At 44.9% G+C, this 57671-nt stretch carries 44 protein-coding genes and 1 tRNA gene (1 of these 45 running past the window's edge); 18 read left to right on the top strand and 27 right to left on the bottom strand.

Annotation, left to right across the window (positions count from 1 at the left end; translation table 11 throughout):
* Positions 1-528 carry the 3' portion of a tRNA dihydrouridine(20/20a) synthase DusA gene (gene dusA, locus BGP75_RS00275; protein ID WP_076713865.1) on the top strand. It extends 525 nt beyond the left edge of the window, so only the last 528 of its 1053 coding nucleotides appear in the window; its start codon lies beyond the left edge, outside the window; the stop codon is at positions 526-528.
* 130 nt (positions 529-658) lie between these two features.
* Entirely contained in the window at positions 659-1612 is a 954-nt protein-coding gene (tal, locus tag BGP75_RS00270; RefSeq protein ID WP_076713863.1) for a transaldolase, read from the top strand.
* A gap of 128 nt (positions 1613-1740) precedes the next feature.
* On the opposite strand, the gene BGP75_RS00265 is transcribed toward tal, so the two are convergent.
* On the bottom strand, positions 1741-3552 hold the full coding sequence (locus BGP75_RS00265) for an adenylate/guanylate cyclase domain-containing protein (protein ID WP_076713861.1): 1812 nt from the start codon (positions 3550-3552) through the stop codon (positions 1741-1743).
* Positions 3552-4157 carry a hypothetical protein gene (locus tag BGP75_RS00260; protein WP_083704541.1) on the bottom strand — a complete coding sequence of 202 codons (606 nt, stop codon included), beginning with the start codon at positions 4155-4157 and terminating at the stop codon, positions 3552-3554. The genes BGP75_RS00265 and BGP75_RS00260 overlap by 1 nt, the downstream gene beginning before the upstream one ends.
* Before the next feature lie 346 nt (positions 4158-4503).
* Here BGP75_RS00260 and BGP75_RS00255 point away from each other — a divergent pair, with 346 nt between their 5' ends.
* Genes BGP75_RS00255 through BGP75_RS00245 form a run of 4 tightly spaced genes read left to right on the top strand, consistent with a single transcriptional unit; the run spans position 4504 to position 8721 of the window.
* The gene (locus tag BGP75_RS00255) at positions 4504-6357 is read left to right on the top strand and encodes an ABC transporter ATP-binding protein (RefSeq protein ID WP_233152804.1); all 1854 of its coding nucleotides are present in this window, start codon (positions 4504-4506) and stop codon (positions 6355-6357) included.
* On the top strand, positions 6354-6524 hold the full coding sequence (locus BGP75_RS26950; RefSeq protein WP_158070042.1) for a hypothetical protein: 171 nt from the start codon (positions 6354-6356) through the stop codon (positions 6522-6524). The genes BGP75_RS00255 and BGP75_RS26950 overlap by 4 nt, the downstream gene beginning before the upstream one ends.
* A complete protein-coding gene (locus tag BGP75_RS00250; RefSeq protein ID WP_076713859.1) occupies positions 6524-7522 on the top strand; it encodes an ABC transporter permease in 999 nt (332 codons plus the stop codon). The genes BGP75_RS26950 and BGP75_RS00250 overlap by 1 nt, the downstream gene beginning before the upstream one ends.
* Positions 7519-8721 (top strand): ABC transporter permease, encoded by a 1203-nt coding sequence (locus BGP75_RS00245; protein ID WP_083704539.1) that lies wholly within the window; start codon positions 7519-7521, stop codon positions 8719-8721. The genes BGP75_RS00250 and BGP75_RS00245 overlap by 4 nt, the downstream gene beginning before the upstream one ends.
* An 89-nt stretch (positions 8722-8810) precedes the next feature.
* Here the strand turns inward: BGP75_RS00245 and BGP75_RS00240 are convergent, their stop codons facing one another.
* On the bottom strand, positions 8811-11432 hold the full coding sequence (locus tag BGP75_RS00240; protein WP_076713857.1) for an ABC transporter ATP-binding protein: 2622 nt from the start codon (positions 11430-11432) through the stop codon (positions 8811-8813).
* A 408-nt stretch (positions 11433-11840) separates the two neighbouring features.
* On the opposite strand from BGP75_RS00240, the gene BGP75_RS00235 reads away from it, so the two are divergent.
* The 3 genes from BGP75_RS00235 (at position 11841) to BGP75_RS00225 (ending at position 14984) form a co-directional block, all read left to right on the top strand.
* Positions 11841-13112 (top strand): glycosyltransferase family 4 protein, encoded by a 1272-nt coding sequence (locus tag BGP75_RS00235; protein WP_076713855.1) that lies wholly within the window; start codon positions 11841-11843, stop codon positions 13110-13112.
* 26 nt (positions 13113-13138) lie between these two features.
* Positions 13139-14272, top strand: a complete 1134-nt coding sequence (locus BGP75_RS00230; protein WP_076713853.1) for a glycosyltransferase family 4 protein — start codon at positions 13139-13141, stop codon at positions 14270-14272.
* Positions 14273-14384: 112 nt separating this feature from the next.
* Positions 14385-14984 (top strand): histidine phosphatase family protein, encoded by a 600-nt coding sequence (locus BGP75_RS00225; protein ID WP_076713851.1) that lies wholly within the window; start codon positions 14385-14387, stop codon positions 14982-14984.
* A gap of 42 nt (positions 14985-15026) precedes the next feature.
* Here BGP75_RS00225 and BGP75_RS00220 read toward each other — a convergent pair whose 3' ends face one another.
* The 3 genes from BGP75_RS00220 to BGP75_RS00210 form a co-directional block, all read right to left on the bottom strand.
* Positions 15027-15773, bottom strand: coding sequence for a polysaccharide deacetylase family protein (locus BGP75_RS00220; protein ID WP_083704538.1), 747 nt, complete (start codon positions 15771-15773; stop codon positions 15027-15029).
* A complete protein-coding gene (locus BGP75_RS00215; RefSeq protein WP_076713846.1) occupies positions 15766-17160 on the bottom strand; it encodes a glycosyltransferase family protein in 1395 nt (464 codons plus the stop codon). Before BGP75_RS00215 ends, BGP75_RS00220 begins: the two co-directional genes overlap by 8 nt.
* A gap of 94 nt (positions 17161-17254) precedes the next feature.
* Positions 17255-18457 carry a glycosyltransferase family protein gene (locus tag BGP75_RS00210; protein ID WP_233152803.1) on the bottom strand — a complete coding sequence of 401 codons (1203 nt, stop codon included), beginning with the start codon at positions 18455-18457 and terminating at the stop codon, positions 17255-17257.
* Positions 18458-18661: 204 nt separating this feature from the next.
* On the opposite strand from BGP75_RS00210, the gene BGP75_RS00205 reads away from it, so the two are divergent.
* On the top strand, positions 18662-20020 hold the full coding sequence (locus tag BGP75_RS00205) for an adenylate/guanylate cyclase domain-containing protein (protein ID WP_083704537.1): 1359 nt from the start codon (positions 18662-18664) through the stop codon (positions 20018-20020).
* Positions 20021-20057: 37 nt separating this feature from the next.
* On the opposite strand, the gene BGP75_RS00200 is transcribed toward BGP75_RS00205, so the two are convergent.
* The 12 genes from BGP75_RS00200 to BGP75_RS00145 form a co-directional block, all read right to left on the bottom strand.
* The gene (locus BGP75_RS00200; RefSeq protein ID WP_076713844.1) at positions 20058-20693 is read right to left on the bottom strand and encodes a hypothetical protein; all 636 of its coding nucleotides are present in this window, start codon (positions 20691-20693) and stop codon (positions 20058-20060) included.
* A 33-nt stretch (positions 20694-20726) separates the two neighbouring features.
* Entirely contained in the window at positions 20727-21194 is a 468-nt protein-coding gene (locus BGP75_RS00195) for a cyclic nucleotide-binding domain-containing protein (protein ID WP_076713842.1), read from the bottom strand.
* Between the two features lie 265 nt (positions 21195-21459).
* The gene (locus BGP75_RS00190; protein ID WP_076713840.1) at positions 21460-21942 is read right to left on the bottom strand and encodes an STAS domain-containing protein; all 483 of its coding nucleotides are present in this window, start codon (positions 21940-21942) and stop codon (positions 21460-21462) included.
* A gap of 54 nt (positions 21943-21996) precedes the next feature.
* Positions 21997-23154 (bottom strand): PP2C family protein-serine/threonine phosphatase, encoded by a 1158-nt coding sequence (locus BGP75_RS00185; protein WP_076713838.1) that lies wholly within the window; start codon positions 23152-23154, stop codon positions 21997-21999.
* Positions 23155-23313: 159 nt separating this feature from the next.
* Positions 23314-24105, bottom strand: a complete 792-nt coding sequence (locus BGP75_RS00180) for a VacJ family lipoprotein (protein WP_076713836.1) — start codon at positions 24103-24105, stop codon at positions 23314-23316.
* Positions 24106-24249: 144 nt separating this feature from the next.
* Positions 24250-25179 carry a porin gene (locus tag BGP75_RS00175; RefSeq protein WP_076713834.1) on the bottom strand — a complete coding sequence of 310 codons (930 nt, stop codon included), beginning with the start codon at positions 25177-25179 and terminating at the stop codon, positions 24250-24252.
* A gap of 556 nt (positions 25180-25735) precedes the next feature.
* The gene (gene hrpA, locus BGP75_RS00170) at positions 25736-29896 is read right to left on the bottom strand and encodes an ATP-dependent RNA helicase HrpA (protein WP_076713832.1); all 4161 of its coding nucleotides are present in this window, start codon (positions 29894-29896) and stop codon (positions 25736-25738) included.
* A gap of 161 nt (positions 29897-30057) precedes the next feature.
* Entirely contained in the window at positions 30058-31764 is a 1707-nt protein-coding gene (locus BGP75_RS00165; RefSeq protein WP_083704535.1) for an AMP-binding protein, read from the bottom strand.
* A 283-nt stretch (positions 31765-32047) separates the two neighbouring features.
* Positions 32048-32827, bottom strand: coding sequence for a class II glutamine amidotransferase (locus BGP75_RS00160; RefSeq protein ID WP_076713830.1), 780 nt, complete (start codon positions 32825-32827; stop codon positions 32048-32050).
* Between the two features lie 93 nt (positions 32828-32920).
* Positions 32921-33514 (bottom strand): polymer-forming cytoskeletal protein, encoded by a 594-nt coding sequence (locus tag BGP75_RS00155; protein ID WP_076713827.1) that lies wholly within the window; start codon positions 33512-33514, stop codon positions 32921-32923.
* Positions 33457-34419, bottom strand: a complete 963-nt coding sequence (locus tag BGP75_RS00150; RefSeq protein ID WP_233152802.1) for a M23 family metallopeptidase — start codon at positions 34417-34419, stop codon at positions 33457-33459. The genes BGP75_RS00155 and BGP75_RS00150 overlap by 58 nt, the downstream gene beginning before the upstream one ends.
* Positions 34420-34651: 232 nt before the next feature.
* The gene (locus tag BGP75_RS00145; RefSeq protein ID WP_076713823.1) at positions 34652-35398 is read right to left on the bottom strand and encodes a TIGR00266 family protein; all 747 of its coding nucleotides are present in this window, start codon (positions 35396-35398) and stop codon (positions 34652-34654) included.
* 527 nt (positions 35399-35925) lie between these two features.
* On the opposite strand from BGP75_RS00145, the gene BGP75_RS00140 reads away from it, so the two are divergent.
* Positions 35926-37110: an acetyl-CoA C-acyltransferase family protein gene (locus BGP75_RS00140; protein ID WP_076713821.1), complete on the top strand. Its 1185-nt coding sequence runs from the start codon at positions 35926-35928 to the stop codon at positions 37108-37110.
* 115 nt (positions 37111-37225) lie between these two features.
* Here BGP75_RS00140 and ppnN read toward each other — a convergent pair whose 3' ends face one another.
* A complete protein-coding gene (ppnN, locus tag BGP75_RS00135) occupies positions 37226-38599 on the bottom strand; it encodes a nucleotide 5'-monophosphate nucleosidase PpnN (RefSeq protein ID WP_076713819.1) in 1374 nt (457 codons plus the stop codon).
* A gap of 699 nt (positions 38600-39298) precedes the next feature.
* Here ppnN and BGP75_RS00130 point away from each other — a divergent pair.
* The 3 genes from BGP75_RS00130 to BGP75_RS00120 all read left to right on the top strand — a co-directional run bounded on the left by BGP75_RS00130 (position 39299) and on the right by BGP75_RS00120 (position 42622).
* Complete coding sequence (locus BGP75_RS00130; protein ID WP_076713816.1) at positions 39299-40684, top strand: PhoH family protein; 1386 nt, start codon at positions 39299-39301, stop codon at positions 40682-40684.
* Positions 40685-41109: 425 nt separating this feature from the next.
* Positions 41110-42111 (top strand): HD-GYP domain-containing protein, encoded by a 1002-nt coding sequence (locus BGP75_RS00125; RefSeq protein WP_076713813.1) that lies wholly within the window; start codon positions 41110-41112, stop codon positions 42109-42111.
* 106 nt (positions 42112-42217) lie between these two features.
* Positions 42218-42622 carry a bacteriohemerythrin gene (locus BGP75_RS00120; protein WP_076713811.1) on the top strand — a complete coding sequence of 135 codons (405 nt, stop codon included), beginning with the start codon at positions 42218-42220 and terminating at the stop codon, positions 42620-42622.
* A gap of 77 nt (positions 42623-42699) precedes the next feature.
* On the opposite strand, the gene BGP75_RS00115 is transcribed toward BGP75_RS00120, so the two are convergent.
* Entirely contained in the window at positions 42700-43887 is a 1188-nt protein-coding gene (locus tag BGP75_RS00115; RefSeq protein ID WP_076713809.1) for a pyridoxal phosphate-dependent aminotransferase, read from the bottom strand.
* A gap of 193 nt (positions 43888-44080) precedes the next feature.
* Here BGP75_RS00115 and uvrB point away from each other — a divergent pair, with 193 nt between their 5' ends.
* The 3 genes from uvrB (at position 44081) to BGP75_RS00100 (ending at position 46829) form a co-directional block, all read left to right on the top strand.
* Positions 44081-46099, top strand: a complete 2019-nt coding sequence (gene uvrB, locus BGP75_RS00110; RefSeq protein ID WP_076713807.1) for an excinuclease ABC subunit UvrB — start codon at positions 44081-44083, stop codon at positions 46097-46099.
* Between the two features lie 114 nt (positions 46100-46213).
* Positions 46214-46290 (top strand) — tRNA-Val (locus BGP75_RS00105).
* A gap of 296 nt (positions 46291-46586) precedes the next feature.
* On the top strand, positions 46587-46829 hold the full coding sequence (locus BGP75_RS00100; protein WP_076713805.1) for a hypothetical protein: 243 nt from the start codon (positions 46587-46589) through the stop codon (positions 46827-46829).
* A gap of 247 nt (positions 46830-47076) precedes the next feature.
* Here BGP75_RS00100 and BGP75_RS00095 read toward each other — a convergent pair whose 3' ends face one another.
* From BGP75_RS00095 to BGP75_RS00070, 6 genes are all read right to left on the bottom strand, one after another.
* Positions 47077-47985, bottom strand: coding sequence for a hypothetical protein (locus BGP75_RS00095; protein ID WP_076713802.1), 909 nt, complete (start codon positions 47983-47985; stop codon positions 47077-47079).
* A gap of 231 nt (positions 47986-48216) precedes the next feature.
* On the bottom strand, positions 48217-49032 hold the full coding sequence (locus BGP75_RS00090; RefSeq protein WP_076713800.1) for a hypothetical protein: 816 nt from the start codon (positions 49030-49032) through the stop codon (positions 48217-48219).
* Positions 49033-49130: 98 nt separating this feature from the next.
* On the bottom strand, positions 49131-52400 hold the full coding sequence (locus tag BGP75_RS00085; RefSeq protein WP_076713797.1) for a Calx-beta domain-containing protein: 3270 nt from the start codon (positions 52398-52400) through the stop codon (positions 49131-49133).
* Between the two features lie 475 nt (positions 52401-52875).
* Positions 52876-53667, bottom strand: coding sequence for a metallophosphoesterase (locus BGP75_RS00080; protein WP_076713795.1), 792 nt, complete (start codon positions 53665-53667; stop codon positions 52876-52878).
* A 111-nt stretch (positions 53668-53778) separates the two neighbouring features.
* Positions 53779-54699: a DMT family transporter gene (locus BGP75_RS00075; RefSeq protein ID WP_076713794.1), complete on the bottom strand. Its 921-nt coding sequence runs from the start codon at positions 54697-54699 to the stop codon at positions 53779-53781.
* An 80-nt stretch (positions 54700-54779) separates the two neighbouring features.
* Positions 54780-55517, bottom strand: a complete 738-nt coding sequence (locus tag BGP75_RS00070) for an AraC family transcriptional regulator (protein WP_076713791.1) — start codon at positions 55515-55517, stop codon at positions 54780-54782.
* A 427-nt stretch (positions 55518-55944) separates the two neighbouring features.
* Between BGP75_RS00070 and BGP75_RS00065 the strand changes: the two genes are divergently transcribed.
* The gene (locus BGP75_RS00065) at positions 55945-57102 is read left to right on the top strand and encodes a DUF5610 domain-containing protein (protein WP_076713789.1); all 1158 of its coding nucleotides are present in this window, start codon (positions 55945-55947) and stop codon (positions 57100-57102) included.
* A 2-nt stretch (positions 57103-57104) separates the two neighbouring features.
* Here the strand turns inward: BGP75_RS00065 and BGP75_RS00060 are convergent, their stop codons facing one another.
* Positions 57105-57386, bottom strand: coding sequence for an HlyU family transcriptional regulator (locus tag BGP75_RS00060; RefSeq protein WP_076713787.1), 282 nt, complete (start codon positions 57384-57386; stop codon positions 57105-57107).
* Between the last annotated feature and the right edge of the window lie 285 nt (positions 57387-57671).

The raw sequence follows: 57671 nt of genomic DNA, 5'->3' as shown, positions 1-57671 counted from the left end.
GATACCTTTATTGTTCACGCTCGCAAAGCGATTTTAAAGGGGTTAAGTCCCAAGGAGAATCGAGACATACCACCACTGATTTATGATCGGGTATACCAACTAAAAAGCGACTTTCCGGAACTTGAACTGATTATCAATGGAGGTATTAAAACCTTCGACGATGTGAAAGCCCACCTTGGCAAAGTAGATGGAGTGATGGTGGGTCGCGAAGCCTATCAGAACCCCTTTATGCTTGCCCGGGTAGATAAGGAAGTCTATGGACTCGATTCTGGCGAACCTCTTCTGCGCAGCCAGATCATGGATGGAATTTATGACTATGTGGATGGACAGCTATCGCAAGGAGCCCAGTTAGGCTGGATCGCACGCCATATTATCTGCCTTTATCAAGGCATGCCTGGTGCGCGAAAGTTTCGCCGCCATATTAGCGAAAATGCCTTTAAGCAGGGAGCTGGGGTCGAGGTCCTTAGAGAGGCTGTATCGATGGTACAGGAGCCTTTGTTGCTTGATCCAGAACCCGACGCAGCCTAGGCTAGTCAGCTAACAACAAAACGAAATAATCAGGACGCAGCAACCGTTCATACAAAGAACACACAGAACTGCTTACAATAAAAACGGGGCCTTTTTGCCCCCTACATGTGGATACAGGTGAGTATAAGGCATGACAAATCTCTTAGAACAGCTTAAAGAAATCACAACTGTAGTGGCCGATACAGGAGAATTTTCTGCCATTAAGCAATATGAACCACAAGACGCTACGACTAATCCATCCTTGTTGCTTAAAGCAGCCCAGCTCCCAGAATACGCCCACCTGCTCCAGGATGCTAAAGCCTGGGCTGACGATGTTCAGGGGCAGGATCCAGATCATATCGGCTGGATGGCAGATAAGCTTGCTGTTAACTTTGGCTTGGAGATACTCAAAATTATCCCCGGCAGAGTTTCTACTGAAGTCGATTCCCGATTGTCATTTGATACCAAAGCCACCATTGATCGCGCCCGTCGTATCGTTAAACTCTATAATGATGCAGGGATCTCAACTGACCGCATACTGATAAAAATTGCATCTACCTGGGAAGGCATTCAAGCGGCCAAGCAACTGGAAACGGAAGGCATCCAATGTAATCTGACATTATTGTTCGGATTTCCTCAAGCCGTTGCCTGTGCTCAAGCCAATATTTATCTGATTTCACCTTTTGTTGGTCGAATCCTCGATTGGTACAAAGCTAAAACGGGCCGTGACAGCTATGAGGCCGATGAAGACCCCGGCGTCGTATCAGTTACCGGTATCTACAACTACTATAAAACTCATGGATATAAAACTATCGTCATGGGTGCCAGCTTCAGAAATAGCGGCGAAATTATTCAGTTAGCAGGTTGCGACCGACTAACCATCAGCCCCGGGCTGTTAGACGAACTCAGTAACACTGACGGAAAACTGATTCGGAAACTGGATCCAAACCAACCCTCAAGCTCGACACCTAAGCTGGATCTGGATGAAGGCAAGTTCCGCTGGTTAATGAACGAAGATGCGATGGCAACAGAGAAGCTAGCCGAAGGTATCCGTAACTTCACTATTGATCAATTGAAGCTGGAAAGCCTGCTAGAGTCCCTTTAGGCTTCTACTGAAAATCCTACAGCAGCAATACTGTTAAACATCTGCAGGCTAATCTATCGCCTGCAGATATAGCTTAGTGTTCAGCATCAGGGGATTCAAATCAGTTTTTAAAGTCACAGCAGAAGAGTTTATTCTGCCCTCTCCTTCAAGTAGGAAATCGTTTGAGGAGTATAGAGCGCCACTGAACGATGCCGTCCTCGAACCTGCACTTCACCAATTGAAACCATCTTTTCCTGATGCTCAGGATCCCTCAGCAAATCGACGGTGGAATCAGATAACAGGATCCTTGTATTATAGTTTTTGTTCAAGGCCTCTAATCTTGCCGCCAAATTAACAGCATCACCATGAACGGTATAGTTCAGGCGATCCTTAGCTCCAACACTCCCAGCAATAACATCTCCGGTATTGATACCTATTCGGCACTGTAACCGTTGGCCATCATAGATTTTTGATGAGACCAGTTGCTGAATATTCAGCGCCGCTCGGTAAGCTCTGTCAGCATGATCAATCTGGGTTGAAGGGACATTAAAAATAGCCAGGACTGCATCCCCCTGAAACTGCGTTATAACCCCTCCTTCCGCTTCAATCATTTCTACCACGTCAGAAAAAAAGCTATTGAGCAGTGTTACGATCTGAGGAGGGTGAAGCTTTTCAGACAGAGCGGTAAAGGCCTCCAGATCACAAAACAGGATGGTTGCAGTCGCCTGCTGCGGCTCGAGACTTCCTTTTTGCTGAACCAACTTTTGAGCTATTTCTTCAGGAACATATTGGCCAAACAGTTTTTGCACTGTTTGGTGCTGTTTCATCTCGGTCAGCATACGGTTATAGGCTTCAGCCACTTTATCAAATTCAGCCACACGACTGCCAGGCAGTGGCGGTATGTTGTCTAACTCCTGATGGCTTATCGCATCAAATCCAATTACGATTCGCTGTACGCTCGCTCCGATTCGACGACTGACCCAAGCAACAACAACCAATAGAATCAGAATAAGAACAACTCCCATCGCCGCAGTGATGACCAGCCTTTTAACCCACTCAGGCATCTCTTCCTGCTCAAGATATATGCCAACAGTTAAAGGCTGTCGCTGTGGAGAGGGTATCTGCTGATAAAAATAAATGTAGTCAGTACCTTCAATCCTTAAGCGATGCCCTTCGATCCCCTTTAACTCCAGCCATTTAACAGGCCTGCGCTTAGGGTTCCAGAACTCAACCATTGCTCGGCTCTTCATGTCAGCTAACTGTGGCATCGGGTTATCTGCACTCATGGACACTCTGCTTTGGTTTACCAAATCAGGGTGTGCCAGCACTCGATCTTCACCACTCAAGGCAAAGACCTGAAATCCAACTTGATCTGATAAGTTTTTAAAAAACTGAGAGATCGCTTCGAGGCTTATTACAGCGGCAAGTACCCCTTTGAAATGTTCTCCCTGATATATCGGAATAATGACCGGAATAATTGTATGACCCAAGCGACCATTCCAGGCGGGAGGCAGCCGTACCAAGCCCGTAGGTGGGTTTTTCAGGTATTTCTTTATCTTAGCCGTGTGATGCACCTGTTTGGTATCAAAATCCTGGCCGCTACGACTGGCATGGGTCAGTCCATTGTCGATATGGAAAAAATCTAAACCGAGAACCTGTGGGGTTGATGCCAATGCACCATTCAGAAGAAGGTTAAGAGCTCCGTGATCTTCCATATCAAAGGCCCTATCACTCAGATATTTCTGTAAATACCACATCTGAGATTCAACCGGATCCATGTGTTCTTTAATTTCACTCGATACGGTTGCCATCGTAGATTCGACCATCTCCGATAGCAGTTGCTGGGTATTCCGTTCCGCACCAACCACTCCCAGATAAAGGACAGCACTAAGCCCCAACATGAAGATTATGCCAAAACCATAAGTCAGCAGACGGGTAAAAGATATTTGCTGAAACAGCATCAGTCAGCGACTCTTACCAACTGAGTCGTTATTTTTTTAACGTAATTACCACGATCTTTCAGCACGTAATTCAACATCAATCCTTCTTCATTGAGTGTCCGGTCATAAATCTGCATCTCATAGCCTCCATCATCACTGATGATTAAGGCATGTACAGTCAAGGTATCACCCTTTATTCGAGCCCAGACGAAAGGATCCCCCTTCAACGGATCTAATGCTACAGCACCGCCAAAAACATTGGTTTTCATGGCAGAGGAGTAAATATTCGGACGATGAGTTCGAGCAAATTTGATGTTATAAACCTTACGTTTAAGCTTACCGTTGGTTTTTCGAATCACCGTTGCCCATTTCACCATAAAACGCCCGTCCTGCTTTGCAGGTCTTATGGAAACACTCAAATCTCTATCGATTTCTTTGCCATCATTATTAGTTACAACATGGCCGACAAACTCCCCATAGAAGTCTTCGATACTTCTCCCCTCTGCAGACCAGGCCGAAGAAGAGAAGATCATCAACAAGAAAAAAAAGTGAACAGCAGAAATTATTCGTTTCACAGACCCGCTCCAGTCAATATTTTCCACAGAAAAGGTTGTTACTCTCTTCATTGGTTTTCCTTATACGCTTCCTACTGTATTGTAGGTGCAATGGCTGTCAGTAGGGAACCTTTGAGGTCATCCACTTACGACAGCACTGAATAACAACAACTATAAAGCCACAAGCAGGGTGAAATCACGCGATTATTAGCACGGTAGTGGTTTTCAAATAGGTATCGTAGTCTAAATTAACATCAAGTTGTGACCACAAAAAACTGAATAATTTCAAACCATTCAGAGATTTGTGCTTGCATATTTGGCTGTATCGCTTACTTTTGATAAATGCAGCATAAATAGATACCGATCAGGAATAGGAGATGGACCAATCCGCCCTTTACTCGAAGTAAAGCAGTTGGCCGTGGACTTTCACCTCCATGGATCCCGTGTTCCGGCTCTGAAGGATGTCTCCTTCGCGTTAATGCCGGGTAAAACCCTTGCGATAGTTGGCGAGTCAGGGTCGGGTAAAACCGTGACCTCCCAGGCAATTCTTGGAATTCTTCCCAACACCGCAGAGGTGACTGCCGGCGAAATATTATTTACTGATACAGACACGGATCAAACCGTTAATATCGCGAAGCTGCATCCAAGAAGCCCTCAAATGCAGGATATCCGAGGCAATCAAATATCGATTATTTTTCAGGAACCAATGGTTTCGTTATCACCCATGCACAGCATCGGTGACCAGATAAGCGAGGCGATGTTATTGCATCGCAACGTGGACAAGAATGAAGCTAAGAACGCCACTATCGATATGTTGCGCCTGGTAGGCTTCCCCCATCCCAAACAAGCAATCAAACAATATCCATTTGAACTTTCGGGAGGACTTCGGCAACGCGCCATGATCGCTATGGCTTTGATATGCCATCCTTCGTTACTGATTGCCGATGAGCCAACGACAGCACTGGATGTGACTGTTCAAGCGCAAATCTTGCAGCTGATCAAATCACTACAGAAAGAACTGGGCATGGCCGTCTTACTGATCACCCATGATCTGGGTGTGGTTGCAAATATGGCTGATGACGTCGTAGTCATGTATCACGGTGAAGTGATGGAAAGAGGGCCTGCAAAAAAACTTTTCAAAGATCCACAGCATCCATATTTAAAGGCCCTCTTTAGCGCAGTGCCCCACTTTGACATGCATGAAGGTGAACGTCTAACTCCTATTCGGGAGATTCAACACAATATTGAACACTTTCACCATCACTGTACCCCCTGGACCGAAGAACAACGCAAGGCTGGTCCCCACCTTCAAGTCAGCAACCTGAGTAAGAAGTTTACTAACCGCAGCCGTAGCCTGTTTGGAAAGAAGCCTGAAGAACAATTAACGGCTGTGAGTGACTTTAATCTTGAAATTGAGTGCGGTGAATGTTTCGGTCTGGTGGGAGAAAGTGGCTGCGGCAAGACAACACTGAGCAAAATGCTGATGCGAGCCATACGTCCAGATAAGGGTAAAATAATTTACAACGATCGAGGACGAATGGTAGATCTGCTCAAACTGAATGATGAGGAACTACGTGCCTTTCGACCTAAAATGAGAATTGTTTTCCAGGATCCCTACAGCGCTCTTAACCCTCGAATGACCGTTCTGAACACGCTGCTGGAACCCATGGTCATCCACAATTTCGGTGATCGGGCCGCACAACTCAAACGCGCCAAAGAGTTGATGGGACTCGTAGGGATGGACCCTCGATATCTTAATCGTTATCCCCACAGTTTTTCCGGCGGCCAACGACAGCGAATAAGTATCGCAAGAGCCTTAGCCCTGGACCCACAGCTACTGATATTTGACGAGCCGGTGTCAGCACTGGATGTTTCTGTACAAGCTCAAATTCTTAACTTATTAAAAGACCTGCAAAAAGAGCTGGGCTTAACCTATCTGTTTATCTCCCACAATTTGGCCGTTGTGGACTATATAGCCAATCGCATTGGTGTCATGTGTCGCGGGCAACTGGTTGAAATAGGGCATCGTGAACAGCTCTTTAGAAATCCTCAGCACCCGTATACTAAAGCGTTGTTAGCCGCAGTCCCTTATCCTGATCTGGACCGTCCGCTGGATTTCGAACTACTCAGTGAAGGCCGCCACAATGTTCCTGATTACTGGCCAGCCCCCTATTGCCTTAGTGACGACACCCCTTCTCAGTTACAGGAGGTCGAGCCCGATCACCTGGTTCGAGTCAGTGTCAGCCGTCAGCAAGAGATTCAGGCCTCATGACTCAGTATCCTGGTATCAGCTCGTTACGAGCATCGCTTATGGAAATGGAATCGCTGGCATACGGTGCCCAAAATGAAATAACAGATCTGGTCATCAGAATAATAACTAAGAAAGTACGCCCTGAGTTTATGGATACGCGCGAAACAACATCACAAGGGGAACGCTAATGGCTCGTTATATTCTCCACCGTTTTATGTTGATGATTCCTACGCTGATCATTATTAGCTTTATCATATTTGTAATTATCCAACTGCCTCCAGGCGATTATCTGGAAAGTTATATTGCCGAACTCGAGAGCCAGGGAGAATCCGTAGACCCCCATCAAATAATGATTCTCCGAGAGCAATACGGGCTGGATGAACCCTTTATGGTCCAGTATTTCACCTGGGCCACCGGAATGCTTCATGGAGACTTTGGCTACTCGTTTGAATATGGACTTCCTGTCACAGACGTCGTTGGAGACAGGTTGTTCCTGACCACCATCATTTCAATCTTTACCATCATCTTTACCTGGTTGATTGCGTTTCCTATAGGTATGTATTCCGCCACTCATCAATATAGCTGGGGAGATTACGGGCTTACTCTCGTAGGGTTTCTTGGCTTAGCTACACCCAACTTTCTACTGGCACTTGTGATGCTTTATTTTGCCAACGTCTACTTTGGCACCTCTATCGGTGGATTGATGGACCCTAAGTATATAGATGCACCCTGGAGCTGGGAAAAGCTTGAGTCTGTGCTTGAGCACCTGTGGATACCCATCGTGGTGATAGGCACTTCCGGCACTGCTGCAATGATTCGCCGATTACGGGCTAATCTGCTTGATGAATTGCACAAACCCTACGTGGTTACCGCCAGAGCAAAAGGAGTTCCACCGTTTAAGTTACTGGTAAAATACCCACTGAGAGTTGCTCTGAATTTCTTTATTTCAGATATAGGAAACATGCTGCCGAGCATCATATCTGGAGCAGAAATTGTCGCAGTAGTGCTGTCTCTACCCACAACAGGCCCTATTCTCATCAGTGCATTACAGAGTCAGGATATGTATCTGGCTGGCTCATTTCTAATGTTCCTGGCCATTCTGACAGTAGTCGGTGTATTAGTATCTGATCTTGCTCTGGCGCTGCTTGATCCGAGAATCCGTTTGCAGGGAGGGACGAGCCGATGAGCACCATTCAAGGAACCGGAAACCCTGATGGAACGAATAATAATGATGACCTGAACGAGCACTATGTTTCCAGAAAACCCTTTGATCCCCATAGTATTGAGCATCTAACACCTGAGCAGGAAAAGTATTACCTGGCCTCTCAGTGGAAGTTAATGTGGTTACGTTTTAAACGACACCGCCTGGCGCTGGTTTGCGGCATTCTGCTTGCGGCCATGTACGCCTCTATACTGATCAGTGAATTTATGGCGCCCTATGCATTACCGACAAGACATACTGATTTTATTTATTCCCCTCCCCAGCCCGTGCACTTTTTTCACGAAGGAGAGTTTATAGGTCCTTTCGTCTATGGCTGGGGTTATGAGCTCAATATGGAAAAGTTGCTCAGGGTATATCAGGAAGATACCAGCAAAGTTTATCCCCTGGAGTTTTTCTGCCACGGAGACCCCTATAAATTCTGGGGCCAATGGGACGCTGACCTGCATCTAATCTGCGCGCCGGACAACGCCAATTTCTTTTTATTTGGCACCGACCGCCTGGGAAGGGACATGTTCTCCAGAGTTATCTATGGAGCACGGATATCCATGGTCATCGGACTGGTAGGTATCAGTCTCAGTTTTCTTCTCGGCATCGTTATCGGTGGCTTAGCGGGCTATTATGGAGGCTGGGTTGATGCCACCGTCCAGCGTATAACTGAAGTCATTCGCTCCTTTCCAGAGCTACCTTTATGGATGGCCTTATCTGCGGTGCTACCAGTGACATGGAGTCCTATCTGGGTATTCTTTGGCATTACTATCATTCTGGCCTTGCTAGACTGGACAGGTCTGGCCAGAGCCGTAAGATCGAAACTTCTTGCTCTAAGAGAAGAAGACTATTGCAGCGCCGCACAATTAATGGGAGCCCGCCCCTCAAGAATAATTGGCCGCCACTTACTCCCTGGCTTTTTTAGCCACCTTATTGCTTCAGCCACTTTGTCAATCCCGGCGATGATTCTGGGTGAAACGGCCTTGAGCTTTCTGGGTCTGGGTTTAAGACCACCAATTACCAGCTGGGGAGTTCTGCTGAACGAAGCCCAAAATATCAACGTCGTTGCTATTTATCCTTGGTTGATGCTGCCTGTAGTCCCGGTCATTGTTATCATTCTGGCCTTTAACTTCTTTGGAGATGGTCTTCGAGACGCAGCTGATCCCTATAAAAACTAATATGGATCCCGCTTATTCGAACATTGCGATAAAGATCTTTAGACCCAATAACCGAGAGCGGAGTGACGAAAAAAGAAAACCCTCTCAGATTATCCCAGCATCTGAGGAAGAACTTTACCGTTCTGACTCAGATGTTCATACGTCCCTTGTTCCATTAAGCGCCCCTTTTCCAGAACAATAATATTGTCAAAGTTTTTAGCCTGCACTGCTCGGCTGGTTATGTAAACCAACCCACGACCTTCCAGTGCGTCGCGAAGAGAAACAAGCATTCTGGTCTCCGCAGCAGGGTCAAAACCTGAAGTCGCCTCATTGAGAATCAGTACTTCAGGCTTTTTCACCAATGCCCGGGCAATCGCCAGCTTTTGCCGTTGCACCGATGATAGACGCATGCCGGAAGTGCCCACATCATAGTCCAGTCCAACTTCTATGATACCTTCCTCAAGCCCCAGCTCAGTGACAACCTGATGGATAAGAGCCGTAACCTTTTCCTCTGCTCTGGCCTGACCATAAACCATTTTACCAAACAACATATTATCCTGGAGATTAAGATCAGAGTTATAACGATAGCTATCAAAAAACTCCAGTTTCAGATCACTACTGGCAATTTCTTCAACCAGTGCAGAACGGGCTTGAAGAATTCGTTTCTGCAAAATTTCATCTATCAAACCCAAACGGTGACGAGCAGTGCTTAATTGGAAAGTCAGGGAGAGAAGTTTTTCACAAATTTCTTTTTCTTCTTTACCTATTTTCCGATCCTTGGTCTGTTTTAGCAATTCAGCATATGCCGGTAATTCATCCGCGCTGATAAAACTGAATCGCTCAAACAGATCACTGTTTTCATCAATATCAGAGAACAAATCAACCATAATTTCGGTAATTTCACGGCCGATCACCAAGAAATCTTCCAATAACCCCTGCTTGTCCAGAAAAGCCTGTAGCTGTTCATTACCAGCAAGTTTATTACGATCAAAACCTGTTCTTTTTCCGGGACTAAAGAGAATATTTTCCAAAACAGTCAGGTTGGTGTTGTATTTATTCCAGTCAAATAACTCGACCAAGCCTTTGTACGCCCCCTCCTGTAATTGTTTGTGAATCATTTCCCGGGCCTTGAGCACTTGTTCCTCAAGATGTTGCTGCTGATGATGATCGGCCAGGGTGCCCAGAAGTCCGAGCTGAAAGAGATCATTATTGAGATCCGACTGCGCTAATACTCGATGGATATGAGCTGTTAAAGTCTGCTCAGCGGCTAGATCCAATGCTTCTTCATCAACCCAGTTTGCATCAGGGTCATCTATGCTGTTTCCTGACAGCTTCGCGCTACTAATTTCCTGCTGCCGCTCAGGACTATCCCGCTCCTCTATCGGACGATGTCTCAGAGAATAAATAAGATTATCCCTGATTGAACCGGAAAAATGATGGGCATTGGCTCCTACATAGGCTACATACTTTCCTATTACAGACTCAGGCAGGTTTCGCATGTCCATCCCAGCAAGGCTCAACCTCCCTTGCGTAGGCGTTATCAGTCTAGCCAATAACTGTCCCAGCTCTTCCTTACCACTGGAGCCGATACCAACAATGGCAGAATGAGTATTTAGATCAAGCTTGAAGGATAAACGATCAACCTGACCAATTCCCTGCTCTTCATAATAAACGTTGGTACCTTCCCAGCCACCGCGATTAGCATCCAGCTCTAAAGGGGGAGATTCCTGAAGTTTTGTATCCAGCATGCTTTGTGGCTGGAACTGGTCGATAATCTGTTCGTATTTGATGCGAACATCTTCTTTTGTTTGGTAGAACTTAAGTAGCTCTTTCCAGGGAGAACTCAAATCCTTGTATGCGGCAAGAACGGCTACTAACGCCCCCAGTGACAATTCACCCTGGATAATGTAGTAGCCACCAAACAGATAAAAGAAGAAAGGAGTAACCTGTGCAAGGAAATTATTTAAAAACTTAATAAAAAACTTCTTCTTATAAATCTCGAAACGAATCTTGTAGATCAAACCCAATCGCTGACTGATAACCGCTCGTTCAAAATGTGAAGTATCGTTAGCATGAACTTCCTGAATTCCAGATATCGAATCCCCAATTCGATCACCCAGTTTTCGTGCCGCCAGCACTCGCTCTTTGCCGAGGGCGTTCACTTTACGTTGCAGCTTAGGAATAATGTAAAGCTGGAAGGGATAGAGCGCAGTTGCAACTATGCCAAGAAGTACATCCTGATTAAAAATAAAGAACAGGTAGGTCAGTAAAATTCCCCCTTGAAATGCGGGAAGTGCAAATGCTTCACCGATAAACCCGCCCAAGGGTTCAGTTTCAGCGGTTATAATCGGGATAACCTCTCCTTGTGATACTTTCTTAAAATGGGGGACCGGGAATCTCAGGATACGACTAAAAAGATCAAATCTCAGTCGCCGCAGCATTCGTTCGCCAACGACCCCACGATAGACATTTAACACATACTTCATACCGCCGTTGACAATCACCAGCACTAAAAAGGTCAAACAGAGTACAAGCAAATAAGTCAGTTGATCGACCGGATAGCCAAACAAATTGTCAGGGACATTAGCGCCACCAATAGCGTCGTTGATAATTAGTTTGGGGACTTCCAGCGTTGCATAGAGAAACGGCAAGGACAAAACAGTCAGAATCAATATAAGAATCTGGTCTTTTAAGGTGTAGCGTAAAATGTATCGAAAAATCGATGATTCCATAAGGGCCAGAATCCTTAGGGCCAGTTTGGGTAAATGAGATTCACGGGGCGATAGTGATTTTTCTCACCGACCACCTGCAAAGCGCATATGTTTACGCTTACACCTGACGCGTTGTTCTTGAGCAGATGCCTGAAAATATAAAATTCAACATCCGCAAACAGTTATTTCGATTGCTTTCTAGTTCGACACTATACCTGCATCGCCTATCGGTGCAATTATATCAGACAGTTTTTCCTTCCCTCTATGGTATAGTCCATGCCCTTTAGGGGCTGTCAATCCGCTCAATTCTGGTTATGTCATTAGGTTAACGGATAACTTTACAGCAACAAAGCCTGAACTTTGCTCGCTTACACAATGCTCCACTAACATTAGTATCAATCAATATTATGCACTCAGCAGGAGTTACGATTGGCCAGATCTATTACATTGGTGCTTAAAGGGTACCCTCGGCTGTCAGAAACATTCATTGCCCAGGAGATTCGCCAACTGGAACGTCGAGGCTTGGAAATAACTATTGTTTCGTTGAGACACCCTACAGATAAGCAGGTTCACCCTATTCATCGAGAAATTAAAGCTCCTGTCATCTACCTGCCGGAATATCTTCATCAGGAGCCCCTGAGGGTGTTTAAGGGCCTGATTCGAAGCCTGGCCAAACCTGGGTTCTTCAAAGCGCTAAAAACCTGGCTTAAGGACTTCAAACGAGACCCTACATCAAACAGGTTTCGTCGTTTTGGACAAGCGCTGGTATTGGCCAACGAACTGCCAAAGCCGACCCAGCAGTTGTATGCACACTTTATTCATACACCAGCATCAGTAACCCGTTATACATCAATAATTTGCGATATTCCCTGGTCAGCATCAGCTCATGCCAAAGACATCTGGACAATTCCACAATGGGAGATCAAGGAAAAACTGGATGATATCAGCTGGTTGGTTACCTGCACCAAAGCTAATACCGAGTACTTGAAACAGCTAGCTGCTAGTCCGGAAAAGGTGGGTCTGGTGTATCATGGACTGGATTTTGAGCGCTTTAATACTGAGTCAACAGATACCAGCACAGACACTCTCTCGGAAAATCACGCTGAACCTAAACCCGTCCAGTTAATATCAGTTGGCCGCGCTGTAGAAAAGAAAGGCTACGACCACCTGCTTAACGCCTTGGCAAAATTACCTAAGACCCTGCACTGGAAGTTTACCCATATTGGTGGTGGCCCCTTACTGGATGACTTAAAGAAACAAGCAGAAAAACTGACGATCACACCGCATATTGAATGGCTTGGCGCGCTACCACAAGAAACGGTTTTACAACACTATCGAAAGGCAGACCTGTTTGTGCTGGCCAGCAAAGTGATTGGCGACGGTGACCGCGATGGACTGCCTAACGTGCTGATGGAAGCACAGAGCCAAGCGCTATGCTGTCTATCAACTAACATTTCCGGAATACCCGAATTGATTGAAAACGGTATAACAGGGTTATTAGTCGAACAAAAAAATGAAACAGAACTGGCCAAAGCGCTTGAAAACCTAATCTCTGACCCTCAACTACGACAGCAATTGGGTAACGCAGGATATCAGCGCGTAACCAAAGAATTTTCGGTAACTCAAGGGATTGATACACTGATGGAAAAATTTCAGGCAACCTCTTCTGATCAGTTCAGAAATCTGGATGTGAAGCGCTAAACCAACGATTTTGAACAGGAGCGCTGATGAGCCGAATACCGCTTGCATTTTATGCACCACTAAAATCTCCTAACCACCCCAATCCTTCCGGTGATCGTCATATCGCCAGATTATTGATAAAGGCTTTGGGAGAAGCAGGGTTTGATGTAAAGCTGGCTTCGGAATACCGAACCCGGGATGGCAGCGGCAACAAAAAATACCAGCAACGGCTGGAATCTGTCGGAAAACGCTGGGCAGAACGTCTGATTAGACGATATTTATCTATGCCTTTCCAACACAGACCCAAAATCTGGTTTACTTATCACCTTTACCATAAGGCTCCAGACTGGTTAGGCCCAAAGGTTGCAGATGCTCTCAATATTCCCTACGTAGTAGCCGAAGCCTCTTATGCTCCGAAACAACTTAACGGTCCCTGGCACACAGGCGTACAGGGAAGCCTGAAAGCGCTGGAAAAGGCCTCCGCGGTGTTCTGTCTTAACCCAATTGACAAACATTGTCTCTCGGAACAGTTTCCGACCCTGCCTATTCATATGCTTGCGCCATTCCTGGACTTAAATCAACTCCCACTAACACCGCTGCCAAAACAGCTTCTCGCCAGACGCTGGAACCTAAAATCAAATCAAAAATGGTTGATCACCGTCGCAATGATGAGACCTGGCGATAAAACTGAATCTTATCGCATTCTGGCAGAATCCCTTAAAAGGCTCCGGCCATCACCACAGCAATGGCAAATGCTGATTATTGGTGACGGCCTTACCAGAAAGGAAGTTGAAGGATATTTTACTCCTTTAACGGATGTCCACTTTCTTGGCCAGCTTCAGCCCAATGAGCTATTGCCGCTGTTAAGGGTCAGTGATCTTTACCTATGGCCTGCGGTCAATGAAGCATTTGGTTTATCGCTACTTGAAGCCCAGGCAACCGGTACGGGTATACTTGCGGGAAACGAAGGTGGTGTCAGCAGTATCGTTTCTGAAGGCATTACCGCAGAACTAGCCAAACCCAGAAGCGTCTCAGATTTTACCGCGAAGCTGGAGACTTTACTGTCAAATCCTGCACAGTTAAAACTGATGGGATTAGCCGCCAGAGACCATATCCTGCAACACCATGATCTGACCGCTGCTGCTAAAACCTTAAAGCAAAGACTAACACCACTGCTTTGATTAACCAGAAAGCAGCAATAACTCACAGATAAATTTTCTAAATAACAGATACTTACCACGCAATAATCCCTAATGGGTAACAACGCATTCAGAAAACAGCGAGCAGATATTAATGAGCCTTAAACTATTCGCCATTCGCCACGCGGCAACGAGTTGGAACAAAGAAAAGCGCCTACAAGGGCGACAAGACGTTGGCTTAAGCCCAGAGGGCCTGCAAAGCCTAAAGGACAAAAATATCCCCTCTCTTTTCCAGCAATATCACTGGTATTGCAGTCCACTTAAACGAGCACGTCAAACAGCCGAGAATCTAGGCATTCAACACTACCAGATTGAACCAGCATTGATAGAAATGGACTGGGGGACTTGGGAGGGTCAGCGTCTTCCAGACCTTAGAGCTCAGCTTGGTGATAAAATGCGCACAGCAGAAGCTATGGGCCTCGATTTACAAGCTCCAGAAGGTGAAAGTCCACGGCAAGTGCAGCAACGGCTGTTAGCCTGGCTAGAAACCCTTCAGGAAAAAGAACATGCAGGGATTGTTTGCCATAAGGGTGTACTAAGAGCGTTACTCAGCAGCGCATTAGACTGGGAGATGGTAAACGATTGTCCCGTGAAAATTAACTGGAGCCAGGGACTTCTATTTAGCTGGAATTCGAATCAAGGCCTAAAGCTAGTTGATTACAATATCTCCCTTGAATGTTCCTCTGACTCTTGAACAGCCGGGTATTAATGATCAGGCATCAGTGAATAAAGCCATTTAGAACAACTCTTCAGCGCTTAACCAATTAACCGGGTAAGCCTGCAGAAATTCAAATAACTGCTGGCAAAACACCCAACACTCAGAATCATGAGCAAGATGATGAGTCATCAAACCAGTGGCCTCATCTGCATCAACCAAACCAAGTCGACGAGCTGATAAATGATGGATCATTTGCTCTAACGCCCGGGTTTCACCTGCAAATCGTCGCTGCTTCCAGTCAATAATATCAATATGCACATTCACCTGAGTCAAGCCACAGAGAAGACGATCCGAACGCGGTCCCAGTGTTGAAAGTCCGACAAAGCCGAGATCCGCCAAACAGGGCGGTATTTTTGTAGATAGACGGTTCCAAGGAGGCACCAGCACAGGAGCAAATGCTTGTCCTAACAAATGACTCAATTGAGCTAAACCGCTAGTTAGTGGCTGAATAACTTTCGTTATCGGTCGATCATCCCCTAGCTCGCATTTCCGTTTACCAATAGCCGCATAGTTATTATGGTTATAACCATGCTGAAGCGCCATAATTCTTGAGTTATCTGCAAACACATTCTGCAGGTCAGAAGACACTCCCTTGGGGATAACAGCCAAATGCAGAGGCAACTGATAATCCAGGCTTAGTTGGCTCAGTTTGCGCAAGTTCGAAGAGTCCTGTTGAGCGTCATCATCCCGCCACCACATTGTCGGTACCTGGCCTGATTGAGCCCAGAGTTTCAGCTCTTCCTGCAGAGCGTTCCAACTAGACATGGGGAGCATTCCTGGAACTTAGCTGTTGATGCTTTTGCCACCGGTTTTTGATCTGGACAACAGAGTTTTTTGCACCGTTTAAATTAATATGGCTCCACCCTTTTGGTCTGACAGTATTTTCATGTTCTTTCATATCACCAGAACCCTGTCCAGTCTCGCACGACCTGTTAGCAGATCTCTCAGCTACAGCTCTCTCTATAGCCGCAACAAGATGCTCGCTATTCAGATCAGACTCTAAAACCAATTCACAGCGTCCCAATTCCGCCAATCGGCGACTACGACAGAGTTGCTCAGTTTCACCACTGCCTTCAAAGGGCACCAGCACTGAGGGACTGCCGGAAGTCAGAATGTCCATCACGGTGTTATAGCCAGCTTGGGATATAGATAAACTGCAGCGATTTAATAACTGACTGAAGTCACTGCGAATTGGTTCCAAAATACACCCATCATCAGCCAAACCTGCCAGAGACTTCTGTTCTAACGAAGTAAAGTTTGGCCCGAGAAGAAAACGCCAGGTCAAATGGGACAACGACGAGAACTTCTTACAGACCAACGCCGTCTTCATCAACTCAAAGCCCACAGCACCGCCACCTGCGGAGACAAGCACTTCATTCCTGCCAGCGGAATCAAAATCACCTGTTCCTGTACTTTCGTTAGATTCAAGAGAATTAGTTTTATCAGTACAGCCAGTCTCGTGGAACCCTGCTATGTCAGGATCAACCAGGTCGCTGGATTCAGAGCGATATTCCTGTTCAGTAACATAGCCAGTATAAAACAACTTATTGGTCAGCTCGTCGGCCTGGGGAAAGCTATCCCGTAACGGGATAAAGGATTCATCTCCATGAACCATCACGTAGTCAAAATATTGATCCAGCAATGCCAGTGTTTCGGCGACCCTCTCAGGTTTTCGTCCTTGAAGAATATCCCGGATTGAACAAATAACCAGCGGGGAACTCAGCTTCTTCTGAAAACCACGGTCTACTTTCACTCCAACATCAGAACGTTGCTTGGCAGCGGCCAATAGAGGTTTCAATTCCCAGCGCAACTGCCTTCGGCCAAAAGGGTAATTCTCTACCACTAAAATATCTGGCGCAGTCTGGGAAAACACCTGCAATAACTGCTCGCAGCGAAGACGTTTAAACTCTTCAGTTAGCGGGTTTCCGGCGGAGTCGACTAAGGCAGAAAACTGGGCATCAGCAGCTTTAACTGCTGGTAACTGGAAAACCTCTGCCTGCTGAAAACCAAACTGTTTTACAGGCTCTCCTCCAGAAACCACGGTAACCTTAAATCCCGCCTCTGCCCAGGCCTTTACCAGCAAAGATGCTCGTTTGATATGACCAATCCCAAGTAGATGCTGGACATAAAACAGAATACGAGGTCGCTTCATCAAATCACTCTGTAAATCTCAAACAGACATCAATAATCAATATGGCTTACCCATCATTACCATACCGGTGAACAATTTTTGGCTACGGAAAGACCTAGTTGTAGGTACGAATAATATCAATAAAGCGCTCATTAACCGTCTCCAGACCCCGTAGAAAGCCTTTAGGCATAACCTCTGAAGGCTTTTCCTGTTGAGCCAACGACTTTAACGCCTCAACCATTCGGTGGTTATCAATGCCTCCCCGAGGATCCAGCAACTTAACCAGATTCAGCTGAGCAGCATTCTGTGCACGAATTAACTGCTCCTCTCTTGGAGTGGTTCGGGGAATAATCAGCGCTCGTTTATTAAACGATAGTATCTCACAAAAAGTGTTATAGCCCCCCATCGCAACAACTCCTGCCGCATGATCCATTAGCGACTCCATATGATTATCGAAGGTAATAAGGCTCGCATTATCCAGGCGGTCGATACGTTCTTTAAAGTTCTCTTGATTGGCAAGGCTCATGAAAGGACCTACAACAAACAGACCGTGCCAGGGAAGATCACCTGCGGACTCATAGGCACTCAGAACCCATTCAACCATTTCAACACCATCACCCCCGCCTCCAGGAGTAACTAAGAGGTAAGGGTGAGGTATGTCGGCAAGATGCTTGGACTGGACTTTCTCAGGCAGGGCCCGCGGTAAGTAACCGGTATAATGTTGTTTATTCTTGATTGTCTCGGGAATATCCAGTCCTGCCAGGGGATCCCCCATAGATATATCACCATATACCCATAGCTCATCGTAATATTGCTCCAGAGCAGGAATCGCATTTTTGGTAGCCCATTCTTCACGCAATAACCTGGGCGCATCCAACACATCACGAAGCCCAAGAACAACCGGCTTACCCTTTCGCTTTAACATCTTTAATGTGGATTCGACTTCCCCTTTTAACCCCAGGGGTTCCTTATCCACAATAAATAAGTCAGGATCAAATATTTCTGCGGTATGAAGGATGATAGATTCCCTCATCGCCAGAGTATGTTCCAGGTTTATGTGCAATCCCAGTGAAGTGTAGTCTCCATTACGCAGCTTGATCACTCCGGGTATACGGACAAAATCCACACGGACTTTAAACTCAAACCGGCCAATAATAGGCGAGCCTGTAAGAATCAGAACAGAAAGACCTTTAAATTGTTCAACCAGGGAATGGGCTAAAGCACGACATCTCCGGAGATGGCCAAGGCCGAAAGTATCGTGGCTATACATCAGCACCCGAGCATTTTCTAGCTTACCCGGCATCGAAAATTCGGTCATTCAGACACTTCCCCAAAAGAAACAGGCATCTTAATTTATCCGCCCATGCATTACAAACCACAGCTATGTAATCAAGACCTTAAAAACATCGCTGCAACCTAAGCTTGAGTGGGATAGACTGCTTCAAGGTACCGTTATATACGCTTTGGTAACAGAATCACCGTAACGAAACCACTTACTTCATCTCTATAAAGCAACTAATCCATGAAACAGCCTATTTCTGACATGCTAAAGGATATCGCTCAGGTTTCAAAACACCACTCGTTACTCCCTCAGCGAGTGCATTTAAAAATCAATCGGCACCAGGAGAAAAGTGAACAACTTATCGCCTGGGTTCAGCTAGGTGTTGTTATCACTTTTGCTGCGTTATACGCACTTTCTCCAAAAACATTTCCAGATGATGTCGCCTTTGCACCAGTGCCTTGGGTGCTTTCAGCATATTTTGTTTTTACAGTTGTCCATCTCTATTACAGTCACCGGCGCTTGCCTCCAAACTGGTTTACCTACTTTTCGATAATGATAGATATGGCACTGATATATCTACTGATTTGGAGTTTTCATATCCAATACATGCAGCCTCCTGCCTTCTATCTCAAGGCACCGACATTACTCTATGTATTTATTTTTATTGCGATGAGAGCACTGAGGTTTGAAGTCAGGTTTATACTATTTTCTGGAGCTGTAGCAAGCTTCGGCTGGCTGCTGATGATTTATTACGTCATCAGAGCAGACCCTCAAAACTCAATGATAACTAACGATTATATTCACTACCTCACCTCAAACAGTGTTCTTCTTGGAGCAGAATTCGACAAAATTATCAGTATTGTCATTGTCAGCCTGGTCCTCTCTGCTGCTGTATTCAGAGCCAGAAAATTACTTGTTGAATCTGTCATTGAGGCGAATGTGGCGGAAGACCTCGCTCACTTCGTGCCCAACGAAGTAGTAGCCGACTTGAAACGTTCAGAAAATGTACCTCTCGCAGGCAATGCGCACACCTATTCCGCATCAGTAATGTTCACCGATATTGTTTCCTTCACAACTATCAGTGAAAAACTACCACCAGAAACCGTTGTTGCAACCCTGAATGGCTATTTTACAGCCGTCGAGAAAGTACTGGACAGCTATGGAGGAATCATCAATCAGTTTCAAGGGGATGCGATACTTGCAAGCTTTAATCGCCCCCACAACGGACTGTCTCCATCAGAATGCGCTGTTCAAGCTGCTATTGATATCCAACTTATGCTAAGCGACCAATCATTTGGCGACAGCAATTATCAAACAAAGCTGGGAACACGGATTGGAATAAATACCGGGGAAGTGGTCGGTGGTTTTATGGGTTCTGATCAGCGTCTTATCTATACGGTGCACGGAGATGTTGTAAATCTTGCAGCTCGACTAGAACAACTCAATAAAGAATTCCAGAGCAAGATTCTCGTTTCAGAAGCAACAAGATCCCAATGCAAAAACCGATTATTCAACTTTGTACCTCAAGGAGAAGCAAGAGTAAAAGGACGAACAGAATCGACCTCGGTATTTTCCGTTGAGCCAACGCAAGAATTATAAAAAGCGACTATCAATATCACTTCAACATTGAATAGTCTTATGAGCACGTACGTAAGCTTAAAAGCTCAATAAGCTTAGTTATGTTTTGGCGCGCCTGGTCCTCGTGATATAAGCGAAAAGCCTGACTGTAGTATATATAGGGCCGGGACATCAACGATTGTAAAAAATCAATTTGACAGCGACAAAGCTCACCTTCATCAAGGTGGCTACGCTCTGCCCTGCAACGAGCAGTATCTTTTAGATAGGGATGCCAAGGACGAGCAAAACTGGCGAGATCAATATCCACCAGTAGTGAAGCATCGTCGTTGGATGGAGGCTGCTGATGAGTTGTGTCCATAATCAGCTGGCATATTTTATCTTGCCTGTCTTTAGAGATCCCATCCGCCGATAGCTTGCGAAATAAACCAGCACTACGATTTTCATGTCCAATCGGTTCAGGCCCATAACAGGCGTCATGAAACCAGATTGCCAATTCGATAGCGTCAGGATCAACGGTCAAGTCACGGTATCGATCAAACCATTCAAGGCAAAGTTCAATATGGTCTGAGTTATGATAATTTCGAATCGGCTCAGCATACAGATCAGCCAGATAATCAAACACTCGACCAGGCTCCCACGCATTTCCCCCAGAGACATTTCGCTGCCATAACTGATGAAAACGGGAAGAGTCCATAACTGCGCTCTCTTGAATAATATAATCTCTGGGTTAGTGCTTTGCTAAAGCATTCAGTCGATGCTGAAGACACTCATTAGCATGATGAGCTTCTGTGAGTTTATCACTGAGCTGACGCATCACATCCAGAGCCACTTCAGGATTCCCTGTCAGCAGCTGAAGAAATACATCATCTTCTATTCTCAATACAGTTAACGGACCTTTGGCTCTTACGGATGCTGATCTTCCTTGACTTGATATTACCGCCATTTCACCGATAAGCGAATCTTCACCACGAACAATTGAAGAGCTACTTCCATTATCAGAGTCAACCAGGATCTCTACTTGCCCTTCCATCACCAGATAGACACTGTCGGCAGGGTCATCCGCATGAAACAGTATATCGCCGTCGTCATACTCAACAAGCTTGCTGGTGAATGCGAGCAACTTCAGCTTAGATGCTTCCATCTTGGAAAACATCGGGATCTGACTGAGCCGATCAACCTCTTGATTTATATCCAAACGAGTCCACCTACATGCCGAAAAAATAGCCTGTCAGCATAGATTCTCATTTGTTTAAGCAGAGGTCAAGGTAGTCATCGCAATCAGCACCCTACAATAACTGTCAAGAGCCTTAGTAACTCTAGGTCAACAATTGCTGGAATCGAAACAAATCAGCATCTTAGAATAAGAATCATTGCAGGTAGAGGCATCGGCATAAAGTGGATACGCAAAACTGGGATGCGTACTTTAATAACGACAAATAACTGTAGGTGTCCAATAGTGTTTAATCATTCTCCAATGATCGAACCAAATCCCGAAAAGACTCTCTATTATGCTCATTGAGATCCATCAAAACTCGATGTGCGGCCACAACCCTATCCTTTACCTGCTCCTCAGTCTCTTGCAAAACAGTAAGCTCCCGCAGTTGTTCAGCCCCTTGCACAGCGTCACGGATGAGGATAAAAACTTTATCGAACCCCATACTCAAAAGTATTCGACTGATATCTTCATTGGTTGAGACAATCGTTGGTCGAACCTGATGGTGCCGCTTCATTTTCACGGCTATCTTAGCAATCAATCCTAACGAGGTACTATCAATACCATCAGTCTCTGACAGATCAATGATAACTGTTTTAAAGCCTTCATTATCGAGCATACTCTCTAAAAATAAATCCAATGTAGAACAAAGTGTCAGACGCACATCCCCAACAAACTTAAGGATGTAGTTACCATCCTGTTCTGCAAATAGAATTTTACCTTTCTGCATTGTTAGTCAACTTTATCAGACAATTTTCAGGCGGTGCATTCCAGACAAACAGATCTAAACTACCCGAGACACACATAAAGCAGCAATATCATCAGGAGCCTCTTCGATTTGATCAACCCCCAAAGCCTTTGCCAAGTCTTGTAGGTCATCATAGCCCCGGGCCGCAGTCTCCAGCAAGACATTTTCCTTAGCCTTTAGGTCAGGCTGATCCAAAATCTCGAGAATTCCGTCAGAGAACAACGTTAAACAAAATTCTTCTTCCAATTCAACAATACGACCATCGAACTGGGCATCATCAAACAAACCAACAGGCATACCACTGCCGGCAAGAAATTCAGCTTTTCCACTCTGCTGAAGAATAGGCATAGGAAAATGCCCCCCAACACCGTATTGTAGTGTATTTTCTATCCGATCAAGCAAGCCTACAAAAATGGTCAGGTGTTTTCCAAGCCCTGTATCGAGAAGCTCGGTATTAATACGGGAAAGAACATCTGTAGGGGAGAGTATATGAAAACTTGAACCACGGTTATAATTTCTCAATAACCGATTGGTCATATTTTTCAACAAAACAGTAACAAATGCTGATGAAGCGCCATGACCAGATATATCAGCTAAATAAAACATCGAAAGAGATTCAGATATCTTAAAAAAATCGATAAAGTCTCCGCTTAAAAACAGAGAAGGCTTTATACGATATTCAAAACGATAGTCGTTAATAACGACTTCATTTGGCGGCAACATTTTTTGCTGGACATGGCGCCCCGCCTGCTGGTCTTCTTGCAATAGTGCAAGGCTCTGCTCCAATTCATCACGAAAATACTGACTATCAGCAATAACCTTGGCTTTGTTCAACTGGCGCAACACCGAACGAACTAAATACTCAGGTTCATCAATAGGGAGAACAAAGAAATCACTGGCACCCTGTCTTAGCGCCTTGATAACCCGACCATTATTCGAATCGGAAGCAAAAGCAACAACAGGGTTTGGTTTTACTTTGTCCGATATAGTGGCAAGCCAGCTCTCATCCTCTTCCAGAGGAGTCGTAAAAACGATATCCGGGGCCAACTCATCTACTGCTTCCAGCGCAGCCACAGAACCAGAAACCTCTACAAGCTCTACTGATTCCTTAGTAAGAACAGATTTAAGAGCTTCATGACTGACAGTGTCCAATGGACTATCTGAAACAAGAAGACAATAGCGATCAGAATTCATACTACTCGCCTATTCAGCGCCCACAGTTAGGATCATTACGTCATACTTCCTAGGGTGAGTATACTCCTAAGAGAGAGCGCCGCAAAACCACCATATTCGCCATGTTTAATTAAGCGAAGAAAAATACAGAAAGAGCTTCTATGGCGAAATCAATAGTTATTAAAAGCCATCATCATCAAAGGTTTCTTCGACTGCACCATCAGCTACCAAGAACTTACGACGCTGCAGGTAAGCATCTCGAATAAAGCTATACCGATCACCCGAAATCAATCTTTCTGTGCTGATTAATTGTGATCGTATATCAATTACACGTAAACCTCTGAGCCAAAATCGGGCATCGGCGCCTTCCACGTAGGTAACTGGGTCAAGGTAACTATCAGGCAATAAAGAAATTCCATCGCGCACATTACTTGGACCAAAGAATGGCAAAACCAGATAAGGTCCCGTATCAACCCCCCAATAGCCAAGCGTTTGACCAAAATCTTCGTTCTTCTTTTCAAGCCCTAATGGAGTTGCCACATCAATCAAACCGGCAATTCCAAAAAATGTGTTTGCTGTTATACGCGATATATTATGAGCCGCATCATGAAATTTTAACTGAAACAGCGAATTAAAGAATGTACCAACATCTCCCAAATTACCAAAAAAATTATGCACGCCTGTTTCAACAGGATCGGGAACAACAGCTCGGTAACCTTTTGTTACTGGCAGCAAGATATTTTCATCAAGAACTTCATTAAATGAAAACATGGTACGATTAAAACCACTCCAAGGATCGATAGCACTACCCTCGGAAGCCATATTCTGGCCTGCTCCGTCTGCGACATTCTTTTCTTCAACAAAGGTGTCTTCAGCACTCAATTTCTCGGTGCCCTTCTTCTCTGCCAATACTGAATTTGCTGCACAGATCAAAAAAACTAAAACAATAGACTTCTTAATGCGAGAGATCAATGGGTTATTCCTTATAACGCCGTTGCACAAAAGTAAGGACAATAATAGCAGACCCGCCGAGGAATAAAACATTACAACCCTATACAAACGAAAAAAGGGTTCCTCAAGGAACCCTTTTTTAATACTTTAGCTTTCTAAACTAAATTAGAATGCCAAGCTGTATCCAAGGCTAAGCGCATCGTTGCCAGCAGCATCGTTACGGTCTTGGTACTGAACGTAAGTGTACGCTTTAGCACCCAGCTTGTAACCAGCGTGAAGGATGATCTGCTCGCCATCATCGTTACCAGAAGCATTTTCAACTTCATCGTAACCAGCCTTCAGAACAGCCTTGCCAATGGTGTAGGAAGCAGCGATAGCGAAGTTGTTAGTGCTTTCGCCACCGTTGTCGATGTCAGCATAGTAACCAGCTACGTAGAATGCGTCCATAGAGTAAGAAACTGCTGCTTCAATGATTTCGCTGTCATCAGTAGCAGCGCCACCCAAAGACTCTTTGTCAGTTTCAGTGTAGGAGATAGCAGCACCCAGACCGTTCGCAGAGTAATTAACACCTACTGCAGTCAGATCAACGTCTTCATCAGCACCGCCCAGGTTAGCTTCAGTAACAACCTGAATGTAAGCTTCCAGACCACCCATGCTAGGAGTCACGTAGCTCATGGAGTTACCGTAACGGTCAGGAGTAGCAACAGCGTAACCAGAACCACGCTTGAAGATATCAGCCTTATGAGTAGCAGAAGCGTGTGCATTCTGACGACCGAAGATTACAGAACCGAAACCGCCTTTCAAACCAACCAAGGATTTACGAACAGTTGTATCGTTGCTTACAGCGCCACTCAGAGAATCTCCGTTAGCATTGAATTCCCACTCAAACTGGTAAAAGCTTTCCAGGCCTTCGATATCGTTGTCTACTGTACCCTTAACACCAAGACGAGTCTTGTTCATGTTAAGGTCAAGATCATTGTTGTCTTCGTCAATAAGACGCATTTCGGCGATACCGTACAGAGTAGCGTCGGCTTGCGCCAGGATTGGAGCAGTCATTGCACCGGCAACAGCCAGGGCGATCAGTGACTTCTTCATTAAAATTTCCCCTTCAAGTTTTAACATACTAGTAGTTAAACAGTTTTTTATTACGCATCTCGATCACCTGTATTCAGGCTCATCTGAGAAATCACTAAAATTCCAAACGTACCCAACTCTAACTCAGCTCAAGAAAAAAATGTAGACCTAAAAATAAAAAATGCTGCCTTTTTATTCATTTAATTTGCTTTTTTGATGTTTTTTTTACACGAACAATTAAATATCGTCCAAAAACCACACAAATTGTCTATTTTCCTTTCTTAACCGGTCCAAGTCGTTCAATTGACTGCCCACTTCAAATCAACGCTTCCTTCAAACGAAATTTGAGGCCTTCAAGGCAATCACAGCGCTTTACTAACGCTAAATCTAAAAAATTTGCGGTATTCAACCATGTTTTTATCAGAGCGTCAACATACGAACTCATTCTCACACAACACCGCCGTCCCTGCCCCGGAGCAATCATCACCGCTATCCGCCATAACTGTATAAACAGAATTTGATATATTGGCGCCAATTATCCATAGAGCGATGGCCAGCCAATTAAAACAAGTGTTTTCTATTGACATTCACGCCATAGTTTATCAAGACGCTTCGAGGATATTGTTGAAACAGTTCCCAGTTGTTGTGCAAACAATGAAATTCGATATTCTTCAAGCATCCAGCGATATGTTTCTCTTGCCGAGAGTTCTCCGGCCTTAACGACAGCAACTTCAGCTAATTTTTCGTAGCGCTGCCAAAATGCGGTCAACTGCTCACTATAGAAACGCTGCTGATTTAAGTCACGTTGGTATTTTTCCAGCCGCAGTTCAACGGCTTTTAGGTAAAACGAATAACGATTCAACCAAACGGGCGGGGTACTGCTCAGAAAGCCAACAAAGACCAAGTGTGACAGCTGGCTTTTAATATCATTTAGAACTACAACTGAATCCAGCGAAACTGTTCCACTAAGTGATTTTTTCAGCTTATGGTAGGCACTCATAATTTCGTAAAGCTGTATCGCTAACAAATTCCCCTGTTCAATGAAGCTACCTTTGCCGGTACTTAGTGCTTCTGAAAACTGTTCTTTTGTTCTTGGTAATGGTTTTTGCTGTAAAAATGTACGCTCTACAACTGCATCGAGAAAATCCTGCCAAAGTGCATCTTTGTTCCCAACTTTTGCAAACAACAGTTCACTTTGCTGCCAATGAGGCAGTTTCTTACGCAACTGACTTATCTGAGGACCCAGTTGTAGCTGCAGCAGTCGCACCACACCTCTTTTGTGGGAGGCTGCGGCTTCTTCGCTATTACTAAAGATACGAATACCAATTTCGCTATATTGACTGTTCTTCGCTTCTTCAAGACTCTCACCTTTGGCTTTACTGGATCTATTCCGATGCAGGTTACTGATTGCTCCGCTGTCTTTGCCCTCTGAATCTAGAGCCAGTGCGGGATAAACAGTAATTTTCATTCCCGCTTGAGATCGTTCCGCCTGCTGCGGCAGACTCCCAAAATCCCATTGTTTGATATCGACTCTTTCCAGACCTGACTCGTCCTTGGCTGGTTGAATAGTACGATTACCAAACTGTTTGAAAAGAGCTTGCCAGTTACGTCCAGCGCTGAGTGATTCTCCATCCTCATCAAGAACCAGAATTCGCATTTTATGGTGTTCTTCAAGCGCATCTATATTCCAGCTGTCCACTGGTATCAATACCCCCGTCATCCTCCTTAAACTTTGGCTTAATGCCTGGGTCAATTCAGTATCATCTGGTATTGCCGCGTCCAGAAAGGCATCCACGTAATCAGGTATTGGGACAAAGTTCTTGCGTATCGCTTTCGGTAATAATTTCAACATCGCAATACATTTTTGTTTAAGCATCCCCGGAACCAACCACTCAAGCCTGTTCTGAGGCAACAGATTCAACGCACCTACTGGAACAGAGATCGTGACACCGTCATCGCCTGCGCCAGGTTCAAAACGGTAGCTTAATCTAAAACTCATACCTTCCCAGTCAAGGCTATCTGGATACTGTACCTGAGTAATCGTTGTCGCATCGTGCTGCATCAATTGATCACGAGTCAGAAACAGGGCTTTGGGGTCTTCCTGCTCAACGCACTTACGCCATTGTTCAAATGAAGCCCCATTAACAACTTTGTCTCCTCTCGCGTTACTCTGAGTATGATTTTTTCCATCGAAGATAAGCTTTTGTCGGTAAAATTCGTAGAGTTGCTCTTCATCTACCACAATGTCCCGGCGCCTTGATTTATCTTCTAACGCTTCTATTTCTGAAATTAAGGCGCGATTGTGTTCAAAGAACGGCGCACGCGTCTGAAAATCCCCTTCAACCAGCGCAGAGCGGATAAAAATCTGCTGACTCTCCTGAGGGTCGATTGCTCCGTAATGCACTTTACGTCGGGACACGATGGGAAGCCCGTACAAAGACTGCTGCTCATAGGCAACTACTTGAGCCGGTTTACGCTCCCAATGGGGCTCACTGTAAGATTTTTTAACCAAATGACGGCCTAAACTTTCCAACCAGCGGGGATCTATTTTGGCAACACATCGCGCATAAAGCTTGGTTGTTTCAACCAATTCAGCAGCCATAATCCATTTCGCTTTCCCCTTACTGAGAACGGATCCGGGAAAAACCATAAACTTACGATTTCGCGCACCAAGGTATTCTCTGTTCTCTTGTTTAACCCCTACATGACTCAGTAGTCCGGACAGAAGAGACTTGTGAATAGCACTGTAATTGAAGCTGTCCTCAACGCCGACATTTGTACGATCACCATTTTTCGTATTCTTATTGGCAGTTGCTGATAAGGCTTTTTTACTCTGATCCCGGCTATCAACAGCCCTGTTTTTCTCTGAAAAACCAAGATCCTTACAGGCAAGATGTAACTGCCGGTGTAGATCACGCCACTCGCGCATACGCATAAACGCCAGGAAGTTCTTTCTACAATAGCTCCTTAACTGACCATTGCTGAGCTGCTGCCTTTGTAACTCATAGGCATTCCATAAATTAAGAAAGCCAATAAAATCAGAATCTTTATCCGTGTGGATTCGGTGCTTTTCATCAGCTTGTTGCTGCTTATCCAAAGGACGCTCGCGAGGGTCCTGCACACTCAACGCGCTGGCGATAATTTGAACGTCGCTCAGGCACTGGTTTTTTTCCGCCTCAATTATCATCCTGCCAATTCGAGGGTCTACAGGGAGCTTACTCAGTTGCTTTCCTACTTTCGTCAGACGTCCTCGTGAGTCTAAAGCACCCAACTCCTGTAGTAGGCGAACTCCGTCTTTAACGAATCGTGAATCAGGCGGATCAATAAAAGGAAACTCCTCCACCGGTCCTAGTTTTAAATTCTCCATCTGCAAGATAACAGCAGCCAAATTAGTACGAAGAATCTCGGCATCGGTAAAGGCAGGTCGTGACGTAAAATCATCCTCACTGTAAAGGCGAATACAAATACCTTCAGCTACACGCCCGCAACGTCCCTTTCGCTGGTTGGCGCTGGCTCGTGAAACAGGCTCGATTGGTAGCCGTTGAACTTTAGAGCGGTAGCTGTAACGGCTTATACGAGCAAAACCGGGATCGATAACATAGCGTATACCAGGCACGGTCAGAGAAGTTTCAGCCACGTTAGTAGCCAATACTATACGTCTGCCTTTTCCTGTCGGACGAAAGATACGATTTTGTTCAGAGCTACTTAAACGGGCATAAAGAGGCAGTATTTCCGTATCGCGAAGCTTTTGCTTTCTTAAAGCATCAGCAGTCTCGCGAATATCCCTTTCGCCGCTGAGAAATATGAGCACATCCCCCCTCTGACGTACACCCCGTTTTTTTTCCAACAGCTCAATTTCAGTGACGGTATGAACAATCGCTTGCTGTAAATCAAGATCCTTTTCCTGACCTTTCTGCTGTTCTTGTTGCTGCTCCGCTGCGGACTGACGAATATCTTCCAAAGGTCGATAAATAACTTCTACCGGATAGGTTCTACCGGAAACTTCAATAATAGGCGCTTTATCAAAATGATTAGAGAAACGCTCAAGATCAATCGTAGCAGACGTAATTATCAGCTTAAGGTCTGGGCGCCGAGGTAACATACGTTTGAGGTAACCCAAGAGGAAATCAATATTAAGACTGCGTTCATGGGCTTCATCAATGATGAGAGTATCGTATCGCAGCAGCAAAGGATCATGCTGAATCTCGGCCAACAAAATCCCATCTGTCATCAGCTTCACACGACTCTGCTCACCAAGAGCATCGCTAAATCGCACTTGATACCCGACCATACTACCGAGCTCTACCTGCAATTCTTCAGCAATGCGATTTGCAACTGCTCTTGCCGCCAAACGCCGGGGCTGCGTATGACCAATGAGTCCGAAGCGCCCCCTTCCGAGCTCTAAACAAAACTTAGGTAATTGAGTGGTTTTCCCCGATCCGGTTTCACCCGCCAAAATAACCACCTGATGCTTGTCTATCAGGCTAATGATTTCTGTTCGCTTAGAACAGATCGGTAAGTCATCGTCATAATTGGGACTGAGCGGAGCAGAGGAACGTCTTTCCACCGCCGCCGCTGAGCGCGAGACCCTATCTTCAAAGCGCTTTAGCAATCGATCAAAGGGCTTTCCACTGACCTGGTTACGCTTTATTGCAGCAAGAATCTTTTTTAATTCCTGACGGTCAGCAATCAGACAGTGATCTATCTGATTGTTCAGTTTCTCAATAGCGGAGTTCAAAAGAAGGCCCTAAATTCAATAACAGGTATGCGGAGAGCAATTATAGGGTGTATAAGGGTGGTGCTCCATAGTTTTACAGTCAGCGAAGGAAAAACAATCTGTTCTATCGTTTCTCTTAATGTTGCTCCCTAAGACTTTATCACTAACATAAAAAGGAGTTTTCAGGGCTTTCTACCATTTGTTTTGCCATTTGTCGCCAATTTATTCAGCTCTTCATCTCTAAGCGCTCGGCGTAATACTTTTCCGATATTGCTTTTTGGTAATACCGTTCGAAATTCAACTTGGCTGGGCACTTTGTATGCTGTTAATCGTTCTCTCGCATAATCCCGCACCTGATTAACGCTCAGTTGCAAATTCCGACTAACAACAAACAGCTTGATTAGCTCACCACTCGAATCACAAGGCAATCCAATGGCTACACATTCATCAATATCAGGATGGCCCGAAATAATTTCTTCAAGTTCGTTAGGATAAACATTGAAGCCGGAAACATTAATCATATCTTTCTTACGATCAACAATTCGGATATAGCCATCATCCTGAATCTGTGCGATATCTCCCGTTTTAAGCCAGCCATCAACAGATAAAACCAGGTCTGTTTCTTCAGGCTTCTGCCAGTAACCTTTCATCACCTGGGGACCGCGAACACAAAGCTCACCAATCCCATCCTTTGGTACAACTGACCCATCCTCATCCAACAACTGCACCTCTGTTCCCGGTATCGGAGGACCGATTGTCCCTAATTGAACACCATCGGGTGGGTTTACCGACACGATTGGAGACGTCTCCGTTAGACCGTAGCCTTCAATAACTTCACATCCCGTCATCGCTTTCCACCTGTCCGCCGCAGCCTGAGTCAAAGCCATACCACCGGATAAGGTCAACTTTAAATGACTAAAATCCAGCTCACTAAAGCCTGGATTTTTACACAGCGCTACAAATAACGTATTCAGCCCACTGAAAACTGTAAACTTCCATTTTTTAAGCTCTTTAATAAAGGCGGAAATATCACGAGGATTAGTTATTAAAACTACATGATTACCCATTTCCATCATCAGGACACAGTTCAGCGTAAACGAGTAAATATGGTACAGCGGCAACGGTGCAATGGTCGTTTCTTGACCGACGCTGGTTACTTTACTCAGCAAATCTTTTACCTGCAGGACATTTGCCAGGATATTGGCATGACTCAACATAGCCCCCTTCGCTATACCGGTCGTTCCACCGGTATACTGCAAAAGAGCTGTATCATTCCGACTGACTGAAACCGCATTTACGTTGAGCTTTGCCCCTGCTTTCATAGCATTGGTAAACGAGATAGCCTGCGGTAAATGGTAATCGGGGATCATACGCTTAATATGCTTAATAACACCGTTAACCAATAACCGACGCATCGGTCCTAATGCGTCTCCAACTTCAGTCACGATAACAGTATTGATATCGGTTTTATCAACAACCTTCTCGACCAGATGAGCCATGTTAGCCAACACGACGAGTGCTTTTGCTCCAGAATCCTTAAACTGAAACTCCATCTCCTCTGCGGTATACAAAGGATTGGTATTAACAACCACTAACCCGGCTCTCAAAGCGGAAAATAGAACAATTGGATACTGCAGTAAATTAGGTAATTGAATTGCAATACGATCACCCGGTACCAAGTTGGTCTGATGCTGCAAAAAGGCAGTGAAATCATTAACTGATTGTCGTAGGTTCCTGTACGTGAGGGTTTTACCCAAATTTGAAAATGCAGGCTGATCCGCATATCGATCACAGGAGTCATCAAAGAGATCGATCAGAGTCTCGTAGACTCCAAAATCAATCAACTCATTCTCGAAACTGTCAGCGTTCACGGCACCATTTAATTGCACAGACTTTCCTTAATCAATGACAACAAATTACATTATATACGACCTTCGTCTAACCCACTGTAGACCAATGAGCTGAAGAGGAAAAGTACAGATTTCAAATGAAATAAAAACAGCCACGCAGCAGCTCGCACCAACCGATTAATTCGATCAATAATCAGCTCTGCCGAGACTGTTACACAAATAACTTATCAAGGAAGCGTAGCGATTGAGGCAACAGATAGATAATAACGTTGTCCGTTAAGATTCAATGGGCTCGTCGGGTAGCTGAATCTTTACGCAGGGTTCATCGCTGTTGACTGATCACCAAACCATTACGAAACACAATCATTTCACCGATTTCCAACTTGTTCCATACTTCATTATCCGTTAATGGAGCCGTTGCAATCATAGTAACGACATCCGTAGGTGTCGTTTTTTCACAAAAATCCACGACGACTTCAACATCAGACAAAGAGGCCTGTCCAAAGGGAGCCTTACGGGTAATCCAATGGAGCTTAGTGCTGCAATAAGCCATCAGATAACAGGAGTCCGTTAACAACATGTTAAAAACTCCTAGCTCACGAAGCTGATCACTTCGGGTCTTAACAAACCCTATTAGCTCATCATAGCTATCCGGTCTTTCCGGGAAAGCCTCCCGTATTTCACCCAAGAGCCAGCAAAAGGCATATTCACTATCAGTCGTCCCAATTGGTCGGTAATGAGTTAAGGGTAACTCGAACACTGATTGATCCAACTGACCATTGTGAGCGTATGTCCACATTTGCCCCCATAACTCTCGGCTGAATGGATGGGTGTTTTCCAGACAGATATCTCCGACATTTGCCTGTCGGATATGGCTAATCACGACGTGACTTTTGATTGGGTAATCTTTAACAAGCTGGGCAATTTTGGAATTTACGCTTGGATTCGGATCATGAAAGCTGCTCAAGCCCCGCCCTTCATAAAATGCGATGCCCCAGCCGTCTTTATGGGGCCCAGTACGCCCGCCCCGTTGCATCAATCCGGTAAAACTAAAGCAAACATCCGTAGGCACATTGGCACTCATGCCCATTAATTCGCACATCGTATTCACTTTTCCCTAATCAGTTTCGATGACAACTACTCTATAGCTCTCTTAAATACAGGAACATTACCTAATATAAGAACATTGCCATTGTTATTGCTGGATAGAGTTTTTTTGTATGCTTTCCTCGGAATCTGTTTCATTCCCGTTTGTCTGTTCTGGAATTTCACTTTCAGAAGCACTACTCATGGCACGGTTTTGTCCAGTCTTGTCTGAAAACTTTTGTTCCGATACAAGCGTAACTCTGTCAGGCAACCCTTCAAGGGTCTGCGCTAACTCTTCAGACGCTGCTCCGACGGTTAAGGGAGTGTTCGTCGCCACATCGTTAGTGCTTTGCTCTTTTAGATATCGCTCTCCCACAAAGCACCCGTTGGTTTGGACAATCATTTTTTCACTATAGACGGTTCCTCGAACTCGCCCACCGTCCTCAATATGCAGTTCATCGCAAATAACTTCGCCCTGAAGCAACCCACAAACATTGATTTGATGGGCTCGAACATTACCGTGAATTTCACCCCGAGTGCCTACGGTAATTGTATCCAGAGAAGCGATCGTCCCTTCGAACACACCATCTATGTGCATCTTTCCAACTACGCTCATATCACCGGTAAATTTATTTCCTTCTGCAATTATAGTAACGGCGCTTCGAGCTGATTTAACGGATGCATCTTTCTTAAGGAATCCCATGCGATCCCCTTACTTTGGGTAAACAGATTTTCATAGTTTTCTATATCCCAGTTTAAATACGGTACTGGGTCTAAGTGCTTAAAAATGTAGCGAATCTCATAGTGGAGATGAGGCCCGGTAGATCTGCCGGTATTACCACTATAGCCGATCAACTGCCCCTTCCTAACAACATTTCCGCCTTTAACCACCTGTTTGTCCAGGTGACCGTAGTAGGTTTTAAAACCAAAGTTATGGCTGATGATCAACAACTTACCATAACCGCTTTTCTTATGATATCCAGAAAATTCAACAACGCCGTCCGCAGTAGCGAACACTGGAGTCCCGATATTTGTACTCCAATCTACACCGTAATGCATCTTTTGCTTCTTGCTGACAGGGTGAGTTCGCATACCAAATCGATCAGTCATTCGCCCTTCTTTCATCGGCATTCCATTGGGAATCCCACGTAACATAAACAACCTCTCATTGGCGATCTGCTGCAATTCCATGGATCGATCCAGCGTCATTTCTTCTGATACCGGCAACCCCATTTTCCGTTCCAGTACCCTCAGAGAATCTGCCCAGAGCGTCCGTTCTGATACAACAAGTGCAGACTCTTTCTGTAACTGCCGACGCTCAGATTCAATTTGATCAATATTGTCATTAAGCAGATCCAACTCATTTTGGTATAGCTGACTACTTCCCAATACCTCTTCATACCGACTGGCCAGGGAATGAAATTCTCTCTCCAGTCGGCTACGCTCTGATTCAACGGTCCTCATACTATCGGATAACTGGTCCAGCTCCGTCTTATACAGCTCGCGACTTCCCAGAACATTCTCGTAATTTTCCAGTACATCCTCATAGCGATTTTCCAACGTCCGATGGTTTACCTCAAGTAACGACAGCTGATCATTTGTTCTCACCAATAAAAAATTGCCTAATAAAAAACCTAAAAATATCAATGCGATAACAGACACCAGCAAATACCTCATCACCTTATTGAGTGAGTATTGTCTGGATCCTCGCATTGTGGTGAGTGTGAGCACTAGTTGATTTTTCACCATATCTCCGAACACGCTATTTATCGAAACATTATCTATTACATAGACGTATCTCCCAAGTCCCTTTAATTAAACAGGGTTGTCAGTTCATCAGTTATTCCCCTTGACTTTTTCCACCTAGTGCAGGCGCATTAGCGAGAATACGGTCAGCTAACCTTGAGAATGGTAAGCTCTGAATCCATACAGACCCGGTTCCTTGTAAAGTGGCTAGCACCATACCTTCACCACCAAAAAGCATGGATCTCAGCCCGGATACCATTTCTATATCGTACTCAATGCCTTCAGTAAATCCTACCAGACACCCTGTATCCAGCCGAAGCGTCTGTCCATTAAGTTCTTTACGAACGATTGTTCCTCCTGCCTGAACAAAGGCCATACCGTCACCTTCCAACTTTTGCAGAATAAACCCCTCCCCTCCAAAAAAACCTGCCCCCAGCTTACGAGAAAAAGCAATATCGACTTTTGTACCCAACGCAGCAGCAAGAAAAGAATCTTTCTGGCAAGTAATGGTGCCGCCCTCTTTAGCCATATCAATCGGAACGATAGTGCCAGGATAGGGTGCGGCGAAGGCAACATGCTGCTTACCTACTCCTCGGTTTTCAAAATGGGTCATAAACAACGACTCACCTGTTACCGCTCGTTTGCCAGCAGACCATAGCTTTCCAAACAGTCCCTGATCAGGGTCCGAACCATCTCCCATTTTTGTTTCAAAGGCGATTCCCTCTTCCATGTAGTTCATTACTCCTGCTTCAGCAATGACCGACTCGCCAGGATCCAGGTCAACTTCAACCACTTGCATGGCATCTCCAATGATTCGGTACTCCACTTCATGGCATCTCATTTTTAATTTTCCCTTTTGTTGAGGTTTCTATACACAAGATCGACATATTACCACTGAAGACCGATTGTTGGCCGCACACTACTTTAGAGAACCTGCAAACAAGTCCCTTCGGCCCTAGAACAGCTACCTGCATTGTCAAACAGCCCGGAAAGGACTCCTCATTCCGCAACCCACATTTAGCCATTCTAGAGCTCGCTGGAACATAATGGACTTGTTCGAAGGTTCCTTAGTCAATTTATAGGAAAAGCTTAGACTAAAGGGCTAGCATTGAGCACTGACAAAGCCAACCCTTATGTTGTTAACTAACAGATGAACTTCGACCATAGCCTGCTCGACAGTTGTTTCTGCCCCCTATCCGATAGAAAAACAGCCAGAGGAGTAATAAAACAACGGTATATTGACCTGAACTCAATGTTTATACACTTGATATTCACATTACATTAAAGACTTCTAATTCAAATAACCCCATAATTAGCACTGAAAAATAAACAGCCCTAATTTACAAGCGATATTCGCAGGGAGTAACAATGAGCAATAAAGAAGTTGTAGTAGTAAGCGGAGTTAGAACAGCCATCGGTGATTTTGGCGGCAGCCTGAAAACGATGAGCCCCTGTAATCTGGCTTCCGCTGTCGTCAAAGAAGCGGTAAAACGCTCTGGCCTGGCCCCCGAAGAAATAGGACACAGCGTTTTTGGTAATGTTGTGCACACGGAAGCGCGGGACATGTATCTAAGCCGGGTCGCTGCGGTAGAAGGCGGTTTACCCCATGAAACTCCGTCCCTTACCGTAAATAGACTCTGCGGCAGCGGCTTACAAGCGATTGTATCTGCCACGCAGCAAATCGAGTTAGGAATGTGTGAAGCAGCGGTTGCGGGAGGCTCAGAGTCGATGAGTCGTACTCAGTACTGGATTCCTGGAGCTCGTTTCGGACAGCGCATGGGTGATGGTCAGATAATAGATGCGATGGTTGGTGCCCTAACCTGCCCCTTTGATAATACCCATATGGGAATCACTGCTGAGAATATTGCTGAAAAATGGAACATTAGCCGTGAGGAGCAGGATGCACTGGCTACAGAAAGTCATAACCGGGCAGAAAAAGCGATTGCCGAAGGTCGCTTTAAAGAGCAAATCCTACCAATCGAAATTAAATCCCGTAAAGGTGTAACAGTATTCGATACTGATGAGCATGTTCGAAACGGTATGACTGTCGATCAACTTTCAGGTATGCGCCCAGCCTTTAAGAAGGAAGGAACAGTTACGGCAGGCAATGCGTCTGGACTGAATGATGCGGCGGCGGCTGTCGTTCTCATGTCTAAAGAAGCAGCAGAGGCCAAAGGAATCAAGCCCCTGGCACGCTTAAATTCTTATAGTTATGCGGGAGTGGAACCCAAGTATATGGGTATCGGACCGGTACCTGCTGTACGATCACTGCTTGACAAAGCAGGCTTAGACATCAGCGATATTGATGTATGGGAAGTGAATGAAGCCTTTGCCGCTCAGGCGCTGGCTGTATGCCGTGATCTTGAGCTGCCTGCGGACAGGGTAAACGTTAACGGCAGTGGGATATCTTTAGGACACCCTATAGGTGCAACGGGGGCATTGATCACCGTAAAGGCGTTATATGAACTGCAACGTACCCAAGGGCGATACGCTGTAGTTACGATGTGTATCGGTGGCGGACAAGGTATCGCTGCATTGTTCGAGAGAATATGAGTACCGATTAACCACTGTTAATTATTAACCAAGGGAGGCTTGCCTGATAGAAGGCAGGCTTCCCTTCAACGCAGCAAAGAACTTCACTTCGCTGCTGATTGGTTGAGTACCGCAGTTAAAGCTGAATACGATAGCAGGGTTCATATTTTTCATGATTCAGTTTCATGCGTCTTTGATCAACAAATGACCTGAGCATGGCATCCAGAGACTTCATCAACTCAGGGTCACCTGTTAGTTTAAAAGGTCCGTGTGTTTCTATAGCCTGAATGCCTGATTCTTTTACATTCCCTGAAACAATGCCTGATAAGGCGCTGCGAAGGTTTGCCGCCAGCTCGTGGACAGGCTGATCCTTACTGAGGTTTAACTCCGCCATGTTCTCATGGGTCGGTTCAAAGGGATTCTGAAAAAGCTCATAATCGATATTGAGTAACCAATTAAAATGGTAAGACTCGCTGGTAGCCTTACGATGATCGGTGACTTGCTTCATACCTTTTTTCATAGCCCTGGCCACAGCAGCGGGATTACCAGTGACAATACTATAGTATTTACGGGCCTCTTCACCGAGAGTATCTGCAATAAAACGGTCGATTGCCGTCCAGTATCCTGAAGCGCTTTCCGGACCGGTAAACAACAAAGGCAAAGCGGTGTTTTTATTCCTGTCATCCAGCATCAAACCCAATATATAGAGAATTTCCTCGGCTGTACCGGCACCGCCAGGAAAGACAATAAAACCATGACCAAGACGCACAAAAGCTTCCAGGCGTTTCTCGATGTCAGGCATGATAATGAGCTCATTAACGATAGGGTTAGGCGATTCAGCAGCAATAATTCCAGGCTCCGAGATACCCACATAGCGCCCATTACCAATACGTTGTTTAGCATGAGCAATAGTTGCTCCCTTCATTGGTCCCTTCATGGCTCCAGGACCACAGCCGGTACAAACGTCGAACCCCCTTAATCCAAGTTCATAGCCAACCTCTTTAGTATAAAGATACTCCTCACGGCCGATAGAATGCCCTCCCCAACAGACAACAAGATTAGGCTTTATCCCGGGAGTCAGCGCCTTGGCATGACGGAGTACATGGAAAATTTCATTAGTAATTGATTCAGAAGTTGTCAGCTCATCATGGGTCAGCTCTAACTCATCACCCACGTACAGCAGGTCACGCAGTACCGCAAACAGATTCTCTCGAATACCACTGATGATCTTTCCATCCACAAATGCACTAGCAGGGGCATTAATCAGGTCAAGTTGCACCCCCCGGTGCTTTTGGCTGATTTGAATATCAAAATTTTTAAATAGCTCAAGAACTTGGCGAGCGTCATCCAACTCACTGCCACAGTTAAGGACAGCCAAAGCACATTTTCGAAATAGCCGGTACAGACCACTGCCACTTTTATCCTGCAGTCTGACCAGTTCATATTGTGAGAGAATATCAAGGTTAGCTTCTGGAGTAACACTGGTAGTAACAAATTGATTTCCAGTCATAGACATCTCCTAACCGATGCCCTTCCAAAGAGACCGGTGGTTGACTTATACATGAGCCAAAAAACTTACTGACTCCACTAACAAGTAATAACAAACTGATTAACAAACAGTTATAGCTTACTCCTAAACTCCAGTCAGGTGCTCCATATTTCCTGTTCAGGTTTTCGTTTCTTGTACGCATTAACTATAGTTGGCTAAGAGCATAGCAACCAACCCTCATAGACATCACTCATATTTACACCATCGTTCACATTTTAGAACCAAGCATCAAAAGAGTACTCTATATAAAGGTAAAACTAATGAAACTGACAGCAGGAAGAAGATCTGCTTCACATGACCAGCCGATTCATTATCTGTATCTCATCAGGGAACCTGCAAATAAGTCCCTTATGTTCTCAGCGAGTCCTTTGGGGCCTTCAGAGCAACCTGTTGGTAGGTTCCTTAGCTGAAAAAGCTCCTGAGACTTCTGTTATAACGACAGCAAAAAGGTTGTAGAAACATCGCAAAATTCCGGATTACCTTGATACCCAGTCTCCGAAAGGAGTGAATACAACAATAAAGAGCACACAACAAATATTTCTTCAAAACGTAACATCAATCGGTATGATAATTGCGCACTTGCATATCAGTCTACGGCTTAATATACATAACATGTTGAATGCTCGGCGTAAATCTGGCCTATCCACTTAGGAGAACTCTATGCGCGCATCCAAGCTCTACATTCTGGATACCAATGTTCTACTTCACGATCCCAACAGCCTGACTGAATTTAAAGAGCAAGATGTTGTTATTCCTATCACCGTGCTGGAAGAACTCGACCGCATCAAAGACCGCAAACAAAATGTGGCTCAAGAAGCACGTATAGCTATTCGAAAGATTGATAAAATCCTCTCATTCGCCAAATCACCAGAAGAAATTACAACTGGCGTCCCGATCAAACTACCGGTAGCAGATGCATCCATGGAGCTTGGCAAGCTCTCCATCTTTCCAGACCATGAACTGGATATCCACAAAGGTTTTTTGCAAGACCGCAGTAACAATGACAACATGATTATCAATACGGCTTTGCACCTTCAATCAATCAATCCCGCTCGCCAGGTAATACTTGTCACTAAAGATATCAACATGCGCCTGAAAGCTTTGGGGGTGGGTCTTAAACGCGTAGAAGACTACCGTACTGACCAGCTGATTTCTGATCTTGATCTGTTGGCCAAAGGCTACAGGGAGTTAGAGGGAAACTTCTGGGATCAGGTTAACGACGTAAAATCACAGCAACACGGCAGCCGTACATTTCACCGCATCTCCAGAGATCATTTACCTGACGCCTTTTTAAATGAATATATTTACGACCAAGAGGAATTTGCTGCCCGTATCGTAGAGGTTGATGAAAAAGAACTGACGCTAATGGATATTAATCAGCGGTTCCTGAAAGATCGTCAATGCTGGGGAATTAAACCGCTAGATATTGCCCAAGCATTTGCAATGGATGCAATCAACGACCCTAACATAGATCTTTGCATTCTCAATGGTGCTGCGGGATCAGGCAAAACACTAATAGCCTTGGCCAGCTGTTTAGAAATGGTCATTGAGCAAGGTCGATACAACAAAATAATTGTTACCCGATCGACTCCTCCGGTAGCCGAAGACATCGGTTTTCTGCCTGGTACCGAAGAAGAAAAAATGACCCCTTGGCTGGCTGCAATACAAGATAATTTGGAAGCAATGCATGAAAGTGATGAGCAACCTCAAAGCAGCATTAAATACACGATTGAAAAAGCCAACATTCAGTTTAAGTCCCTGAACTTTATCCGTGGACGTAGCATTCAGGACGCACTTGTGCTAATTGATGAGACTCAAAACCTAACCCCTTCACAACTTAAAACAATCCTTACCCGCTGTGGTAAAGGAACCAAAATGATCTGCCTGGGAAATCTAGCCCAGATAGATTCCAACTATCTCACGCCATTAACTTCGGGGTTAACTTACATAGTAGAACGCTTTAAGGATTACTCAGGGGCAGCCACGATTCATTTAGAAAGCGTGGTTCGCAGTCGACTTGCAGAATACGCAGAAGAGCACCTTTAGCCATTGCGACCACTTGGGGCTGAAATGATGACAGAAAGGATATAGTCGTTATGCCAGCTCCCAGTATTCAGCAGCGGCTGACACAGAACTGCAATCGCTGCTGTTTTGAAAACTTGCAAATCTTATACAGCCCGCAAAATCAACTATTATGATAAAACACTGATCTGGATCACTGTTCAGCGGTGCTAATGAACAGTAATAATACGCCCGTTTGAATTTACGAAACAATCTCTTTCGAGCACAAAGTCATGGATACAGGTGATAGGGGAAAGATATTTACCAGGCAAGATCTAGCTTAGTATCTTTTTGATTTTAATCATTTTTCATATCAACTTATCCTTGATCCCAGAGATCTCTCAGTTCTGAGCTGAACGTAGATATCGGGTGTTTGGTAGCTGGAGTTTCGTTCCTTATAAGGGGGCTGAATGAGCAACACCCAGGCCATTGAAACTTTTTCTGACACTAACAATCTATCAGTATTTGATTGGGTGGACGCACGCCACCAATTTCTGGTGGGAACCTATGATCGACTGATGGTTACACCGGATCGCAAACAGATCTCCCGTTGCTTGTATCTTGCTCACCAGATCCAAAACGCCTGTAAACATCATGAGAGCGGCATCCTCGCTGCACTCCAGCTCAACAGGACCCCAAAGCACCAGTATATCAAAGAGTTAATGGCTGGCGTACTTTGTGAGCTTCTGGGTAAAAAGGCCCGCATGACGCCTTCATCACGCCTGTTGCTTATTTGCGCATCCTTGACCCAGGATATCGCGATGCTGGACCTGCAAGACAGTAAACTGGATCGTCAAGCGACTCCCCTGACAGAGTCCCAGCTGAAGTTTATCCGAAAGCACGCTACAACAGGTCGTAGCATATTAGTGAAAGCAGGAGTCAAGGATGCTCTGTGGCTTAATGCTGTCGAACAACATCATGAACGTTTGGATGGCAGTGGCTACCCCAATGGCCTAAAAGAGGAAGATATATCCCTGGGTGCCAAAGTGCTTGCTATTGCCGACATCTACGCAGCAATGGTGCGCCCTAGAGGTGATCGGGGAATAAAGACCCCAAAATACGCAATTAAGGAAGTATTCCTGCAAAGAGGTGAGCAACTCGATGTTACCCTGGTAAAAAACCTGATCGATATTTTAGGGGTTTACCCACCCGGGGCCTGGGTCAAACTGGCCAATGGTGAACTCGGAGTCGTCAGTGCCTCTGGCCAGGATGTTCCGTTTCCAATCGTATCGGTTGTTCTGGATAACAGCGGACAGCTGCTACCTTCAGCCCAAACCAGAGATACACAGATAAAAGAATGCTCAGTAATCGATATGGTGGACACACCTTTTTTATTCAACCTTGGAGCTATTCTCAGCAGTATCTGGCCAACAATACCAGAAGATAAAAAGCATGGAGTTAAAGGCAACTAAACTATACAACGTAGTATCTTGAGTAAGACTGTATTCAGGAGTCTGCCAATTAGAATCGCCGGTAATTGTCATTAATATTTGAACTCCTCTAATCCCTGGAGTGATTATGCGTCCATTAAAATTGACCCCCTTGCTTCAACTGAATATCAGGGTAATAGATGATCAACATCAGCAACTGATCGATATGATTAATCAGACTCAGGATATTCTTAACCATCAGGAAGACCCTGTCGCCCTTGTTCAGATTCTCAATCAGTTACGTGAATTGACGATCCTGCACTTCACCACAGAAGAATTGCTGATGAAAAAATACGCTTATCCGGACCTAAAAAATCACAAAAGTCAGCATGATATTTCAGCGCAGAAAACTTTTGATTTTGATGGTGCAGCATTAATGGATGATCCCTCCGCCGCCCACTCCTTATTGAGTTTGCTACGCTCCTGGCTGTTGACCCATATTAGTGAAGACGCAGAAATGGCAAAGTTCTTAAGAGAGAAAGGAGCAGAATAATCGCAAACGCCCATAGTCGCTGACGTAAAAAAAACCGCGAACAGGTTCGCGGTTTCAAAAATCAAATAAACTGGATTCTAGGCTTCCAGAGCCTGCTTGATCCGACCAATCGCATCTTCCAGAACCTTCATACTGGTCGCGAAAGACAAACGCATATTTCCAGGAGCCCCAAAGGCTGACCCAGGAACTAGTGCAACACCGGCTTCGTTGAGCAAAAACTCGGCCAAATCAATATCATCTTCAAATGCAGGATGACTATCAATTACCTTCTGAAAGCTGGGGAACGCATAAAAAGTTCCATCTGCAGGTATACACTCAACACCTTCAATCTCATTAAGTGCTTTGATAACAAAAACATGACGATGCTTAAAAGCCGTCAGCATTTCCGTAACACAATCCTGTGAACCTTGTAATGCTGTCTGAGCGGCTACCTGAGAAATAGAACAGGGATTAGAAGTACTTTGAGACTGCACTTTCTTCATCGCCTTAATCAGCTTTTCCGGACCCGCAGCATAGCCTATTCTCCATCCCGTCATGGAATAAGCCTTGGAAACACCGTTAAGCACAATAGTACGATCATAGAGCTCAGGACACGCCATCAAAATATTGCAGAAAGGCTCATCAGCCCAAAGAATATGTTCATACATATCGTCGGTAGCAACCATCACATGAGGATGTGCCAACAGCACCTCTCCCAGAGCCTTTAGCTCACTGCGAGAGTAGGCCACACCTGTTGGGTTGGAAGGACTATTGAGCACAACCAACTTGGTTTTCGGGGTAATAGCCATTTCTAACTGCTCAGGAGTCAACTTAAAACGCTGCTCCTGAGTTGTGCGAATGATCACGGGTATGCCATCAGATACCGCAACCATATCAGGGTAGGAAACCCAATAAGGGGCAGGAATAATGACCTCATCTCCAGCGTTAATTAATGCCAAAGACAAGTTAAAAAAACTCTGCTTACCACCACAGGAAACGAGAATTTGCGAAGGGGTATAAGTTAACTCGTTATCGCGCTCTAATTTAGCGATAATAGCGCTTTTAAGTGCAGGAGTACCGTCAACCGCGGTATATTTGGTGAAACCGTCATTCAGGGCCTGAATGGCTGCCGCCTTGATATGATCCGGAGTATCAAAGTCTGGCTCACCGGCACCAAGTCCGATAATGTCTTTACCCGCCGCGCGAAGCTCTGCCGCTCGGTTAGTAACGGCAAGAGTGGGAGATGGCTTGATATTATTTACGCGATCTGAAAGTTGCACGTCCAAGCTTTTATCCTCTTAATCAAAGCTGTGTGTCGAAACTAGATGTCAAAAACCAGATACCAAAGACAGTATCAAACGGTATTCGAAAGTGAGTTATTTCGGGAAATTGTGGTCTTCATCCATTATCTGCCACATCAGCATCACCCAAAATATAACTGGATAATGATACCGGATTTACAGATCATCAGGAATCCAAATGAGTAACTATTTTAAAGTCGAGTCCCGATTTCAACCAGCAGGGGACCAACCCTCTGCCATAATCGAATTAACCAATGGGATTGAGGCGGGCTTAGCCGCTCAAACCCTCCTGGGAGTCACCGGTTCCGGCAAAACTTTTACTATCGCCAATGTAGTCGCCAACTTACAGCGTCCCACCATTGTGATGGCACCCAATAAGACGCTTGCTGCCCAGCTTTACGGTGAGTTCAAAGAATTTTTCCCTAAAAACGCGGTTGAATATTTTGTCTCTTATTATGACTACTACCAACCGGAAGCTTATGTACCTGCTTCAGATACCTTTATAGAAAAAGACGCTTCAGTCAACGAACATATCGAGCAGATGCGCCTGTCCGCTACTAAAGCACTGCTGGAGCGAGAAGATGCCATCATTGTTGCCACGGTATCTGCAATTTATGGACTCGGTGATCCCAATTCCTACTTAAAAATGATGATGCACCTGGATCGGGGTGACCGCGTTGATCAACGCTATATTTTGCGCCGTCTTGCCGAACTTCAATACACACGTAATGATGTTGAACTGCATCGCGCCACTTATCGAGTCAGGGGGGATGTGATTGATGTGTTCCCGGCTGAGTCCGAGCAAGATGCAATACGAATTGAGTTATTTGATGACGAAATTGAAAACCTCAGCTATTTTGACCCACTCACGGGTGAGACTCTACGCAAGGTCCCCAGGGTTACTGTTTATCCCAAGTCCCATTATGTCACTCCAAAAGAGACACTCATAGAGGCCGTAGATCATATTCGTATTGAACTTAAAGAACGGCTAGAGCAATTACGCTCCAACAATTTGTTGGTTGAGGCGCAGCGCTTGGAACAGCGTACAAATTTTGATATGGAGATGATTCTGGAGTTGGGATATTGCAACGGAATCGAAAATTACTCCCGCTATCTGTCCGGCCGTGGGTCGGGCGAAGCCCCACCAACATTGTTCGATTACTTACCGGATAACGCCCTGCTTGTCGTCGATGAATCCCACGTTACTATTCCCCAATTGGGTGCCATGTATAAAGGTGACCGCTCGCGTAAAGAGACCTTAGTGGAGTATGGATTCAGACTACCATCAGCCCTGGATAACCGTCCAATGCGCTTTGAAGAATGGGAAAGCCTCGCCCCCCAGGCTATTTTCGTATCTGCCACTCCAGGGAATTATGAAGCAGAACATACAGGCCAGGTCGTGGAACAGGTGGTACGCCCCACCGGGTTGATAGATCCGGAAATTGAGGTGCGACCAGCAACAACACAGGTTGACGATCTGCTGTCTCAAATCAATGTTCGCGTTGCGAAAGAGGAACGGGTACTGGTCACTACCCTGACCAAACGCATGTCCGAAGATCTGACCGAATATCTTAGTGAACATGGCATTCGAGTCCGTTATCTGCATTCGGATATAGATACTGTAGAACGAGTGGAGATTATTCGAGATTTACGTATCGGTGAATTTGATGTTCTGGTAGGTATTAACCTGCTCCGCGAAGGCCTCGACATGCCGGAAGTCTCATTAGTCGCTATTCTTGACGCTGACAAAGAAGGCTTCCTTCGCTCGGAACGTTCACTGATACAAACCATAGGCCGAGCGGCCCGCAACCTGTACGGCAAGGCAATCCTTTATGCAGACAGAATCACAGGTTCTATGCAACGAGCAATCGACGAGACCAGTCGACGACGACAGAAACAGATTGAGCACAATAAAGCCCACGGCATAAACCCTAAGGGGATCAATAAATCTATTGCAGACATCATGGAAGGAGCTCGTGTACCCGGTAAGAAACAATCGCGTAGCAGTCGCAAAGTGGCTGAACCTTCACCTGAATATAACGTTGATCCAGCACAGATGTCACCCAAAGAGCTTAGCAATGCAATCAGCCGACTGGAAGAAAAGATGTATCAAGCTGCAAAAGATCTGGAATTTGAAAAAGCAGCCCAATACAGGGATGAACTCAATGATCTTAAGCAGCATGCACTTGTGAAATAGTTGATTCATCGATCGACTTAGCATGCAACTTTCGGCATATCACCAACCCCCGATTTTTTTTTAGATCGGGGGTTGCCAAACGAAAAGCCACGCTTATAATACGCACCACACCTCAGGACTATAGCTCAGTTGGTTAGAGCGCTACCTTGACATGGTAGAGGTCGGCAGTTCGAATCTGCCTAGTCCTACCAATCTTTATAAACTCTTGATAGAAAAGAGTTTCTTTGATTTCATGTAGTTACAACTTCCAGACTCTTTGCAACTGGTACAAAACGCTGGTAAAGAGCAGTGTTTCTAACAGTTGCTTCACGTGCCTCGTGGAGTATGGAAAATGAGCAGCATGGCCAAACCTTGGAAGCATCCTGACAGCGGTATCTACTATCATCGAATAGGCGTGCCTACATTGCAGAGCTTAAAGCCAATATAGATAAAATAGACTACCGTTAGGAGGCTAAGAAAGAATCCAGCCACTAAGGACAGCTTGGGTATGGAGTTTACTAGTGGCTGGGATATTCTGAATGCAGCCCAAGCATTAGCTTTACCTAAAACCTTGACTGACAGATTCAAGGAAAGCCCCTTGTCGGCAATGTTTGCGAATGCAGACTTACTTCGTGAACACACTAGCGCCTTTGATCGGGTCTTAGCTGCTATATTTTTCTGGCTCTACGCTTTCACAGCTGTTTCTCTGATATTGATGCTACTTTTAGATACTGTCGGTGTTTTCGACTAAGAACTGAATGCACGCTGAATGAGAGTCTGACCCCATCAGCTCACCAACAGAAAGTGGCTGGCTGAGCAGGGAATAACCGATGGCATCTGTACAACGGGTCTGCGGCCAGGCCACTCGATAAGATCGAGAAGCAGACGAATCGCATCATAAGCCTTGGAAAATGGATGATAAACAAGAGTAACGCAGGGGTCTTTTAATAACACTTTCCCTAGCAAAAAATTATATCCAACCTATACTCCGACTCCTATTAATCGCCCCAGCTAACATAGATAGGTAAGTGATCAGAAGGGCAGCCAGTTCCTCCCACTAAATACCCACCAAAAACCTTGGTCGTAAACTCTTCACGATATCCAAATTGACGTCTGTAATCAAAAGTTTCGACGTAAACGTTATTATTTTTTACCGTTACAACGTAATCGTAAGTTTTACGAGTTGAATCAATCCCTTTATATAAAGGGTTAACTTTAAATGTAGGAGAATCTGCTAGAATAATCATATCTTCTAGCGCCTCAATTGCCGCCGCTATACTCCATTGTTTTAAAGAAGCGTTCACCCGAGGTATATTTGAGTTAGAATTAAAAGCTGCATTCAATATTTTGATATAATTTTTTCTTGTTTGCTCAAGAACTTCTGGCTCACAGTTCAAATCACCGAAAAGTACCGGAAAAGAAGAAAAAGTATCGTAATATATTTGCACCCAGGCTCTAATAATTTGATAAGGAGCACCACCGCCTTTTCCTGAGTTTGCATGCAATACGTAGATATTTTTCCCATGACGAACAAGATGTCTAATGGGGTTTACCATATGCCCAAACTGACCAGGAAGCATACCAAAAACCTGAGAGTGCGACTTTAGAGTAATTTTGGCAGGATCTGCTGGTGGATGTTCAGTTGTGCTGATGTGTGAATAGCCTAGTTGGGCACTAGTCGTTCGGCTTGATATCTTTTGCACAAATCCTTCTTTTTGATACCCCCTTGGAATGTGGGAAAGGGAAGGCAGTAGAAGTTCAAAATCCGAAGTCACTTCGCAGAGGTAGATATCGCTTACACTAAAATTCTCAATTGCATAGTCAACAACCCAACTTACCATTTCTTTGATTCTTGGATCTGTCCCCATCCCTAATCGTTCTACATTCCAGAATAAAACCTGTGGCATTTTTGACTCCATGTCTTAATTGCAATTTTCTCATTGGTCGCAGAAGGTTAGCTGAGATTTGAGTTTTTTCAAACTGGATACCTACATATTTCTTTCTCGTTACGAAAGAAATATTTTCAATCCGAAATAATTGAGCAAACTTAAAGGTTTTTATACAAAGAACCTGCCTAGTTCTACCCATTTTTTGCTTAAGCGAGCAATTTATGGGCCTTCTGTTCCGTACAAACACCCTCAAACCTTATATTTCTTGATTTTTGTAATCAGCTGCTCATCACTTAACAGACCAATTCCAATACCAAGTGCAATGGCCTGATGCCAGCTTGTGACGGGAAGTCCATCCTTTGCAAGGGATAACAGCAATCCGAAGCCAATAATTAATAACGTTAACAGTAACGGAAATCGAGCCAGAAAAACTTCAATAAAGAAAGCTTTTGCTTTCTGAGACAGTGCCTCATCTTTCTTTAAGGACGCATTGATTTCTTCTTTATATTGAGTCGCTATTTTGACAATAAACCCGAGCAAAACACCAAATAATCCCGAAAGTATATAGTGGCCAATTGAGGTGGTATATCTAATCGAAATTTTCTCTGTATATATTCTTTCTGTTATCGCTGAGCCATTCTTTGCTTTATAGAAAACATTAACAGAAAACACTTTTGGCGCTCTTGTTGAGTATAGCGATCTCTTCTCCCCCTCTCTTGGATTGCCTAAGAGATCTGGAGGCCAGACTTTAAACACTGCAGTAACTGAACTTTTTTGGCCGAGGCTTCCTATTTTTAAAACGCTATGAAAGTCAGTCATCGCTTCATTTTCAGCAGCGATACCAGGAGATTCCATAGCCTCAATATAAAAACCATCAGGCTCAGTTACAGAAATAACAATATCTTCTATAGGTTCATCTGTTTTCAGTCCAACCAAAATTTGAAAAGTGTGCCCTTTTTCCGCCACTTTGCTAGACATGCTTATCTCAAAGGTCGGATCGGAGTTTGCCAGATCACAGAACAGAGCAGTAGCCAATGCCCCTGCCAGCAGGAATACTCTATCCATTGTCTTCCCCAATAAAGACACTGCCTTAATCGCTTTTCAGGTATATCAATGGGTTAGTTTAGTCGAATTCCAGCTACTCGTGATTAAGAACCTCAAGGCTAAGCAAGCGACAAACTGGTATCGGTAAAACTAACTGTCTCGACCCCCACAACCTCCACACCAAACCCTTCACCCTCTAAAAGGTAAGATCCACCACCAAGTGCTTCAATGGTAACGAGACTGGATAAAGTATTGAGCTTCAACGTATCGCTACCCGTACCGCCATCAACAGTGTCATAGCCACCTTCATATAACTGAACTAGATCATCACCGGCGCCGGTCTGAATAATGTTGTTAACAGCATTATCATAAATCACGTCATCCCCCGTTCCGGTGGTTACGTTTTCAATCCAAACCCCGTATGCAATAGCCAAGTTGTTCTCCCCGGTATAGAGAAAATCTGATTTGGAATCATAAATATTACTGACCCACGCACTATAATCAGGTGCACCTTGCCCATCCAGCCAAGCAAGGGTTGAAGCTATTTGCTGTTCAATCGTTCTTACATCAACTGAAGAAAGCTGGCCAGGCCGAAGGTCAATAACTGTATCACCTGAAGCTGATGAGACATTAATGATATCCTTGCCACCAGCATCCCATATCGTCAAATACTTGCTTTCAGCAAAAGTCAAAGAGTAGCTGTCATCTCCAGTAGCCGTATCCAAGTTCGCACCATAAATGGACTGAAGAGCTGCGACATCAAGCAATGAGAATGAAGAGGGCATTGCCCCCCAATCATAGTCGACAGAGATCTCCCGGGTTTGAGTGTTGTAGTCAAAATCCGCCAGCAGGTTTCTCGCCTCTGTATAAGACATAGCGGTGTAATCAGAGGTATCAAGCTGATCAGTCAGTATATTAGGACTATCAAAGGGGTGCTTTAAACCCAACGCATGGCCAACTTCATGAATAATTGTATGATAAGGAGAGCTTCCTGCCTGATATACGTCTTCTGATTGTTTATCAGCGTCGATAAAAATATCACCACCAATCAACGATAAAGACGGGTAATAAGCATAGCCACCGATCCCGTCCAACTGAACTGCATTAAACCTGATATCTCCACTTCCTGTAAAATCTTCTGATATAGAAAGATCTGCAAAACTTGCTACATTCGAAAGAACCTGTCTGGCCGCAGTTTCCGCCCCACTTGAAAGGGGTGTCCAGCCTGTTAAATCTATTCCGTAGCTATTGTAATAACTCGGGATTTGTTGATTAAAACTATAGGTCAGATTACTGGTCGGCCAATAACTTCCAGATTCCAGAGATTTACTGTCCGGAGCCCCAATCGTAACGGAAATTGTTACAGTATCTGTCCCCCCGTCACCATCATCAGCGACAACAGTAAACGAATCGAATCCCGAGAAATTAGTATCTGGAGTATAGGTATAACTGCCCTGAGAGCTTAGCTGAACTCGCCCCTGAGTAGGTGCGCTTCCCAGGGTATATGTTATTACCGATGAATCTACATCAGTAGCAATCACAGCTTCGGATACAGAAGAATTTGCTGCGGTCGTCAGCTCTATCGTGTCTGACTCAAAAACAGGAGCATCATTCACTGGTACAATGCTTACTTCAATTGTTAACAGTGATTCGATATTCCCGTTGCTTATTGCCCTCACTTGAAAACTGTCAGAGCCGTTTGCATCAGAGTACGGCATGTAGTGGTAGCTGCCATCAGACGTTATTGTCACCGACCCCTTCTGAGCGCTTGACGCCAGCGAGTATGTAACATCGATATTCAGATCAGAGTTGGTCAGCTCTATAGCACCAACCAGAATTCCATCTTCATCAACTGTTTGGTTGAAATCCTCAGTATTAAATGAAGGTGCTTCATCATCGTGAATGGTAATGATAGTGCGGGAAGAGCTTAAACTAGCATTAAGTAGCTCAGAGAGAGACAAACGAAAGTACTCATCCCCCTCCAGCAAGCTATCATCAAGGACCGTTAATTGCAAAGACTTGGCTGATTCACCAGATTCGAAGGTTAGTACACCACTAGCGCTCAAATAATCAATCTCTGCAGCAGCAGAGCCATCTCCAGTTGAATATTCAACGCTGCTTTTTACAGAAAGATCCCCCATTCTTTGAAAAGTAATGGTAATGCGGTCCGTATCTTCGTTAACAGTAACATCATCTACACTCACAACGGGATCATTAGCTAATATCTTTACCTCAGCTCTCCCATCCGTAATTTCACTATTGACAGGAGAAAAAAGATCGACATAAAAGATCTCGTCTTCTTCAAAGACGTTGTCATCATTAACAGTTAAAAAAACAACCTGAGATGCTTCTCCGGCATTAAACAAAACGGTACCGGAAGCTGCCTCAAAATCATTGGATGCCGCTGCACTACCACTGGTTGTTGAATAACCTACTGAGCTTACCTGTGACAGATCCCCCATTCGACCGATAGTAAGCTCTATGATGTTAGAGTCTTCATAAACTTCAATATCGGTAACAAAAATCCCAACATCATTATCGAGAATAGAAACTGTAGACTCTTCCCCTGACAAACTCACATTAACAGCATCAGAAAGAACCACGGAAAAAGTTTCAATATCCTCTAACTTGTCATCGTCCAGTATTGGAACCAACACTGTAATTTCAGAAACGCCTGATTCAAATAGAACATTTTTTGAAATAACTGAAAAATCAGTTTCGATAGCAGATCCTATCGAAGTGGATACTTGTAGACTGCTTTCAAGATAAAGGTAGCCCGAACGACTTACGACAATCTCAGCAAAACCCTCTGATTCTGTCACCGTGACATCTGCTACAGTAACAACTGTGTCTGAGCCCAGTTGATGTACCATTTGCGGCAGTTGAGCAGTGGCACTGGCTCGACTAGCCGATGAGCTATCAATAACCGATAGCCAGTTTCTGACCTGAATTGCGGCCTCCTCTCCGGCATATAAATCAGCTGTTCCTTCTTCCACCAACTTCTCAGTGAATGCATTCGCTACCGTTAGTTTGTTCTCAATAATCGAAGCATCTTCATATAACGCACCGTTGAGTACGTCCAACATAATACTCGCTTGAGTCATCTCACCCGATGCCAGCTTTGTGGTATAGAAATGGAGTCCTCCCGAATCAGGAGCACGGTTAAAAAGTTGTTGGTAAATAGCCGTCACTTTTTCTTCATTAGATGCTGATCCAAAAAGCGCCTCAGCCTCAACAGAGTTACCAAATGCATCAATAATCTGACTGAGATCACCTCCAGCATCATCAAGCCTGGTTGCCCAGTACTCCAGCCCTGCAGGGTCAGCCGCTCGACCATAATAGGCAACGTAGGTTTTCTGAACGATTTGATAATAACTTGCAATAGACATAATACGGTATGGCCAGATCAAAAGGGGACTTAGTTCAGTATAAGCAGAATGCCCCAGTGGAAAAATGATTTAGCGCAGCAGTTATGCAATCCATGATTTTGTCACATGACAATATTAGAGTATCATTCACCGCGGTTACTGGAGGACCGGTCCTTCTTTTGTAGAAAAAGCAATAAAAGGACTACCAAAGCTCTTTTACCTTGGACTGCTCTGATCAATGAATAGTTTTGTCTTAGCTGTTCAGCCGTCGCTCTCTGGATTCGCACACTAATGGAACACTGACTTTGCCGTTTGGCTCAGCAAGGAGGAGATATGCTCAATATAATTCAACGCACTGAAAAGTACATTCCCTGGATGGTCGCGTTTGCCGCCACAATGACATCAGTTTTATTTGTTAGCGAACTTTTTAACTAGCCCGATTTGAGCAGCAAAGACTCTGGTACCAGCATCCATCGACAATCAGAGAAGGCCCTGTTCAGCAGCTCTTTTCCATCTCAAACAGTGTCTGCCAACTGTGTTGTGGAATATCAAATAAGTTCTCAACTTTAATCAGGCTGAGATAGCCCCGGCTTTTCTTGATAAGCCGCCAGAACTTATTGCTGTGCAGGCAAGCCCCTGTGTCTATGTAACAACGATTGCTACGGCGGATAGGATTAGGAAACACGGTATGGCCATGAACCGTCAGATCGATATTTGCTACGGTCTCACCAAACAAAGGTTCTTTAATACTCCGGGCCCAAAGAGAATCACGCCGAACTTTTATACCTTCCTGCCCCTCACTTTGAAGCATTGGTTCAAGATCAGACCAGTCATCACAAGGGCACTCGGCATGCACCAGTCCAACAGCTCGCCCATCCCGCAGAGACAGTTCAATGGCCCAGGGAAGCTCTTGACATTGCTTGTCGACCAGCATTGAAAAATGTGGGTCTTTATCAAAAAAATCAACATCCGATTTCACCCAGGATTGCCCTCCATTTTTCATCCAGGAAGAAAACACTCGAGGCTCACGACTTTGATAGGCATCGAACATCATAGCTTCATGATTACCCCGAACCGCATGAAACCAGGGTTCATGAAGCAATTCAAATACGTTCTTTGATTGAGCTCCGCGATCAACTAAATCACCGACTGAAAAAAGTCGATCTACATTAGGATCGAATGCCACCTCCGCCATAGCCTGATACAGCTGCCGTAACTGACCATGAATATCTCCGCAGACAAAATCACGACCTTCTTGGTTGGCACAAAACTTCTTCAGATAATTCATACCCTGGTAATTGCCCGTATAGTCTTTAAAATCAATATATTGAAGCTTTACTAGATCTAAAAATCAGTATTAAGAACTATGCGCAGGTTACAAATTTGCAGATAGCCTTCCCTAAGTTAACCGCTCTCTCACTCTATTACCTTTTAGCTTACGGAACAACAACCCTCCCATCGAGGCAACCAACGCCCCACCGACTATAGCACCGCAAGCCAGATAGACAGCTGCCGTCGCTTCAATATCCGTAAACAGGATTAATATTCCTGTAGAAATAAGTGGGGCTGCGTAGGATAGAACACCCAGCATCTGTAAATCACCTCGTTTTACCCCATAATCCCAGGCAAAAAATGCCACACCTAGAGGCCCAAGGGCCAGACCTACGATGCCTAACCACTGAAGACCACTCTGAGGCCAGATCGTATCCTCCCAAAACAAATGACTGATCCAACCAAGCAGAGCACAAACCCCACAAAATAAACCAACAGTGTCTGTAGGAACCTGACTGACCCATCGGCCTGCAACCGAATAAACCGCCCATATCAGAGCACAACAGATCGCTGCCAGATAGCCATCTAAATATCCAAGATCAAAGTCACTATCAGCTCCGCCAAGCAGTAACCAACAGCCAAACAATGAGAGCACAACACCGATAAGATGACGAATATATAAGCGTTCGCCCGGAAGAAAAGCAGAAAACAGCACGATCAATAAGGGCCACAGATAGGCAATGAGGCTAGCCTCTAAAACAGGAGCTTTGGAAAGCGCAACGAAATAAAACGCATGGTAACCAAACAATCCCCCGATGCCGACCAACCAGGCTAACATAGGCTGATTTGCTATTGATCTGATCGACTGACCGCAAAAATACCATTTTACCAGCATGACTCCGAAAGCAAGAGTGAAACAGGTAGCCAATAATTGAAATGGAGGAATACTGCCAGCTAACTGGGTTAAAAAGGCTAACAGCCCCCATAATAGAATCGCAATACAACCTACCAGTGTTGCTTGTAAGGTTGTTTTACCTGATCTGGCCATAGAATAGCTGCCTAACTAAATTTATCGAAGGCTTTATTCTAATAGGCAGGTTAATAAAGATCTTTGCCGGGGCGGCGTAATTATTTGCCTTGTCGGCGAAACTGCTGCGGCGAAGATCCAAAGTGTTTTCGAAAGCGATCACTGAATGCACTGATATTCTGATACCCCACTTTCTCAGATATAGACTGCACACTATGCTCCGTTGTCTTCAAGAGGTTCCAGGCAGCTTGCATGCGTAATTCCATTAAATACTGGCTGGGTGACATCCCATAACTGGATTGAAATAACTCCCGTAAATGTCGTTCGCTTAGATTAGCGGTATTTGCCAACGACCCCATAGTTACGGTTTTTTCAAAATTCTGTTCCAGATATGCACGAGCCATTTCTACACGGCGATCCACTGTTTTTCGTGACCCAAACCGCTCATCCAATAACTGGACTAATAACAATAGCATCTGTCGTTGAAGCAGCGGATTAACAGCATCTTTCCTCAGCACTAATTCTTCGTGCAAGAATCGAATATACTGGACAACAATTCCATCCAACTCAAGAAATGCAGGCAATGCTTCCAACCTCGGAGCAAGTCCACTGGGTATATCTGCAACGATAAAGCAATTTTCTTGACGCCCTTCAAAACTATGCTCCCTTCCAGCTGCAATCACCGCCCCATGCTGCTTATCAACAACACCAGAAATACAACCTACGTCCAGCTCAAGCTGCCCCTTAACAGGAAGTACTAACTGATGGAATTCATGTTCATGAACTTGAGTATTCTGCAAATAGCTCCTTAAAGTCAGTTGTAATATATCTTTATTCATCAGTATCTCGACAACACACCATTACTCGCAGATATTTAACTGTTTTCAGCACTTAATTAACGATACCTAGCAACAGACACTCTGAGCGATTGAAGGCGCCATCAACTGTCACGGCTTACAGAAACAGCCAAGCAATTTGGAAAGCGTAAGCCACAGCATAAACGGCCTATCACATATCTAATCATTCAAAACCCCACAAAAAAATCTGTGTATACTCCTGTTCCTTTCTCACCTGAAAGCGATCCACTTTATCATCCGCTTTATCGGTACATAACACATTTTTTTGGTATCAATTTGTTGATGATAAACGGCTGCAGCCCATTAGATGCTGAAATTCGCTCATGGTAGTTATTTTCTGACTAAACTATTGTCTCCAGTGGCCGATAGCGTTAAGGCTGGATAGTGTTACCAATGGGAGGTCTGCGCCATGCTCGTCACATTAAATAGTCAAGAATCATTTTACCGCCATCAATCCAACTCCTTGACGTCCTTTAGCCAACAGGACCCACGTGGTTCTGAGGCCAATGCTGAATCCAAAGCGGGTAATGTTCTACAGCAGGTTCTCAATGAAAAAATTAGCGGTGTCAGCAGCAGTGAGAGCAAAGACTTAAACCCAGGAGCTTTCTCTCCCGAGAAAGTGGCTGAGCGTATTAGTAATTTTGTTTCACAGGGTTTAGAGAAAGCCCGCCAAGAGGGTAAATCCGAAGCGGAAATTCAGAAACTTTATGATGATGCGGTAGCAGGAGTAAAAAAAGGGTTTGACGAGGCCCGTGATATTCTTGAAGAAATGAACCTGCTCACCGATGATATATCTGAGACGATCAACACAACTTTCGACCAAACGTTAGATGCCTTGAATGCTATTAATCCTGCCGCAGACACATCAGAACGATTTCCTGTTTCCAGCAGTATGTTTGCGGCAGAGCGCTACTCCAAGTCAGAAAGCTTCTCTTTGGATCTCAAAACCCAGGATGGTGATACCGTCACGATTGACTTTTCCAACTCCAACGACTATCAGGCCAGCTTTGGCGCCTACAACGATGGTGAAGGTAACTCGGCTGCGGCGTTCAGTATAGATCGGAGCCAAAGCAGCAACTACCAGTTTGTTGTAAAGGGTGATCTGGATGAGGATGAGCTTGAAGCGATTGAAAACCTGATTCAGGATGTAAGCCTGATTGCTGATGACTTTTTTGATGGTGACGTGCAGGCAGCCTTCCAGCAGGCGACTGAGTTTCAAATGGACAAAACCGAACTGGCCTCAATGAGTTTAACGCTGACTCGCTCAGAGCAGTACAGCGTAGCAGCAGCCTATCAACAGGTTCAGGGGCTGGGAGAATCCCAAAACCCTGGACGCAAGCTCGGGCACATGATGCATGATCTTGCCAATCAATTCGGTAATCCAGCGCTGGACTTTCTGGATTCACCTTTCAGTTTTGGTCAAGACCTGCTGGACAGCCTGATCCCTCAGGATACTCGCTATCAGGAAGCAGACGAAAACAAACAGTCACTCTACGACCAGAGCTTGCAACAGATGCAAAACATCTTGTCCAGCCTTTCTGGAAACCACAATCAAGATGATTCTTAAGGCTAAAAAATACGATCACCCTGCTGATCAATGGTCATTTTAGCTTTACGTAGAGTAACCTCTATGCACTCATCTCGAGTCATGATGATATCTGAGCGTATAAATTGATGCTCCAACTCCCCCTTGCGAATCAGGGCCGTGACTCGATATTGCCCTCCTTCTGATTGCGGTGCTGGTATGATTGTATAACCTTTGTACTCCAGGGGCTCAGTTGGCTCACCAGCCTTGGGAGATGACTCCCCGGTGCCTGAAAAAATAGATTTAAGTGATGATAAAAAACCCATAGGAGCTCTCCAATATTCTGACCGGACAATTATGGGTTATTAAAAATCGACAATAAAGCTTATCTTCAATTTTTCATGACCCCATTCCCTCAAACAAACATGGGAGCACCTCACTTTAACACCTGCTATTAACCCGGTGGGCTAATACGTTTACGATGCGTAGCGGATAGCCGGATGCTCGAAGTACTTCGCCACTCTCTTTGGCTTTTTCTGCAACATCCGCATATGGCCCAGCACTTTACCTGCCAAGTCCGATTGATTTCTTGCTGGTGATGCACTGCGGAT

Source organism: Motiliproteus sp. MSK22-1 (assembly GCF_001968815.1).
Taxonomy (GTDB): domain Bacteria; phylum Pseudomonadota; class Gammaproteobacteria; order Pseudomonadales; family Balneatricaceae; genus Motiliproteus.
The sequence above is the reverse complement of the archived record's forward strand: the minus strand, read 5'-3'. Positions and strand labels throughout refer to the sequence as shown.

Excerpts from the sequence above, each read along its gene's own strand:
- tal (WP_076713863.1), top strand. The coding sequence starts at position 659 with ATGACAAATCTCTTAGAACAGCTTAAAGAAATCACAACTGTAGTGGCC.
- BGP75_RS00265 (WP_076713861.1), bottom strand. The coding sequence starts at position 3,552 with ATGCTGTTTCAGCAAATATCTTTTACCCGTCTGCTGACTTATGGTTTT.
- BGP75_RS00260 (WP_083704541.1), bottom strand. The coding sequence starts at position 4,157 with ATGAAGAGAGTAACAACCTTTTCTGTGGAAAATATTGACTGGAGCGGG.
- BGP75_RS26950 (WP_158070042.1), top strand. The coding sequence starts at position 6,354 with ATGACTCAGTATCCTGGTATCAGCTCGTTACGAGCATCGCTTATGGAA.
- BGP75_RS00250 (WP_076713859.1), top strand. The coding sequence starts at position 6,524 with ATGGCTCGTTATATTCTCCACCGTTTTATGTTGATGATTCCTACGCTG.
- BGP75_RS00245 (WP_083704539.1), top strand. The coding sequence starts at position 7,519 with ATGAGCACCATTCAAGGAACCGGAAACCCTGATGGAACGAATAATAAT.
- BGP75_RS00240 (WP_076713857.1), bottom strand. The coding sequence starts at position 11,432 with ATGGAATCATCGATTTTTCGATACATTTTACGCTACACCTTAAAAGAC.
- BGP75_RS00230 (WP_076713853.1), top strand. The coding sequence starts at position 13,139 with ATGAGCCGAATACCGCTTGCATTTTATGCACCACTAAAATCTCCTAAC.
- BGP75_RS00225 (WP_076713851.1), top strand. The coding sequence starts at position 14,385 with ATGAGCCTTAAACTATTCGCCATTCGCCACGCGGCAACGAGTTGGAAC.
- BGP75_RS00220 (WP_083704538.1), bottom strand. The coding sequence starts at position 15,773 with ATGTCTAGTTGGAACGCTCTGCAGGAAGAGCTGAAACTCTGGGCTCAA.
- BGP75_RS00215 (WP_076713846.1), bottom strand. The coding sequence starts at position 17,160 with ATGAAGCGACCTCGTATTCTGTTTTATGTCCAGCATCTACTTGGGATT.
- BGP75_RS00210 (WP_233152803.1), bottom strand. The coding sequence starts at position 18,457 with ATGACCGAATTTTCGATGCCGGGTAAGCTAGAAAATGCTCGGGTGCTG.
- BGP75_RS00205 (WP_083704537.1), top strand. The coding sequence starts at position 18,662 with ATGAAACAGCCTATTTCTGACATGCTAAAGGATATCGCTCAGGTTTCA.
- BGP75_RS00200 (WP_076713844.1), bottom strand. The coding sequence starts at position 20,693 with ATGGACTCTTCCCGTTTTCATCAGTTATGGCAGCGAAATGTCTCTGGG.
- BGP75_RS00190 (WP_076713840.1), bottom strand. The coding sequence starts at position 21,942 with ATGCAGAAAGGTAAAATTCTATTTGCAGAACAGGATGGTAACTACATC.
- BGP75_RS00185 (WP_076713838.1), bottom strand. The coding sequence starts at position 23,154 with ATGAATTCTGATCGCTATTGTCTTCTTGTTTCAGATAGTCCATTGGAC.
- BGP75_RS00175 (WP_076713834.1), bottom strand. The coding sequence starts at position 25,179 with ATGAAGAAGTCACTGATCGCCCTGGCTGTTGCCGGTGCAATGACTGCT.
- BGP75_RS00160 (WP_076713830.1), bottom strand. The coding sequence starts at position 32,827 with ATGTGCGAATTAATGGGCATGAGTGCCAATGTGCCTACGGATGTTTGC.
- BGP75_RS00155 (WP_076713827.1), bottom strand. The coding sequence starts at position 33,514 with ATGGGATTCCTTAAGAAAGATGCATCCGTTAAATCAGCTCGAAGCGCC.
- BGP75_RS00145 (WP_076713823.1), bottom strand. The coding sequence starts at position 35,398 with ATGAGATGCCATGAAGTGGAGTACCGAATCATTGGAGATGCCATGCAA.
- BGP75_RS00140 (WP_076713821.1), top strand. The coding sequence starts at position 35,926 with ATGAGCAATAAAGAAGTTGTAGTAGTAAGCGGAGTTAGAACAGCCATC.
- ppnN (WP_076713819.1), bottom strand. The coding sequence starts at position 38,599 with ATGACTGGAAATCAATTTGTTACTACCAGTGTTACTCCAGAAGCTAAC.
- BGP75_RS00130 (WP_076713816.1), top strand. The coding sequence starts at position 39,299 with ATGCGCGCATCCAAGCTCTACATTCTGGATACCAATGTTCTACTTCAC.
- BGP75_RS00125 (WP_076713813.1), top strand. The coding sequence starts at position 41,110 with ATGAGCAACACCCAGGCCATTGAAACTTTTTCTGACACTAACAATCTA.
- BGP75_RS00120 (WP_076713811.1), top strand. The coding sequence starts at position 42,218 with ATGCGTCCATTAAAATTGACCCCCTTGCTTCAACTGAATATCAGGGTA.
- uvrB (WP_076713807.1), top strand. The coding sequence starts at position 44,081 with ATGAGTAACTATTTTAAAGTCGAGTCCCGATTTCAACCAGCAGGGGAC.
- BGP75_RS00100 (WP_076713805.1), top strand. The coding sequence starts at position 46,587 with ATGGAGTTTACTAGTGGCTGGGATATTCTGAATGCAGCCCAAGCATTA.
- BGP75_RS00095 (WP_076713802.1), bottom strand. The coding sequence starts at position 47,985 with ATGCCACAGGTTTTATTCTGGAATGTAGAACGATTAGGGATGGGGACA.
- BGP75_RS00090 (WP_076713800.1), bottom strand. The coding sequence starts at position 49,032 with ATGGATAGAGTATTCCTGCTGGCAGGGGCATTGGCTACTGCTCTGTTC.
- BGP75_RS00085 (WP_076713797.1), bottom strand. The coding sequence starts at position 52,400 with ATGTCTATTGCAAGTTATTATCAAATCGTTCAGAAAACCTACGTTGCC.
- BGP75_RS00080 (WP_076713795.1), bottom strand. The coding sequence starts at position 53,667 with ATGAATTATCTGAAGAAGTTTTGTGCCAACCAAGAAGGTCGTGATTTT.
- BGP75_RS00075 (WP_076713794.1), bottom strand. The coding sequence starts at position 54,699 with ATGGCCAGATCAGGTAAAACAACCTTACAAGCAACACTGGTAGGTTGT.
- BGP75_RS00070 (WP_076713791.1), bottom strand. The coding sequence starts at position 55,517 with ATGAATAAAGATATATTACAACTGACTTTAAGGAGCTATTTGCAGAAT.
- BGP75_RS00065 (WP_076713789.1), top strand. The coding sequence starts at position 55,945 with ATGCTCGTCACATTAAATAGTCAAGAATCATTTTACCGCCATCAATCC.
- BGP75_RS00060 (WP_076713787.1), bottom strand. The coding sequence starts at position 57,386 with ATGGGTTTTTTATCATCACTTAAATCTATTTTTTCAGGCACCGGGGAG.